Consider the following 57,671-nt stretch of genomic DNA (forward strand, 5'->3'; position numbering starts at 1 on the left):
GGCTGGGTGGTGTTCGAGGATGAGGCGGGGCAGACGTTGCGGCCGCCTCGGGTGACCAGTTGGAGTCTGCGGGGACGCTCGCCGGTGGTACGGGTGCGTGGGAGCGGGTCGGGGCGGGTCTCGATCGCGGGGCTTGCCTGCTACCGGCCTGGGCAGGTGCCGCGCTGGTTCTACCGGCTACGCGAGCATCGGGGCCGTCGTGGTGAACCGAAGGCGTTTCTATGGACGGAGTACCGGGATCTGATCGTGGCGGCGCACCGCCGGTTGGGCCGGCCGATCGTCCTGGTCTGGGACAACCTGAACATCCACCGGTGTGCGGAGATGCTCGCGTTCATCGCGGCGAACGCGCTGTGGCTGACCGTGATCCGACTGCCGTCGTACAGTCCGGAGCTGAACCCGGTGGAAGGCGTGTGGTCGCTGCTGAAACGCGGGGAGATCGCCAACCGGGTCCTGGTCGACGTCGATCATCTCACCGGTCTGGTCCGACACGGCCTGCGCCGGGTCGGGCGTCGTCCTGACCTGCCCGAGGGCTGCCTGGCGGGCACCGGGCTGACCTTGACACCACCCCATGATCAGCCAGCCGACCTCGCACATTAAAGGTCAGTAATACCAGGGTGTGCAGACCGGATTCACGACGTCCTCGAGCTGAAGCCCGACGACCACAGCCGCGCCGTGAGGGGCGGCTGTGCCGCGCAACCGCCCCTCGTTCCCCCGCGAGCTCGTTCCCCCGCGAGCTCGACCGGTTCGATGCGGCACCGAAGGGGTTGGGTCAGGTGTCGTCCGCGGCTTCGTGGGATGGTCGCCACGGGCCCGCGAGGTGGCCGCCGTCGACGACCATCTGGGCCCCGGTGATGTAGCTCGCCTCGTCCCCGGCCAGGAACAGCACCAGCGCGGCGACCTCCTCCGGCCGGCCCAGCCTGGGGATGGGTTGCCATTCCACCAGCCGCTGGACGTAGGCCCGGGATGCCGCCGGAATGTGCGGTGTGTCAATGACCCCGGGGTACACCGCGTTGACCCGAATGCCCGCCGGCCCGAGTTCCCGGGCCGCGGAGCGGGTGAGCCCGGTGAGCGCCGCCTTGGTCGCCGCGTAGCTGGACAGCCCGGCGATACCGACCAACCCGTCGATCGAGGAGATGTTCACAATGGCACCGGCGCCCTGCCGGCGCAACGCGGCGGCGACCGCCCGGGTGCCGTAGAAGGCGCCGTTGATGTTCACGTCGATCATCTGGCGGTGCTGTTCGAGCGGCAGGTGCTCAAGCGTGCCGACCGCGGCGACGCCGGCATTGTTGACCAGGACGTCCAGGCGCCCCCAGCGGGCCAACACGCTCGCGACGACCGGCTCCCAGGCGGCCGCGTCGGTGACGTCCAGGTGGGCGAAGACAGCCGCCTCCCCGAGTTCGGCGACCAGCGCGGGGCCGCCCGTGGAGTCGATATCGGCGACCACCACGCGGGCGCCCTCCGCCACGAACAGCTGCGCCTGCGCCTTGCCCAGGCCACTCGCGGCACCCGTGATGAGCGCGACCTTCCGTGCCAACCTGTCCGCCATTGCGGTCCCTTCCTGCCGATTACGCCGGACGTTCCTCGAGCGCGACGGCCGCGAACGGGCGCCGGGTCTCGGACAGCCCGACGACCGTCGATCTGCACTTGCGGCGGGTGGCCGGGTCGAGGACGACGCTGTAGCCGAGTTCCCCAGCGGCGGCCGCAGCCTTGCGCAGCCGGGCCCGCATCGCCTCGTTCAGGTCCGGTGCCCGGACGATCCACCGTTCGAGTTCCGTCTCGTCCCAGGCGGCGCAGGCCAGGCGGCGCAGGCCAGACTGTTGGGCGGTACCAGCGTCAACCCCGACCCCAACGTGCCGAAGTACCAAACCCGAGTTGATATATCGGCGGCCATGGTGGCCGCCGGGGTCAGCTCCTGGGCTTCGTCCACGACGAGGATCGCTCGGCGAGAGCGCCGAGGGCTCGGTCGAGGGTGCCGGGGTAGATCGGTTCGGGCTGGGTGGCGGCGTCCAGGCTGCGCAGCTCCTCCTCGGTCAGCACGAGGCTCGCGGCACCGAGGTTGTCCTCCAGCTGCTCGAGCCGGCTCGGCCCGACGATGACGGACGTGACCCCCGGCTGGGCCAGCAGCCAGGCCAGCGCGACCGGGGCCATCGAGACGCCGTGCGCCCGGGCGACCAGGTCCAGGGCGACCAGGTCCAGGGCGGCGCGGGCCGCGCGCAGGGTGGGACCGGGCAACGGCGACATCATGCCCATCCGGCGGCGCCCCAAGACTCTCGGGGTGTCCCGCCATCCGGTCAGCTGACCCGCGGCCAACGGGCTGTAACACAGAACGCCGACGTTGTCGGCCCGGCAGTACGGCAGGAGTTTCGTGCTCCAGATCGCGGTGGACCAGCGAGTAGCTGCACTGCGTCGAGCTGATCAACGGCGCGTCGCGGGCCCGCTGCCGGGCCTGGATACCGGCGATCTCCCAGGCGTGGTAGTTGCTGACAACGAAGCCCCCACCCCCGTCCTCCTTACCAGTCCGAACCGGTCCGACAGGGATTCCCCTCGCGGATGTGGACCCCGGTCGCGCCGCGCACCCGCCTTCCGAACGTAGCGGGACGACCCGCCCGGGGCGCTCCTCGGCCCGGCTGCCTGCGGCCAGGCCAGGTCACCGGTGCGGGGATGGCCGGGCCTTGACCTCACCTCGACATCAGCTTCTACGGTGACCTCGAAGCACCCACGCCACGGCATCCCCGCCCCATACAAGCCACAAGCCACGCGCCACCCTGCCGCGCCCCGAAAGGCACATCATGGTCTTCACTGCGGACGAGCTCGAGTACCTGCGGTCCCAGCCTCTCGGTCGACTCGCGACCCTCGCGCCCGAGGGCACCCTGCAGAACAGCCCGGTCAGCCATACCGTCGACGAGGCCACCGGTGTGATCAGCATCTACGGCTACCACCTCGGCGACACCCGCAAGTTCCGCAACGTCGCCGCGAACGGGCAGGTCGCCTACGTGGTGGACGACATCGCGTCGCTGGACCCCTGGTCGGTGCGCGGCGTGGAGATCCGCGGCACCGCGCAGGCCCTGCGCGACATCACCGCTCCTGCCCCGCATCTGAGTCCCGAGGTGATCCGCATCCATCCGCACCGGATCATCAGCTGGAACCTCGGCACCGACGGCGCTCACAGCTCCCGCCGCACAGTAACTCCCACGGCACAGTAACTCCCACGGCGCAGGACTCCCGCCGCGCGCCGGGCCCGGCCGAGTCCTGATCCGGCCACGCGAGCCCGCCACCGCACCCCTCGCGGACACTTATAGTCGCACCCCAGACACGATAGGTTGACGTCCCGGCTGCGACCGCACGTCCTTCTCCCGGACCATCGAGAGACGCAGACGCAGGACGGGCGGGCCGCAGGAGGGTGCCAGAACAGGGAGCGATGGAATGTGCAGGCTCTTCGGACTGATCAGCGCCCCGCGGGCCACCCGGGCCACGTTCTGGCTGTTGGACGCGCCGGACAGCCTCGACGAGCAGAGCCACCAGAACCCGGACGGGACGGGCCTGGGCTACTTCGACTCCCGTGGACAGCCCGAGGTGTTCCGCCAGCCGATCGCGGCCTGGCAGGACCGGCAGTTCGCCGCGCAGGCCCGCCACACCCGGTCGACTGCCTTCGTCGCACATGTGCGGCATGCCTCCACCGGTGAGATAGCGGTACCCAACACCCATCCGTTCGAGCGTTCGGGCCGGCTTTTCGCGCACAACGGGGTGATCGAGGGCCTGGACGTCCTGGAACGCCATCTCGGCGCGGCCGCGATGGCCGACATCGGCGGAGCCACCGACTCCGAGCGACTGTTCGCCCTGGTCGACCGGGAGATCGACAACGCCGGTGGGGACGTCACCCGCGGCATCACCACCGCGGTCCGCTGGGTGGCCGGCGCACTGCCGCTCTACAGCATCAACCTGCTGCTGGCCACCGCCACCGACCTGTGGGCCCTGCGCTACCCCGACACCAACCGGCTCTACCTGCTACGCCGTCCCGCCGGTGGTCAGCACGGCGATCGGGCCCTGCACCACGCCGACGCGACCGGCGCGACCCGGGTGCACGCCCCGGATCTGACGGTGGCCCCGGCCGTCGTCGTCGCGAGCGAGCCGATGGACGAGCACCCTGGCTGGCGGACGCTGGCCAGCGGCGAACTCCTGCACGTCGGCGCGCACGGCGAGGTGACGTCCACGATCGTCCTGCCCGACCCGCCGGCCCACCCGCTGGCCCTGACCGACCTGCGCCCCGCGGCCGCCGCCTCCCAGCACACGCTCTGACCGGCACACGCTCTGACCAGCACACGCCCTGACCAGCACACGCCCTGACCAGCACCGACCGCGTCCGAACCGTGGCTGGTGCGAAGCGAGGCGCCGAGCCGATGCGCGACTGGTCCAGTCCATGCCCGCCACCGCGACGCGACGCCGCATAACAGTAACCTCATCGGCGCATTCTTGCCCATCACGCCACCAGTAATGAGATGCACCTGGAAAGGCGTGTGCACATCCGGTGGAACGTCACTCCCGGCCATCCGCACAAGGCGCCTCCCGGCGCGGTGAGAAGGATTTATCACCGCAGTAACGCGGATGCAGGGGTGAGTCAACAGAAGACCGACACCATCGTCTGCGTGGTCGACAAAAAGCGGCTGGTCGTCGTGGGTAACGGAATGGTCGGGCAGCGCTTCGTCGAGCAGCTGCGCGCACTCGACACCGCCCGGGTCTGGCAGATGACGGTGTTCGGCGCCGAGCGCCAACGCGCCTATGACCGGGTGGCGCTGTCGTCCTGCTTCGACGGCGTCGACCCGCGGGACCTCGATCTGGTGGCCGACGACTGCTACGACGGCCAGGACTACGTCCTGCACCTGGCCGAATCCGTGGTCGCCCTCGATCGCGGCGCGCGGACCGTGACGACCAGTCACGGCCGGACGGTCGGTTACGACGCTCTCGTCCTGGCCACCGGCTCGTCCGCGTTCGTCCCACCGGTGCCCGGCGCCGCCCTGCCGGGCTGTTTCGTCTACCGCACCCTGGACGACCTGGCCGCCATCCGCGCCGCCGCCGAACGCGCCACCGGCCACGCCCCCGCGCGCGGCGGCCCACCACGCGGGCTCGTCGTCGGCGGTGGACTGCTCGGTCTGGAAGCCGCCCGCGCGCTGCGTCAGCTGGGCCTCGCCGTCCATGTCGTCGAGATGGCGGACCGGCTCATGCCCCTGCAGGTGGACGTCGGCGGCAGCGCTCTGCTGCGCCGACTCGTCGAGCACCTCGGCGTCACCGTTCACCTGGGTACCTTCGCCGCCGCGATCACGGCCCCACCAGCGGCCGCCGAACCGGCCACAGACACCGAACCGATCACAGCCACCAAACCGCCCCTCGCCGCCAGACCGCCCCTCGGCACCGAGCCGCCCACAGGCACCGAGCCGCCCACAGGCACCGAGCCGTCCATCTGCGGTGCGGCGGCCGTCGCCACCGCGGGAGCCGGGAGGGAGGGACCGGCGGGGGGCACGTCCGGCCCGCTGACGGTGTCGTTGGGTGACGGGACGACGTTGGCGGCGGACGTCGTCGTCTTCGCGGCGGGTGTGCGGCCGCAGGACGCGCTGGCGCGGGACGCGGGGCTGGCTGTGGGCGGGCGGGGCGGGATCGTCGTCGACGGGGGCTGCGCGACCGCGGATCCGGCCGTGTTCGCGATCGGCGAGTGCGCGTGCATCGACGGACGGGTCCACGGGCTGGTCGCGCCGGGATACGCGATGGCGACGCTGCTGGCCGAACGCCTGCTCGGCGCCGAGGGCCGCGAGCTGGGCGCCGCGGACACCTCCACCAAGCTCAAGCTGCTCGGCGTCGACGTGGCGAGTTTCGGAGATGCCCTGGCCGGCACCGCCGGAGCGCTCGAGGTGACCGTCAACGACCCGGTCGCCGGCAGCTACGCCAAACTCGTCGTCTCCGACGACGCCTCCACTCTGCTCGGCGGGGTCCTCGTCGGCGACGCGTCCCGTTACGCCCTGCTGCGCCCGCTGGTGGGACGTCCCCTTCCGGGCGACCCGCTTGCCATGATCGCCCCGACCGGCCCCGACTCCGCCACCGGCGCCGGCGTCGGGGCGGTCGGGGTCGCGGCGCTGCCCGCCGACGCGATGGTCTGCTCGTGTCACGCGGTGACCCGGGGCGCGATCGACACGGCCATCGGCGAGTCCGGACTGACCACCGTCGCCCAGGTGAAGGACTGCACCCGGGCCGGCACCGGCTGCGGCTCGTGCGTGCCGATGCTGTCGGCGCTGCTGGCCGAGTCCGGTGTGACGGTGAACCCCGCGCTCTGCGAGCATTTCGATATCTCCCGGGTGCGACTCGCCGAGCTGGTACGTACCCAGGGCATCACCACGTTCAGCGAGCTGGTCTCCCGGTACGGCCGCGGCCGCGGCTGTGACATCTGCAGGCCAGCCGTCGCCTCCATTCTCGCCAGCCACGGCAACGGCCATATTCTGGATGGCGAACAGGCCGCCCTCCAGGACACCAATGACGCCTTCCTGGCGAACATCCAACGCAATGGGACCTATTCGGTGGTACCGCGTGTTCCCGGCGGGGAGATCACTCCGGCGAAACTCATCGCCATCGGCGAGGTCGCCCGCGACTTCGACCTCTACACCAAGATCACCGGCGGGCAGCGCATCGATCTGCTCGGCGCCCGGGTCGAGCAGCTTCCGGCGATCTGGCAACGTCTGGTCGCCGCCGGCTTCGAGTCCGGTCACGCCTACGGTAAGGCGCTGCGCACCGTGAAGTCGTGCGTCGGTTCCACCTGGTGCCGCTTCGGCGTCGGCGACTCGGTGGCCCTGGCCATCCAGCTGGAACTGCGCTATCGCGGCCTGCGTTCCCCGCACAAGGTCAAGGCCGGCGTGTCCGGCTGCGCCCGCGAATGCGCCGAGGCTCGCGGCAAGGACATCGGAGTCATCGCCACCGAGCGCGGTTGGAACCTCTACGTCGGCGGCAACGGCGGCTTTCGCCCGCGCCACGCCGACCTGCTGCTGACCGATGTCGACGCCGACACCCTGGTCCGCACCATCGATCGCTTCCTGATGTTCTACATCCGCACCGCCGATCGCCTGCAACGCACCTCCGGGTGGCTCGAATCGCTTGCCACCGCCACCACCCGGCCCTCCCCCGGACCTGACCGCACCGGTACCAACGGGCTGGACGGGCTGGACGGGCTGGACGGGCTGGCCTACCTGCGGGCGGTCCTGGTCGAGGACGCACTGGGTATCGCCGCCGAACTGGATGCAGCGATGGAGCGTCACGCCGCCACCTACCGCGACGAGTGGGCCGGCGTTCTTGCCGACCCGGAACGCCTGCGCCGCTTCGTGTCGTTCGTCAACGCGCCCGGCACACCCGACCCGGGCATCACCTTCGTGACCGAACGCGACCAGCCCCGTCCTGTCCTGCTCCCCCTGCCGACCACCGTGCCGGCGCCGCGGGCCGATGACCGGCCTGGCGCCTCCGCCGTCACACCGCGGTGACCGACACACCCGAGAATCAGGTGACCGGCACGTCCACGAGGCAGCGGGCCGTGGCGGCCAGCGGGACCGCCGCGAGGAGGAGAGACAGCGAGATCATGTCCAGCTGGACTGCGGTGTGCCGGTTCGCCGACCTGACGCCCGAGCGTGGGGTGGCCGCGCTGATCGGGCAGACCCAGGTGGCGCTGTTCCGTACGCACGATGATGCTCTCTTCGCACTGGGGAACCAGGACCCGTTCAGCGGAGCCTGGGTACTGTCACGGGGCATCGTCGGTACCCGGGGCTCCCGACCGACGGTGGCGTCACCGATGCACAAGCAGGTCTTTGATCTGCGCACCGGCGAGTGCCTGGACGACCACGGCGTCGCCGTGCCCGTCTACGACGTCCGTGTCCGCGAAGGAACTGTCGAGGTGAACTGCGCGTGAGCGATGCCAGCACGCCTGCCGGGGCGGGCCCGGGGATGACCTCCGGGCCCAGCGGCGTCGAGCCGCTCACTGGCTACACCGTCGGGATCACCGCGGCACGGCGACGGGAGGAGTTCGGCGCCGCACTGGAACGGCGGGGCGCGAGCGTCCGCTACGGACCGGCGATCCGCATCGTGCCGCTGGCGGACGACACGCGGTTGCGCGAGGCCACCGACGCCTGCCTGGCCGAGCCCCTCGACCTGGCGATCGCCACGACCGGCATCGGCTTCCGGGGTTGGATGGACGCCGCCGAGACCTGGGGCCTGGCCGAGCCCCTGACCAAGGCGCTGGACTCGGCCGTCCTGCTCGCCCGTGGCCCGAAGGCCCGTGGTGCGCTGCGCGCCAGCGGGCTGCGCGAGGCCTGGTCGCCGGCATCCGAATCGTCCAACGAGGTACTCGAGCACCTGATCGAGCAGCACGACCTCGACGGTCGGCGCATCGCCGTCCAGCTGCACGGCGAACCGCTGCCTGATCTGGTCGAGACCTTGCGGGCAGCCGGAGCCGACGTCATCGAGGTGCCCGTCTACCGCTGGATCGGACCCGCCGACCCGGCCCCGCTGCGCCGGATGATCGACGCGGTGGCCACCAACGAACTCGACGCGGTCGCGTTCACCAGCGCTCCCGCGGTGATCAGCTTCCTGCGCACCTCCCAGGAACTGGGCCTGCGCGAAGCGGTGCTGGAAGCGCTGCGCGGCCCCGTCATCGCCGCCGGGGTGGGCCCGGTGACCTCCGGCCCGCTGCTCGCCCTCGATATTCCGGTCGTCCAGCCGGCCCGCGCCCGCCTTGGGGCACTCGTACGCGAGATCGTCGAACAGGTGCCACGCCGCCGTGGCCTGCTGCTGCCCGTCGCCGAGGGCTGGCTCGACATCCGCGGCCAGGCCGCCGTGGCCGACGGCCGGATCGTGCCGCTGAGCCGTACCGCGATGGCTCTGCTGCGCCGCCTCGCCGCCCGGCCGGGGCACGTGGTGACCCGTCGCGACCTGCTGCCCCCGGGTGGCGGCGACGAGCATGCCGTCGAGGTCGCCATCGGACGGCTGCGGGCGGCTCTCGGCGACCCGCGCATCATCCAGACCGTGGCCAAACGCGGCTACCGCCTCGCCTTCGATCCCGAACGCGCCGCCGTCGACACCGCCGACTGGCGTTACTAACGACGATGCCGCCCCACGGTGCGCACCCGACGGAGCATCTTCACCTGACCAGGACATGACATCACCAATCTGATCATCTCGAGAGCCCGCCATCACAGTCTCCACCCGCCCAGGAGATCGGGCGGCTGACCGTGGAGATTCCGACGCCGACGGCGAGACGGATCGATATCTGCCGGCGACACAAACGACGGCCTTCGATCACCCTCGACAACAACATGCCATTTTTCCCGATGCACTCGATGATGATGAAAGGAGCACAGCAGTACCAGGTTGTCGACCTTCGTCGCACCATTGTCGAGCCAGTGGACGATGTGATGGGCCTCGGTCCACGAAGGCGGCCTGTCACAACTCGGGAATGCACACCCGCCGTCTCAGGAGACAAGATCTCGACGCATGTGCGGGGGAACCGTCCGCACGCTCCTCCCGGCATCCAGCGGCACGCCGTTCGGGTCGAGAATGATACGGCCGACCGCCGCGTCGCAGGAGATCCGGCGGATCACCTCGAGGGGCAGCGGCATTCCCCAGCTCGTCGTCGCCGAACCCAGACCGCCCGAGATCAGGGTCGACCAGGCGATCGTGACCGTGAGATGGGGCCGCGTACCTCCTGACTTCGGCACCCGATTCCCGGAAAGAGCCCGGCTGACCAGCTCCACCAGCGCATCGGCACGACGGCGGGCGGGAGTGCGCGGATCACGTGCGCCATCCTCGCCCGGGCGGGGAGCGGACAGACCATCGAGCGCCGTCCGCAGCAGCGCCGCGCCTTCGGCGTCCAGCTCGCCGCGCACCAGCGTGGTGCCCTGCGGCGTGTCGAAGAACGTCAGCTGACGTACCGCCTGCGGATCCGGCCGCGGGGCACTGCCGCCGCTCTGGCCCGGACCGCTGCCCTGGCCCGGACCGCTGCTCTCTGACTCCGGCGAACAGCCGTCACCCACCGGCGGAGCATCGCCCGCGTCGACTGGGCCGTCCTCCCCGCCCCCGCACGTCGCATCGGGCTTGTCACCGCTGCCAGCCATGCCACTGCCGGCCGCGCCGGTGTCGTGGCGCTTCTCCTCGTCCGCTGGGCGGTCGGCGGCGAGCAGCTTCTCGGTCAGCTGAGCCGCCGACCTGGTCAGCTGATGACGATCCATCCGGATCGCGTCGGCGAGCAGCGCGGCCTGCATCGCACGTCGCTGCTCGTCACTGGCCTGCCCGGGGAATCCCCGCACCGCCCGCAGAATCACGTCGGCCTGCTCGGGACTGATTCTTCCCTGGGCCAGCGCCACCCCGGTGGCCTGGCATGGCCCGCCGACCACGGCCTGAGCGACGGCGATCAGACGCCTCGCGTCCCCCGGAGCGACCTGCATCTGCTCACGCATCCACCCGACCAGATCAGGGGCGCCCCGCTGAGCGGAGAACCCGAGCTCACCGGCCCTGCGAATCGCCCGGCTACGGACCACACTCAGCTGGGAAAGCAGCTCGTACATACCCAGAAGAACGTTCTCGACATCGTCGCGCGACCAGCACGAGGGCTCAACGGACAACAGCGTGCGCATACCTCCGGCGATATCCTCCAGCTGGTTTACAGTACGAGAAGAGGCGTTTTTCTCTCCCGTGACGACAACCACGGGGATATTCGGCAGGGCGTTGGCAGGATCCCTGCTGCCCAGATTCCCAGCAGCACTACCGGACCCGCCCGGCGGCTCAGGGCCGGCCAGCTCCTCCGACTGAAATGGCATGCCAGAACCATAACCTGCCCAGCGACAGAAAATCGAACCTCAGTTCGAACTATTTCCAGTGTAGTCCAGCGGACCCAGCACCCCCCGCCGGGGCCAGGTAACTCGATGCCACGCATACCGCATCCCTCACTCGGGCCAGTCAGGGTCGCGATGCCAAGGATGCCTCCCCCGATCCGACCAGCCGGATGACCACCCTCCGCACCATGATCAGATACTGCTCATTCCGGATGTCGGCACGGCACCAGTCGGAGGCACACCTGGCAGCACCCGACCCGCCAGAGGGCGTCGCGGCCGTGACCGCGGCCCGACCGCGACCCGACCGGGGTTCCCGGCAAGGTCGACGACAGGACCCGACAGGAGAACGAGGCGAGCTCCACCGTGGCCTTACCGCCACCAGAAAGGCCACATAGCGGCACCCTGGTGGAAACCGGAAGAAGCATCGACCAGCGCGGGAATCCGACTATCCCCGCACACCGGCCCCGGTGTCACGACCCCCCAGAGGTACCGACATCCGCTCGCGCTCCCCCGCCAATGCGGCGGCCCGACCGGAATCCACGGATGCCTCCCGCGTGGCCATCTCACCCCCAGAAGAATCGTGTGCGGGCATATCGTCGGCGGCCGACCGCGGGGCGGGGATGAATTCCGGACCGCCGCCGCGCAGATAGCACAACCAGGTGACGAGGGCCATGACGAAGAAAAGGCCGACATACACCCACAGTGCAGGAGCAATGGTGTGGTAGGCCTTGTTCGACTCGGCATAGATGATCGGGACCAGGAATCCACCGAATGCGCCGACAGCAGAACAGATGCCGAGCGCGCCGGCGGCCTCCTTGCGAGAGCGGCGCATGGTCTCGGCGGAGCCGCCGGCGGCGAGGCCGCGACGCGCGAAGATGGCGGGAATCATCCGGTAGGTCGAACCGTTTCCGATGCCGCTGGCCAGGAACAGGAGCATGAAGGAGGCGAAGAACAGCCCGAAACTGGGCCGCTCGAGGATCTTCCCCTTCGCTCCGATGGAGGCGATCGCGCCCAGGCCGCCGATCGTCATGGCACCGAACGCGGCCACGGTGACCTTGGCACCGCCGAAACGGTCCCCGAGGCGCCCACCCAGCGGGCGGGCCAGCGAGCCGACCAGTGCGCCCAGGAACCCGTAGCTGAGGGCGACGTCCGCCCGGTCGAAGAGCCCGGGGTTCTTCAGCAGGGCGGGAAAGGCGGTGGAGTACCCGATGAAGGAGCCGAAGGTGCCGATGTAGAGGAACGACATGATCCAGGTGTGGCCACGTTTCGCCGCGGACGCGGTGGCACCGTAGTCGGCCCGGGCCTCACGCAGGTTGTCCATGAACAGCAGTGCTCCGACGGCCGCGGCGATGGCCAGCGGAATGTAGATCAGGCCGAGCCGGGCGAGCGCCGTGCCGGTGCCGGCGGCGATGACGGTGGCACCGAGCTTCTGGATGACGGCGACACCGAGGTTGCCGCCGGCGGCGTTCAGGCCGAGCGCCCAGCCCTTCTCCCGTTCCGGATAGAAGAACGAGATGTTCGTCATCGACGACGCGAAGTTCCCGCCACCGACGCCGGCCACCGCGGCGATCACCAGCAGTGCGCCGAACGAGAGCTCCGGATGCCGTACCGCCCACATCATCAGCCCGCATGGCACGACCAGCAGCAGCGCCGAGAACACCGTCCAGTTTCGTCCGCCGAAGACGGGAACGGCGAAGGTGTAGGGCAGCCGAAGAAAAGCTCCCACGCCGGAGGGAACGGCCACCAGCCACAGCTGCTGGTCGGTGTTGAGGGAGAATCCGGCGGGGCCGGGGCCGCCCCCGGAACTGGCCCCGAGCTTGACGACCAGGATGCTCCACATCACCCAGACCGAGAAACCGAAATGTTCCGCGACCACGGACCAGAACAGGTTACGGCGCGCGGTGCGGCGTCCACCGTCCGCCCAGAACTGGGGGTCCTCCGGACGCCAGTCGTCGATCCACCGGCTGTGGCGGGCTGATGTCATGGTTTACGGGCTCCTCGGGAGCGGGTGAACGGGATTACCGGACGGGGTGACGCGCCGCCGACGGTAGGAACCTCGTGTTTCCGGCTCTCCAGACCGGGATTACACCCACGGAAAACACTTCTCTCGACACCGCTCCGGGCGCTGTGAGCGGGTAACAGTGCGCCTTCACAGGACGACCTGGAACACCGTGCGGATGACGTCACCTGGTTGTTTCGTCCGGTGTCACCATGGTGAAACGGCTTCGTTCTACGGTCCACGTACGGAGCGCGGGACACGGCAGCGGATGACGTGCGGGCGGATGACCCTGCGGGTGGAGGTGGGATGTGGTGTCGGCCGAGCGGGTCAGGTCGGTGTGCTCGTACTGCGGGGTCGGGTGCGGCATGGTCCTCGAGGTCGAGCCTGGCCCGAACGGGGGGTCCCGGCTGCGCCGGGTCAGCGGCGACAAGGAGCATCCGGCCAACGGCGGGCGGCTGTGCACCAAGGGCGCGACCAGCGCCGACATGCTCGCCGCCGCGACTCCACGGCGGCTGCGCACCGCCCGTGACCGGCCCGTTCGCGGTGCCGAAGCCCACGACGTCCCCGTCCAGGCCGCGATCGACACCGTCGGCCGTCGCCTGCGCGCGATCATCGACGAGCACGGCCCTGACGCCGTCGCCCTCTACGTCTCGGGACAGTTGACGCTTGAGGCACAGTACCTGGCGAACAAGCTGGTCAAGGGGTTCATCGGAACGAACCAGATCGAGTCGAACTCGCGGTTGTGCATGGCCAGCGCCGGCAGTGGCTACAAGCTGTCACTCGGGGCGGACGGCCCGCCCGGCTCCTACGACGATTTCGACCACGCCGACACGTTCCTGGTCATCGGCGCGAACATGGCCGACTGCCATCCGATCCTGTTCCTGCGGATGATGGAGCGGGTCCGCGCGGGAGCCAAACTGATCGTGGTCGACCCGCGGCGCACCGCGACCGCGGCCAAGGCCGACCTTTTCCTGCAGGTGCGCCCGGGCACCGACCTCGCGCTGCTCAACGGTCTGCTGCACCTGCTGGTCGCTGGCGGCCACGTCGACGAGGAGTTCGTCGCCGAGCACACCGAGGGCTGGGCGGCCATGGAGCCGTTCCTCGCCGACTACCCGCCGGCGACGGTGGCGGAGCTGACCGGCCTCGCCGAGGACGACCTGCGCCGGGCCGCCGACTGGATCGGCGCGGCCCGCGGCACCTGGATGAGCTGTTGGACGATGGGCCTCAACCAGAGCACCCACGGCACGTGGAACACCAATGCCCTGGTCAACCTGCATCTGGCGACCGGCGCGATCTGCCGGCAGGGTGCGGGTCCGTTCTCCCTGACCGGTCAGCCCAACGCCATGGGCGGCCGCGAGATGGGCTATATGGGTCCGGGGCTGCCCGGCCAGCGCTCGGTGCTGGTCGAGGCCGACCGCGCCTTCGTCGAGCAGCGGTGGGGTCTGCCACCGGGACGGCTACGCACCGAGGTCGGACGTGGCACCGTCGAGATGTTCCAGAAGATGGCCGACGGTGAGATCAGAGCCTGTTGGATCCTCTGCACGAACCCGGTCGCCTCCGTCGGCAACCGGTCGACGGTGCTCGCGGGTCTGGCCGCCGCGGAGTTCGTCGTCAGCCAGGACGCGTTCGCCGAGACCGAGACGAACGCGCACGCCGATGTGCTCCTGCCCGCGGCGATGTGGGCCGAGACCGACGGTGTGATGATCAACTCGGAGCGGAACCTGACCCTGACCCGCCGCGTCGTCGACCCGCCCGGCGAGGCTCTGGCGGACTGGCGGCTCATCGCCGCCGTCGCCACCGCGATGGGCTACGGCGCGGCGTTCAGCTACGCCAGCGCCGCGGAGATCTTCGCCGAGATCCGCGCGTTCCACAATCCACAGACCGGCTATGACCTGCGCGGCATCACCTACGAGCGGCTGCGTGCGGGCCCCGTCCAGTGGCCGGCGGCGCCCGGCGCGGCCCCGCGCAACCCCATCCGCTACCGCAACGACGGGGTGAGCCAGCCGCTGCTGGTGCGCCCCGACGGCACCCGCCCCCGGCTGGTGTTTCCCACCCCGGGTGGACGCGCGGTCTTCCACCCCCGGCCGCACCTGCCGGCCGCCGAACTGCCCGACGACGACCATCCGTTCCTGCTCAACACCGGACGCGTCGCGCACCAGTGGCACACGATGACCAGGACCGGCACGGTGGCGAAGCTCAACCGCCTCAACCCCGGGCCGTTCGTCGAACTGCACCCCTCGGACGCCGCCGACCTCGGCATCGGCGAAGGCGACCGGGTGCGGATCGCGTCGCGCCGCGGCCACGCCGTGCTGCCCGCGGTCGTGACCGACCGGGTGCTGCCCGGTAACTGCTTCGCACCGTTCCACTGGGGTGACGTGTTCGGCGCCGACCTCGCCGTCAACGCCGTCACCAACGACGCCGTCGACCCGATCTCCTTCCAACCCGAGCTGAAGCTCGCCGCCGTGTCCCTGACCAGAGTGGACGTAGAACCGCGCACCGCCACCACGCCCGCGACCGGTCGCGCGGAACACCTCGACGCCCCCACTGGCAACGCCGCTGGCAGGGCCGCGAGTTCCGATGCGCCGATCACCGCGAGCCGTCCGGACGGCTCCGCCGGGCCCCAGACCGACGGGAGGCGTCCCGCGGACCGGAACCTGGCGCTGCTGCGCGCCCTGGGCACCACGTTCGGCCTCGACCCGGCGCCCCCGCCGCTGACCGAGCCGCAGCGCCACTATCTGTCCGGTTTCCTCGCCGCCGCGACCACGCTGGCCACACTGACCGCCGATCACACCACGGCCGTGGCCCCGCCCCTGCCACCCATCCCCGCGGACGCGCCCCTCGACCCGGCCACCGCCCTGTGGCTCTCCGGTTTCCTCGCCGGCGCTCGCCCCACCACCGAAAGCTCGGCGCCAGCCGACGTCCACCCACCGACGGACGACTCCGTCAGCATCACCGCCCCGGCCACCACAGCTACATCAGCCGGTACAGCCGGCACCAACGTCAGCGGCGACACCGGCGACAGCGGGCCCGGGGCCGGCTCGGATCCGGGGGCACGGGTGGTGCAGGTGCTGTGGGCATCGCAGACCGGTAACGCCCAGGAAGCGGCCGAGACGATCAGCGACCGACTGACGCGGGCCGGTTGGCGACCGCGGCTGCGGGAGATGTCGGTCTCCACGACCGAGATCATGCGTGACCCCGGCGATCTGCTCGTCGTGACCAGCACCTTCGGCGACGGCGACGCCCCCGACAACGGCGGCGTCCTGTGGGACGACCTCAGCGCCGAGGATGCCGCCCGGTTCGACGGTCGTCGCTTCGCCGTCGCGGCCCTCGGCGATTCGAGCTACGCCGATTTCTGCGGCCATGGCCGGCGCCTGGACGAACGCCTGGGTGCCCTCGGTGGCCACCGGCTCGTCCCCCGCGTCGACTGCGAACCGGACTACGCCGACGCCCTCGGCAGCTGGCTCGACGACGTCCTGGCCGCACTGACCACCGCACAGCCCGCACAACCCGCACAGCCCGCACGGGCCACCGCACAGCCCGCACGAGTCGAGACACGTCCGGCGACGACCGCGCTGCCCCGGCCGCGGACGTCCTCGGAGGCGGACCGGACGCCGAGCCGCACCGATCCGCTGCCAGCGCCGCTGGTCGGCAACCGTCTGCTCAGCGGGCCCGGATCGACGAAGGAGGTACGCCAGTTCACCTTCGACGTCGGTGGCGGCCGTCTGGACTACGCCGTCGGCGACGCGCTCGGGGTGTGGCCGGTGAACTGCCCCGAGCTGGTCGCCGAATGGCTGGCTCTCACCGGACTCGACCCGTCCATCCCCGTCACCCTCGAGGGCGGCCAGGGCCGACCGACCGCGGCCACGTCGATGCCGCTGCATCTGGCGTTACGTCATCACGTCGACCTCACCTTGGTGCGCCCTGAGCTGCTCCGCTTCCTCGCCGACAAGAGCAACAACAGCACTCGCGCCAGCAGCACCGCCCGTGCCACCGGCGGTGCGGACGGACCGGGGGACGTCGCGCGGTTGCGCGAGCTGCTGGCGGCCGAACGGCGCGCGGACCTGGCCACCTGGGCCTGGGGACGGCAGGCGGTCGACCTGCTGGCGCAGTTCCCGGTGCGGGCGCGAGCCGAACAGTGGCTGGCGGTGCTGCCGCGACTACGGCCACGGCTGTATTCGATCAGTTCGTCGCCGCTGGTCAACCCGTCCGCCGTGAGCGTGACCGTCTCGGTGGTCCGGTTCGCGAACCCCCACGGACGCGTCCGTGGGGGCGTGTGTTCGACGTTTCTCGCCGACGCACAGCCAGGTGACCCGCCGGTGGACGTGTTCGTGCAGCGCTCACCGCACTTCCGGCTACCCGCCGACGACACCACGCCCATCGTCATGATCGGACCGGGAACGGGCGTCGCCCCGTTCGTCGGGTTCCTCCAGGAGCGCCAGGCCCGCGGCGCCCGTGGCCGGGCCTGGCTGTTCTTCGGTGAACGCCACCGCGCCACCGACTTCCACTACGCCCCGGAACTGACCGCTCTGGCCGAGGCCGGCACGCTGAGCCGGCTGGACGTGGCGTTCTCCCGCGACCAGCCGGCCCGCGTCCACGTCCAGGACCGGCTGCGCGAACACGGCGCCGAGCTGTGGTCGTGGCTCGCCGACGGTGCCCATCTCTACGTCTGCGGGGACGCGGCCCGGATGGCCCGCGACGTCGACACGGCGTTACGCGAGATAGCCACGACCCATGGCAACCTCACCCCCGAGGACGCCGCCGCCCACCTGCGCACGCTCACCGCGCAACGCCGCTACGTCCGCGACGTCTACTGACCATCCCGGACGGCCCAGCTTGGACGGCACGCCCTGGCCCGAGGGGGATGTCACGGTCAGCTGATCATCGCGTCCGCGGTGCTCGTGGCGGCCGGGAACCGCCGCGACGTCCACCGTGATGCGTGGCTGCCGCGACGGCAGGTCGTCCACCTGGGCCAGCCCTGAGGCCAGCAGGGTGCGTCAGCTGCCGAGGACCAGGTTCGTGCCGTCGACGGACACGTTCGCCGCGGGCAGCGCGGTCTGGGCCGGACCGGCCTGCGGCGAGCCGTCGGTGATGCTGAAGTCGCTGCCGTGGCACGGGCACTTGATGACACCGTTCGCGACCGCGTTCACCTGGCAGCCACGGTGCGTGCAGGTGCTGCTGAACGCCTTGTAGCTGCCGGCGGTCGGCTGGGTGACCACGACCTTCTGCGCGGCGAAGATCATGCCGCCACCCACCGGGATCGAGCTGGTGGCGCCGAGCACGGTGCCGCCGCTGGCGCTGGCGCCGCTGGATGCGCTCGCGCTCGCGGATGGTTCGGTGCTCGCCGCCGCCGATGTGGAGGGCGAGGAGGTCGAGCCCGACGACGCCGTGTCGTCGGAACCGCCCGAACTGCCGCAGCCGGCGACCAGCACCGCGCCGGAAGCGGTCGCGACGATCGCCGCGCTGGAGAGCACCCCGCGCCGCGTCGCGGGACCACGGGAGGCGGCGGCGCCAAAGGCCGTGTCGCCGTGTCGGTCGTCGCGCGCGTGCTGGGCGAGGTCGTCGAGAGTGGTCATGTCGCTCCTTGCGGGGTCGCCGGCCAGGGTCGAGTCGCTCACCGAATGACACGGGGGCGGGCGTGGACCGGTTCAGCCTGGATCGCGGCAGTTTCAAGCCACAGTGTCATCACAGAGTTCACAGCTGCGTCATAGGTCAGCGACGTAGCGCGAGCACAAGGCAGAGCGCACAGTAACAGTCCCCGGACGAATCCCGCCGATCCCCACGCCGTCCGTGCACGATCATGGCGTGTGCCGCGGGGACGCGGGTAGCGTCAAAAGGGTGCATCCTCGGCACGGCATCCACGATCCGAGCGCCGGCACACCGTCGCGGCGCCCCGGCTCGGTGCGGCGCACCCTCACCGTCGAGACGCGGTATCCGGCCGGCCTGCGCGGCACACTGGCCGTGCACGGTCGAGGTCGGGATCTGGTGACCCACGCCGACGGCACGGTCACCGTCGCCGCCACGGGCTCCCTCGAGATCGAGGTGGACGGTTTCCACAGCCGTACCGTCACGGCCGTGCGCACCACCCCGGCGGTGCCCGCGCTCGCCGGGCTGGTCGGCGCCCGGCTGCGCGGCGGTTTCCGCACCCGGCTGCGCGAGGTCGCGCCTGATCTCGCCGGCTCGCAGCCGATCCTCGCCGCGCTGCTCGACGACGTCCCGATCGCCGTCCTGGTCAGCGGCACCATCCTGCTCCACGTCGCCCGCACGGCCGCCCTCGCCGCCGGGACCGCACCCGCCAAGCCCGCGAGTCCGCCCACGCCCACCGAGGTGGGGCTGCCGCCGGGGGCACCGTCGGCCACGGAGCTGGCGCGCGGCGCGGATCAGTGCGCGGGCTGGCGCCACGGCGCGACCATCATGGTCGAGGTGTCACGCACAGGTCGTCCACCCGCCCCGACCGGACCGCCGGCACCCTCGCTGGGCTCCCCCGACGACCCGCTGGCCTGGCACGTCGGCGCCCTCGATCCGCTGGCCCCGTTCAGCTCCCGCCGCCACCGCCGCATCGATCTGACCCCCACCGAGGCCCCCGCCGAGGCCGGCACCGACGCCGAGCTCACGGTGGACGTCCTGTTCCGGGACAGTTACCAGCCCGAGGACGAGCCGCAGACGATCGTGCACGAGTACGAGGTGCACGGGGCTCTGGACGCACACTCCACCCGGTTCACCCGCCTGGCCGCGACTCCCCGGGTGCTGCCGTGGCTCGAGTGCCCCGAGGCGGTCCCCAGCGCCGCCTGGCTGGTCGGCCAGCCCGCCGGCGACGCCCGCGCCACCGTTCGCCGCGACTTCGTCGGCCCTCCGACCTGCACCCACCTCAACGACACCCTGCGCCACCTGGCCGACCTCCCGGCTCTGGCGAGCCTGTTGCCACCGGCGGGCCAGATCTCCTCCTGAGCCACCGAGCCACGGAACCACCGAGCCGGCGGGTCACGGAGCCGGCGGGCCGTGCGTGGCGGCCGGATTCGGAAGGTGTCGTGTCCGCGACAGAACGCTGCGTGTAACCCGGGGTGCTATTGGCTGGTGTGCGCGAGACATCGAGCGGGACCGCCGACGCCGGTCGTCCGGGACAGCCCGGGTGGTCGGCCCGACGAACCACACGGGACGGTGGCACCAGGTGCAGGGCGGCGCGGGACCTCGGTTCGGACGCAGGCCGTCCGACATGACGCAACCGGTACGTGACCGACGCGTCGACGGTGTCCGGACGCCACCACGGCTGCGCATCGTCGGCCCGACGACCGGTCCCACGCCGCGGGACGGGACCATCTCGGGCCTCGAGCCCGCACCGGACGTGAAGCCGGCGGCGGACGCCTCCTATCCCGGGTGGGAGGACATCTACCGCGACAACGTCGACCGCATCTACCGGCTGATGTTCGCCAGGGTCGGCAACAGGCCCGACGCCGAGGACCTGACGGCCGAGGTCTTCACCACCGCGCTGCGTCCGCTGCGGGTGTCGGCGAGCGTCGGTGAGGTCCGTGCCTATCTCAACGCCGTCGCCCGCACGGCCCTGGCCGCGCACTGGCGGCGCACCCTGGGGGTCGCGGTCACCGTCCTGGACACCGAGCATCTGGACGCGCTGGCCGCCGAGGCCACCCACGACGCGCCGCGGCCCGCCGACCGATCGGACACGACTGTGAGCCCAGCGGTCACTCCCCCGGCGGGACCCGACTTCGTCGGCGGTTCGGTGGCTGCGGCCGAACAGATCCTCGCGGCTCTGTCACCGCGCTACCAGCGGATCCTGCGGCTACGGTTCCTGGAATCCCGAACGATCCGGGAGGCCGCGGCGGAGCTTGGGGTGAGCGTCGCGAACGCGAAGGTCCTGCAGCACCGGGCGCTACGCAAGGCTGCCCAGCTCACCCCGGGAGGACGACCATGACGCGGCGCGCGAAGCACCGTTTCATCGAGGATCTGCTCCACGGCCGCCGTCCGCACCCGTTCGCCGCCACCAGCCAGGACGCCGCCGAGCTGCGCGCGGCCATCGCCCTGCGGGCCGCCGCCCCCGACGCGGCCGCCCCCAGCCCCGACTTCCTCGCCGATCTGCACCGCCGCCTGGCCGCCACCCTGGACTCCACCGCGGACGTCACCGCGGACGTCACCGCGGACGTCACCGCGGACGTCACCGACACGCCGCCCCCCAGCGTCCGACCGCCGGCCGGCCCGCCACCCGTCGGCACCCTTGCCGCCGTTCGGTCTGATGCCGTGCGCCCGGATGCCGGCCAGCTCGGTGACGATGAGCTGGCCTCGCGGCGAGGCGGGACGGGCACACGGCGTCGGTTCGTCGGTGGCGCGTCGATCGCGGCCGCGGCGGCCACTGTCGGCGGCGCGGTGGGCGCGGTCATCCAGCGGACGTTCGCCCCGACCGATGCCGAGCCGCGGCCCAGCGCCGAGACCTCGACGCTGATGCCGGCCACCGCGGTCTGGGCGACGGTCGCCACCACCCAGGACCTGCCCGAGGGGGGCGTGCGCGCCTTCGATCTGGGGACGGTCAGTGGCTTCGTGCGCCGCAGTGCCGGGCAGGTACGCGCCGTTTCCGGTGTCTGCACCCACCAGGGTTGCCAGCTCGCGCTGGACGCCGCGGAAAGCCGCCTGAACTGCCCCTGCCACCGGACGAGTTTCGCCATCAGTGGTGAGGTGCTGCATTCTCAGCTGCGTACTCCACCGCGTACGCTACCGGAATTTCGGGTACGCGAGGTGTCCGGTGTCGTACAGGTGTATGCGCCGCCCCGTCCGGTGTGACGTCCGGCGCATTCATGTCGGCGTCTGGACGTGTAACCCGGCGGCCTATTGACAGGTGCGGAGCCGGCATCGAAGCGGGCTCATGAAGCCAAGGCCCAATACGGGCCGGAACGGTACTGTGGTGAACAACCAGTCTCTCGTCTGGTGGCGGCGGGCGCCGTTTTCCGGGGCCGTTCTCGTGACGGTCGCACTCACTGTTCTCGCCGCCTGCGGATCCTCCGGAAGCGACACGGCCGCTGCCACCCCACCACCCGCCGCCACCGCTGCGGCGGACGGCGGTGCCACTGCCACGGCGACGCCCATGACCGGAATGTCAATGTCGGGTACTCCGATGCCCGGAATGCAGATGCCCGCGGGCAGGACCGGTTCCGCGGCGCCGGCTCCCGTGACCGGGACAACCGTCGACATCAAGAACTTCGCGTTCTCCCCGGCGAACCTGACCGTCCGGGTCGGCACCACCGTCACCTGGACGAACCGGGATTCCGACGCGCACACCGTCGTCAGCTCCAACGGACCGCTGCGTTCACCGACGCTGGACACCGGTGACAGCTACCGGTACACCTTCACGAAGGTGGGCACCTACGCCTACCTGTGCTCGATCCACCCCTTCATGCTCGGCTCGGTGCAGGTGACCGCGTGAGCGCCGACACCGGTAGCACCCACGGCACCGGAAACGACGGCGACGGCGACACCGGCGGCGGTACCGGCGACAGCGGTCAGCGGGGAATGTCCCGGCGGCGGCTCGCACGGCATGCCGCCTGGTTCGGTGCCGCGGTGGCGCTGACGGTGGCCGGGGGCGAGGTGACCCGCCACGTCATCGACGACGATCACACCGATGGCGCCGCCGCGGCCGCCAGTCCGACCGCGGACATCCGGTTCGTGCAGGTCAGCGACAGCCACCTGGGGTTCCGTGGAACCGCCAACCCGGACGTCACCACATCCTTCCAGCGGGCGATCAACCAGGTCAACACACTGCCCTACCGGCCCGACTTCGTCGTGCACACCGGCGACATCAGCCACCTGTCCACCCCGGCGCAGTTCGACCAGGCGAAACAGATGATGTCCGTGCTGCGCACCGGCGCCGTCCACACGGTGCCCGGCGAGCATGACTCCGTCGACGACGGTGGCCGCGGCTACCTGGCCACCTTCGGCTCCGGTACCCGCGGCCAGGGCTGGTACAGCTTCGACCTGCGCGGGGTGCATTTCCTCTCGCTGGTGAACACGTTCACGCTGGAGGCCCTCGGTCATCTCGGCGCCGACCAGATCGAGTTCGTCCGCAAGGATGTCGCCGGCCTGTCCGCCGACACGCCGATCGTCGTGTTCAGCCACATTCCGCTGTTCGCCCTGTACCCGAAATGGGGCTGGGGCACCGACGACGCCGCCGCCGTCCTGAACCAGCTTGGCCGGTTCTCGTCGGTGACCTGTCTGAACGGCCACGTCCACCAGCTCCTCACCAAGCGGGAGGGAAATGTCACCTTTCACAGCGCGACCACGACCGCGTATCCCCTTCCACGCCCCGGCGAAGGTCCCGCGCCCACACCGGTGACCCTTCCACCGGGAAAACTCGCCGGCGCCCTCGGGATTCGCGAGGTCACCTATCAGCCGGCCAACCCGACCCTCACCGTCGCCAACACCCGACTCGCGTAACACGCGCCACCCGAGCCTGGGTTGGCCAGGCCGGTGACAATGGTGGTGGCACCTGCGCGCCACACCGGTGGAAACACCAAGGGAAACGAGCCAGGCGGCCCCCGGGCCGCCGGCCTTCCTTCCCGTACATGTGGACCTCCGGCACCTTACGTGTCCACCAGCGGGCGAGTTGAGTGAAGCAGTGGCCCATCCCCGGTCAGGCCGGGCCTCTACTGCGAAAGCGAGTCCTTCGATGAGCTCCTATGACACGATCGGCGGCGCGAAGGCCGTCGAGGCCGCCGTCGACGACTTCTACGTCCGGATCACGGCTGACCCGCAGCTCGCCCCCTTCTTCGCCGGCAAGGACATCCCCAGCCTCAAGGCCCACCAGCGGGCGTTCATCTCCGCCGCGATCGGCGGCCCCGAGACGTACTCCGGGCGCGTCATCCCCACCGTCCACGCTCCCCTGAAAATCAACAACGCCCAGTTCGACGCGGTGGTGAACCACCTGCTCGCCGCCCTGTCCGGCCTCGGCGTCTCCGCCCCCACCGCCGGCGACATCGGCGCCGCCCTCGCGCCCCTGCGCTCGGAGATCGTCACCGCCTAGTCACCACAACGGCCAGGCGTCGAGACACCGCACCGCACCACACCGCACCGCACCACAGCCGCCCGGGTCGGGCCAGGCCATCACCCGACCCGGGCTCGCGGCTGTCGCCGCCGACCACACTGCTTACGAACCCTTTTGCTGTGCGACAATCTCGCGACATCAGCCTCGGGGGGAACCATGGCAGCGCGTCGATTCGTCGTCACCGGATGGGCGGCCGCCTGCCTCCTGTCGGCCGGGCTGCTCGCCGCCGGTTGCGACGGCACGTCCACCGCGGACGCGGCAGCCGCGGATCGCGACGCGCAGACGTTCGCCTCGTCCACCGCCTCGGCCGGTTCCACCAGCGGCACAGGCAGTGATGCCGAGCAGATCCGCGAGGCCAGCGGTACCCGGTTCGACTGCCCGAGCCCGCAGCGCAACCCCCGCATTCCCACCAACGCCACCTGTGTGAACGTCGCCATCAGCGACCTCGACGGCGACGGCCGCCCTGACCGCCTGCTCGTCTTCGAGCGCACCCCGCCCGGCGGTGGGCGCGCCCTGCTCGCCCGCGCGATCCTCGCCACCGGCCAGGAGTCCGAGGTCGCGCTGGACAGCCAGTTGGACGCCGGGGATTCGCTGCACCCCACGATCCTGCAGACCATCGACCTCAACGGTGAGCCCGGCGACGAGGCACTGGTCGCCGTCGGTTACGGAGCCTCCACCGCCGACGCCGAGATCCTCACCGTCCTCGGCAGCCGGCTGACCGCCGTCCAGGACGGCGCCGGCGCCCGTTTCCCCCTGCTCATCGGCGCCTCCGCCGCGGGCGGCGACGGTTACCGCTGCGTCGCCCGGACCGGTACGACAAAGCCGTCCCTGCTGGTCAACCACGTCGAGGTCGACGGCGCCGCAGGTACCTGGACCGTCACCAGGCTCCTGTACGGCTGGCAGGGCCCCCACCTCGCCGAACTCCAGCAGTCCACCTCCTCCCAGACCGGCCAGCCCACCGAAGCTCAGCTCGACGCGCTCTCCTACGGCGCTCTCACCTGCGCCAAGCCCTACCCCGCCACCTCCTGATCCGCCGCACGCCGACCCGCGCTTCGCATGATCTGCGGTACCGGGGCTGCTCTGCATCAGTCGGGCGACGGCCGCACTGTTCGGTGGTCGCACTGTTCGGTGGTCGCACTGTTCGGTGGTCACGAGCAGCGCTGCGGCATCCTTGGTTAGTCAGACTCGCCTTTCGCCTCGCACCACCATCACCGAGGGCAGGTGACAGGCTCCGGCTGTTCGGAGGGTCGTGGATCATGCGGTTCGTGGGCGTACGAGAGGGGCGACGGGTTCTCATCGGCCTGCTGCTGGTATCCGACGTGGACGGCACCCCGAGTGGCCCCGTGTCCGCAACGTCCGCCGTCACGCTCTCGGCTCCCCCTGCATCACCTGCCTCACCTTCTGGTGCCAGAGTGGCGCTGTTGACCGAGGTGGATGAGTTCTATGCCGACCTCCACGGATGGTCCGACACCGCCCGACAGATCGTGGCCACGCAGGGCCGTTCATCCCAGGGGCAGCGCCCAACAGTCGAGATGCCCGCACCGGCCGGCATGCGCACGCTGGACGGGGTCGACCTCGTGCCGGCCGTGCGGGCGGGGGCACGGGTGCTGGGGATGGGGCTGAACTACCACGATCATGCGGCCGAGACGGGACTTGCGGTACCGAAGTACCCGCCGCTGTTCGCGCGGTGGACGGCGTCGCTGTGCGCGGGCGGGACGCCGGTGCCTGTCCCACCGGGCGAGCGGGGGCTGGACTGGGAGGGTGAGCTCGCGGTTGTGGTGGGGACGGCGCTCACCGACGTGGACGAGGCGACCGCGGCCGCCGCCGTGTTCGGCTACGCGGTGTTCAACGACCTCAGCGCGCGACGAGCACAGGGATCCTCGGCACAGTGGACGCTCGGCAAGAACGCCGACCGCAGCGGACCCATCGGCCCGGTGGTGACCGCCGACGAGGTCGGCGATCCTGCCGCAGGACTGCGACTGGTCACGACCGTCAACGGCGAGACCGTCCAGGACGGCGACACCAGCAACATGATCTTCTCGATTGGACGGATCCTCTCGTTCGTCAGCCGGACCCTCACCTTGCAGCCCGGGGACATCCTGATCACCGGCACGCCCGCCGGTGTCGGCTACACCCGTACACCCCCTCGCTACCTTCACCCGGGCGACACCGTCGAGGTCACCATCGAGCACCTCGGCACGCTCCGCACTCCCATCGTCGACTCCACCCATCGCCCCTGACCACATCGCCGTGCTTCCCGCCACCCCGACGATCGCCAGCAGCCGGGCATGCACCGCGGGCCTGATTCCACAGGCGTGATTCCGCGGGCCTGCCGGCTCGGCCATCGGCGCGGCCCGTCCCCGCTCTGCGGACACAGCCCACAGCGGCTCCACCGCGGCGAGCCCCACCGTCCGCGTCACGCCGAGACGGGCCCGAGGCAAGACATGCCCGGAGGCGGAACATGCCCTGGTCCCGTTGTACGTCGCGCGCCCTGGTCGGAGGTCCCTGGATGCCTCGGTCGCATCAATCCTGGTCACACGAGGCGATCGCCGAACACCGCCAGGAAGGGTGGTCACACGTCTAGCCCTCTCGGGGGGTGCGTTTTCCACAGGGCCATCCTTCCAGGCGATTCGAACAAGGGTTCGACATCCGCCTCGGATTGCGCTATCGTTCGATCATGCTCATTCATCCGAATGACGCCGCCGGCCCTGAACCGCATGGCGGCCCCCCTGACGGCACCATCTCCAACGGACAGGATGATCTCCATCTCGGCGTTCCCATGCCTGCCGATCTGGATTTTGAAGACAGCCCGTGCTCCTCCAATGGAGGTGAATCCTTCCGCCTGGATCACAAGATTCCCGAGGATGCCGAGAAAATCTGGACAGAGAATTCATCCGAGGGATTTCGCAGCTCTCCCCAGGATTCAGCAGGTTCCGTCGATGGGCTGCCCGCGGCCTCCGCGAGCGGCGGGCGCGGCCTGCCGGAGGCGGAAAGGCTGCTGGGGTTGTTGGACGCAGCGGTGAATGCGATGCTGGGGTCCGAGAAATGGCGCTGGTCGTCGGATGACGTCACGGAGGCGCTGTGCGCTCTGCATGAGACGGCCGCACGGCTGGCCGCGGTGCGCAGCCTGGTCCTCCTCGAAGCCGAGGATCGAGGCCTGGCCAAGGACGCAGGTGCGGCCGATCTGTCGTGCTGGCTGGCGGGTCGGATGGTCATGGCGAAGCACGAGGCCGCCCAGCAGGTCGCCCTCGCACAGCAGTTGTTCGCCGGCCCGTATCAGGCGACGGGCGAAGCCCTGACAGACGCACGGATCAGTGAGGCGCACGCCCAGGTCATCCGCGCGGGGATGGAGGCCCTGCCCGCCGAGGTTCCCGAGGAGATCCGGGCTCGGGCGGAGCAGCAGCTGATCGAAGACGCCCAGCAGCTCGACCCGTCCCAGTTGAAGAGAGCCGCGATCCGGCTCCGTGAGCAGCTCACGGAGGTGGATTCGTCCCCCGGTGGGGACGATCCCCATGAGGACAGCCGCACCGGTGAGCACTCCCGGTCCCGCCGCGCCGACAAGAACAGCCCGGACGACAGCGGCGAAGGCGACGGTCAGGATGACAGCGCCGAGGGCGCGTCCGCACGATCCGGGCAGCAGCGGGATCCACATTCCGCCCGGCAGCTGACGTTCGTGGACACACCGGAGGGCACCACGCTGATCCGTGGGGAGCTCGACCCGGAAGGAGCCGGCCTGCTACGCACGGCTCTGGACGCGCTGTCAGCCCCGGCGCCGACGGTCAATGGGCAGCGCGATCCGCGCAGCCCTGCCCGTCGCCGGGCGGATGCGCTGGTCGAGTTCGTCCGCCATGCGCTGTGCGCGGACGTCGGCCCGTCCGCCGGGGGCACCCGGCCGCATTTGAGTGTCGTCATCGGCTGGGAGACACTCCTCGGTGACGCAAACGATCCGGGAATGACCAACTGGGATCTCCCTCTGCCCCTGGAGGTCATCCGTCGCATCGCCTGCGATGCTCAGGTCAGTCGCATTGTTCTCGGCCCTGAAGGCGTCCCGTTGGACGTCGGCCGAGCTGAACGAGTCGTTCCCGCGCACATCCGCCGGGTGCTGGTTTCCCGGGATAACTGCTGCGCATTCCCGTACTGCAATCGGCCGCCATCCTGGTGCGACGCGCACCATGTGCGCCATTGGACGGATGGTGGGCCGACGAGCCTGGATAATCTGGTGCTTCTCTGCGGCCAGCATCATAGCCAGGTGCATCGCGAGCACTGGCAGATCGTCATGGGCGAGGATCGTCGCCCCTCCTTCATTCCGCCCGCTTTCATTGATTCTCAACGTCGCCCGCGTCGCAATCCGTATTCGCAGCCGCTGCCGGATATTTTCAGCTCCGTGATGGGCTAGCCCGCCCCCGGGCAACGCCCGAAGACAACCGGCCTGACCTGCCAGGCAGAGCACACCAACCAAGTCAACAACCATGTGGCGGGACCGGAGAGATACACCCCTCTGGCCCGGCATCCGTACAGAGCTGCCGCGTGGCGACGTGCTGCGACCAGCTGGGTCGCGGCGCCCGTCCCTGCGCCTCTCGTCCGCAAGGACAACGCAGGCGGCCTGGCTCAGGACACCAGCGTCGTACCCCGTCCACCGGCCGTGACCGTGGCAGAGATGAACCTGGTGGCGGCAAGCGCCAGTGATACAGGCACCACTCACACCGGTAACAGAACTGAACACCGCAGAGCCCCGCCCGCTCGGGCAGACGGACGGGCAGACGGGCAGACGGGCAGACATCATGCGCACCAGTAACGGAGATGAGCTCGACCCGGATGAGGCCCGAGCCGCGTTTCCGAGACCCCGCTTCGCCTATGCGCACCCGGCGGCGGACGATCCGGGGAGGGCAGGACCCCGCCGCGCCTGCTCACGATCACCCACCCGACCATCATCGACCCTGCCCTGCCCTGCCGTCACCGCCACCACCACGATCTTCTTTCCTTACCCCACACTGGTCACAGGAAAGTACAAATCACCCGTCTCATCTCATCCTGGCGGATAGGGCGGAACCTGCACAGCACGGTGAGCACGGTCGAGCAACATCTCACTCGAATTTACCGGAAACTCGCCGTCGGCGGCCGCATGGCGCCGCAGGAGGCCCTCTCGGAGATTTCCACAGACGGACTCCCCTGAACTTCCGGTCGACGATCCCCTGCACGACATATATCACATGACTCGACCTCCATCGACCTCCCTACTGTTCCCGCAACATTTCTGCAACATTGTCGACAGGACCGACACAGGGGTCCACTAGGGGTCACACAGGGGTACCCTCGAGAGAATTTCTGCATAATCATTGGAAGTGTGCGCCAATGCCCGGCCTGGACCAGCTCCCACACATCACGGCCGGTTGGGCCGACTTTCCCCCGCAGCCCGACCCCAGGACCTCCGGATTCCGCTGTCCCGGCCCCTCGGCATCCGGCACAACGGGATACCCGAAACGATGGGACAGCAATGAGATACGAGATTCTCGGGCCTCTTCGGCTGGCCACGGAGAATGACTACTCCTTTGTCAGGGCCCCCAAGACCGAAACCCTGCTCGCCACCCTGCTGGTCCGCCCGAACGAGGTCGTCTCCGCACATCAGCTCATCGACGAGGTCTGGGGGGCCAGCGCTCCCCGCAGTGCGAGCGCCGGCATCCACGTGATGGTGTCGAACCTGCGCAAACTGCTCCGGTCCGAGCGGCGTGGCAGTCCGATCGTGACCAGAGCACCGGGCTATCTGCTCGAACTGGGCGCGGACACCCTCGACGCTCACGAGTTCCTCGCGCTGGCCAGCCGGGGACACGTTCACGTCCGCCGCGGCCAGTACGCCGAGGCCGTGACCTGCTTCGGCAGCGCGCTTGCCCTGTGGCGGGGTCCGGTGCTCGGCCACCCGCCGGCGAGCCCGATGGTCGCCTGGTACGGCACCTGGCTGGCCGAGCAGCGGTTGAACTGCGTCGAGACCGGTCTGGAGTCCGAGCTCCTGCTCGGTCGCCACCGCCAGGTCATAGCCCGGCTGTACCCCCTCGTGGCGGAGTATCCGCTGCACGAACCCTTCTACCGTCACCTCATGGTCGCCCTGTACCGCTCGGAGCGGGTCGCGGACGCCCTCGACGTCTACCGGCTCGCCCGGCTCCGGCTACGCGATGAACTGGGCCTGGAGCCATGCCGCGCGCTGCAGGACGTTCATCGCGCGATCCTGGCCGGCGACCACCACGTGGACATGGCTCCGGTTCCCGGCTGAGCCGGCCCGGCCTCCCCAAGTCAGCCTTGCTGAGCGGGCTCGGTGTCCGGCCGCACGGAGGTGTTTCCCGGCGGAGCCGATCTCTCAGATCTCGTCCGGTATCTCGTCCGGGCTGGTGGGACGTTTCCCGTCCGGCTGGTGGTGGGGCGGAGCACCGGCCCGGCCCGGGTCCGGTCGACGAGGCCAGGGCCGACCGGACCCGGTGATGGCGTACCGAAGCGCTGGACGTCCGGGGACGGCGTCGCACGCTCAGCCGCTGCCCTCCAGGGCCGCCGCCTGCGCACCCACGATGTCCACCTTCTCGCCGCGGCCGTCCTCACGGAGCAGCAGGACAGCGACCAGCACCCCGACGACCATCGTCACCGCGGTGGCGATGAAGCCGATCCGAAAACCCTCGGTGAGCGCGGTCGCCGCCGTGTCGCCGGCACGGGACCTGCTGGCCGTGTGATCCTCGGCTAGGGTGGCGAGGATGGCGCAACCGAACGCGTCGCCCACCTGCGGCTGCTCGCCCGTGACGGCAGCGCCACCGGGGGCACGGGCTGCGCGCGGGGCTCGCCCGCGTACCACCGCCGCGCACTCCCTCGGAGGGGTCCGGAACGCTGCTGCTGGATACCGCCGGTCAGCTGGAGGCATCCACCGCCGAGGCGGACCGCTGGCTGCGGCGCATCGGTGCGGCCGAACCCTCCGAGCTGCCCGTTCCGATCGCCATGGTGGGGCTGCAGGCGCAGGCCAACGCCACCGCGGTCGGCCCGGCTACGGATGCCGCTGCCGGAGGGTGGCTGGCTGCTGATCCAGGGCGGGGTGCTCGCCGGGGCGGGCACCGGTGGTGGGCCGCGCGCCGTGCCGGACGCGCCGCGGACCGCCGTGGTACTCCAGCCCGCGAGCCGGGCCGATCTGCTGCCGGTGCTGCTGGCCCTCTACGGCCTCACCGCCCGGGAACGTCAGATGGCCGAACTGCTCATCTCCGGGCATGGCACCGACCGGATCGTGCGGACCCTGGGCATCTCCCAGCACACGGTGCGCGATCACACCAAGGCCATCTTCGCCACGGTGAACGTGGTGTCCTGGGCCGAGCTGACGGCCGTGCTCAGTGCCGAGGTCTCCGGCCCGGTTCAGGTGGGCCCGGATCACGCGATGGGCCCCTGTCCCGCGAGCGTTGGTATCGCCGGTTGACGAGCCACCGGCCAGCCCAGGACGACACCGCGGGCCCAGAGCGACACGAGGGTACGGGGGCCGGCCTCCGTCCGTAGCGGTGGACGGGCCCTCAGCGGTTCGCGGATGGGCGAGGGGGAGCTCAGACCGCAGCGAGGCGACGTACGCCGGTCTCGACGACCGGTGTGGACGTGCTGGTGACGAGCGCGGCGAGGGCGCTGTCGCGGTCGATGGCGCGCACCACCGACTCCCCGGAAGGGCGGTGCCCACGGCGAGAACACGCACCCGCGCGACGTCCGTCACCGGTGACCTCCAGCCGTTGAGCTGTGTCCGGAACGGTCGTCATCGTCGGACAGGCGCCTACTTCGCGCCCAAGCTCAGCCGGCGCTCTGGGCGAACAGCGCGGCCAGCCTGGCGGCTCCCTGCTGGCGCAGCCAGGCGTCGAAGGTCAGCAGCCGCGGATGCAGGGCGCGGGTCGCCGCGATGTCGGCCTGGTAGCCGCCCCGGCCGTTGACGAAGCTCACGGCGTCGGCGTAGGACGCGTTGTGCGCCCGGACGGCGTCGAGGGGAACCCGCACGTGCTCGATGTGACGTCCCGATGCGCGGCTGAGGGCCCGCGCCGTGTCCGCGGGACGCAGTTCTTGACATCCTCCCCGGCCTGAAGACCGGGGATTCCTACCCTCGCGGGCAGGTTTTCCTGTTTCACTGACAGACGCCTCCCCACTCTAGGAGCGGGGTGGTCTCACTCCGTCTCCGCAGGCGATCACGGCGAGCCCCGCCGCGAGAACATTCCGTGCCGCGTTCACATCCCGATCGTGGACCGCACCACAAGCGCAGACCCATTCCCGGATGTTCAACGGCAGCTTCTCGACCAGCGTCCCGCAGGACGAGCAGGTCTTCGAGCTGGGATACCAGCGGTCCACCGCGACCACGTCGCGTCCGTACCAGCCGGCCTTGTATTCCAGCATGGTCCGCAGATCCCGCCAGCCCGCCTCCGAAATCGCACGGGCAAGACTGTGGTTGCGGACCATGTTCCGTACGGTGAGATCCTCGACGACGATCGTCTGGTTTTCGCGAACGAGTCGAGTCGACAGTTTGTGGAGGTGATCCCGCCGCCGGTCGGCGATCCGACCGTGGATCCTCGCGACCTTCAGCCGGGCCTTCGCCCGGTTCGCGGAGCCCTTCTTCTTCCGGGACAGCTCCCGCTGCGCCCGGACCAGCCGGACCCGGTCGGTCCGGGCGTGCCGCGGGTTGGCAATCTTCTCCCCGGTGGACAGCGTGACCAGCGACGTGATGCCCACGTCCACCCCGACCTGCCCGTCCGCCGCCGGCAGCGCCTCGGTCGGGCAGTCCACCAGGATCGACACGTGATACTGGCCCCGGCTGTTGCGGGACACCGTCACCCGCGACGGCACCGCGCCGTCCGGGAACGGACGGGACCAGACGATCCGCAGCGGCGCGGCCTGCTTCGCCAGCCTCAGCCGCCCGTCCCGGAACGTGAAGCAGTTCCGGAAGTAGGTCGCCGCATCGTTCGTCTTCCCCTTCCGCTTGAACGTCGGATGGCCGGCCCGTTTTCCCCAAAAGTTCACGTAGGCGGTTTGGAGATTCCGTAGCGCGGCCTGCAGCGGGCCTTTCGACGGCTCGGCCAACCACAGAGTGTCCGGGTCCCGTTTCCACCCGGTGAGCATCAGATCGGTTTCCGCATGGCCGATCCGCCGCTGTTCCTGGGACCACACCCGGTGCCGTTCGGCAAGCGCCCGGTTGTACACGTAGCGGACACAGCCGAACGTTTTCGCGAGGTTCTCCCTCTGGCCGGGAGTCGGGTAGAAACGGTAGCGGTACGCCCGCTTCACCACCCGACTTCCCACACCCGACAGAACACACGATTCCCCGGTCATTCTCGCAGCCGAGTTGACGCGCAGGCCCCGCACTGAAGAACGGGGCCCGCGCGCTACGTTTCCCGGTCACCAGGATGATCTCGCCCGCCGTACCAGCCACGTGCCCTCGCCTCTTTTCACCCGGTCCGCTTTTCACCCGGTCCGCCCGGTCCGCCCGCCCGGACATTAGGTACACGAATAATTACCTGAAGAAGTCTCGGGGCAGGCTACGCGGCCGGCCGGCGGAACCTGACTCCTCCGTTCGCATGTCGCGTGGTCCCGCCCGGCCGCGCCGGTGCCGTCCCGGCGGCGTCATCCCGGCGGCGTCATCCCGGCGGGAGCGTCGCCGCCAGCCCGGTCGAGCTGGCTCGTCGCGACGCTGAGGGCTGTGGACACGCGGGTGGGGGCGGTGGGATGCGCGGGTAGGGTGGGTCTCGGAGGTAGGGACGCGGATGCTCGTGCTCCATGCGTTGTCCGGGCCGGGCGGTCCTTGCCTGTGGGCCGAGGATGCCGATCGCGTGCCGCCGGACGACCCGCTCCCGTTCCCGTCCGGGGCCCCGCGGCGCCGCCGCGGTGTGGGCGGTAGCGGCGAGCGGGACCATCCCTTCGCGGCATCCCTGGCCGCGCTTGTGCGCCTGACGGCGCCCTACCACCGGTCCTCGGCACCGGTCGACGTCCGTGCGAACGTCACGCTTCCGAGTCACTCCGGCGGCCCGCTGCCGTCTCCTCTGCTGTCCGGCCTGCGCGCTGACACCGATTCCAGCGCTGACACCGACCCCACCGCTGACACCGACCCCACCGCTGCCAGCGGTGGCAGTCACAGCGGCGCGGCTGGTGGTGACAGTGCGGTCGGGGTCGCCATGCGGCCCTCGCTGGACCGATGGCGGGTGGCGGTCGTCCGCGCCGATCTGGCGGCCGAACCGCGCGTCATGCGCGAGGGTGGTGCCGGCTGGGTAGCGGGGGCGTCGCTACGGTTCCTCGCCGAGATCTGCGCGTTCGCCGGCGAACTGCTCGACCGCGGTCGGGTCCTGCCCGACGTGGTGCTGACGGTGGACGGGCCCGACGCGCGGTGGGCACCGGTACTCGCCGGCCCCGATCTGCGCCACTTCGCCGATCTGCGCGATGCGATGCCACCCGCCTTCCGCTGCGCGGCGCCGCCGCTGCCGGCGTCAGGGCCGCATGACGTGATGTCGCCGGATGACGCGCTGCGCCAGGCGCTGGCCGCGGCCGTCGACGCGCAGGCCCGCCGGCGCCTCGACGTCGCAGCCCCCGCCGACCGCGCCGCGAGCGAGAGCAGCGCGATCGGAGGTGGCGGGATCGAGGTGAACGAGGTCAGCCGGCGCTGGGTGGCGGCGCTGGGGGGCGAGGCACGGTTCGGTGGGCCGGCGGACGAGGTGCGCGGGCTCGCCGCTCGGGTCGCGGCGTGGCGGGCGCGGGCCGCGGTGTCGTCGGCGGTCGTCACCTGCTTTCGGCTGCATGAGCCGGCGGACGCGGCGGACCCCGAGGCGCGGTGGCGAGTCGAGTTCCTGCTGCGGCCGGCGTCCGAGCCGAGCCTGCTGGTCGGTGCCGACCGGGTCTGGGACGGCCACGCCGACCGGCTCGCCAGCTGGCCCGCTCATCCCCAGGACACGCTGCTGGCCGCCCTGGGACGCGCCGCCGTCGTCTGGGCGCCGCTGCGGCGCGCGCTGCTCGAGGCGAGACCCGCCGTCGTGCACCTCGACGTCGCCGAGGCCTTCGCGTTCCTGCGGGCCGCGGACGATCTGGAGCGGGCCGGTTTCGAGGTGCTCGTGCCCACCCACTGGCGACAGCCGGCCCGGGTGGGGCTCACGCTGAGCCTGCGGGCGGTGAACCCGGTGGTGGCGAGCGTGCGGGACGCGGCGATGAGCCTGGAGGAGATGGTCGACTTCCGCTGGGAGGTGTCCCTGGGCGACCAGCGCCTCAGCCGCGCCGAACTGGCCGAACTGGCCGCGGCGAAGGTGCCGTTGGTGCGGGTCCGCGGCCGGTGGACCCGCCTCGACCCGGCCCTGCTCGCCGCCGGACTCGACCGCACCCGCCGCGTGTCCGCCGCGGGAGCCCCGTCCGCTGTGGGAACTCCGTCCGCTGTGGGAGCCCCGTCCGCGGCCATGATGACGGCCCGCGAGGCCCTGCGCCACGCCGGGCTGGACGGTCATGGTGCGGGCTGGGGCGAGCTGGAGGTCGACGTCCAGGCCGACGGCTGGCTGGGCGCGTTGTTGGACGGATCGCTGGGCGCGGGTGGTACCGGTGGCACGGCGGGCGGCGCGGCGGACGACGTGCTGGAGTTCGTGGGGGTGCCGGCGGGGCTGGCGGTGACGTTGCGGCCCTACCAGCGCCGCGGGCTCGCGTGGCTGGTGTTCCTGGACCGGCTCGGTGTGGGGGCGCTGCTCGCCGACGACATGGGGCTTGGCAAGACCGTCCAGGTGCTGGCCCTCGAACTGCACACCCGCCAGGGCGACCTGGCGCGACGCGGCACGACACCCGGCGGTGGCGACGTACCTCGGCCGGTCGGGACGCGGGCGCCCACGCTGGTGGTGTGTCCGACGTCCGTGGTGGGGCACTGGGCGGGTGAGGCGGCGCGGGCGGCGCCGGGACTGCGGGTGCTCGTCCATCATGGCGGCGAGCGGGCACGGGGGGGCGAGTTCGCGCGGGTGGCGGCGGCGCACGACCTGGTGATCAGCAGCTACGCGGTGGTGCGGCGGGACGCGGCGGAGCTGGCCGCGATCGGCTGGGACAGGATCGTGCTGGACGAGGCGCAGCAGATCAAGAACAGTGGCACCCAGGTCGCGCAGGTGGTGCGGCGGCTGCCCGCCCGCCACCGGGTCGCGCTCACCGGCACGCCGGTGGAGAACCGGCTCGCCGACCTGTGGTCGATCATGGATGTGCTCAATCCCGGTCTGCTCGGCAGCGCCTCGCGGTTTCGGGCGCGCTACGCCGTCCCGATCGAACGTTACGACGACACCGACGCGGCGCGGCGGCTGCGGGCCCGGGTCCGTCCGGTGTTGTTGCGGCGGTTGAAATCGAACCCGGCGGTCCTCGCCGAGCTGCCCGAACGCACGGAGCTGCGGGAGCTGTGCACGCTCACGCCCGAGCAGGTCTCGCTCTACCGCGCGGTGCTCGACGACCTGCTCGACCAGCTCGCCGACACCTCGCCGAACCGGCGCAAGGGTGTGGTGCTCACCGCGATGACCCGGCTGAAGCAGGTGTGCAACCATCCGGCGCACCTGTTGGACGACGCCTCCGCGCTGGCGGGACGCTCCGGCAAGCTCACCCGGGTCGAGGAGGTCCTCGACCAGATCGTCGCCGCCGGCGAACGCGCGCTGTGCTTCACCCAGTACGCCCGGTTCGGCGCCATGCTCACGCCGTACCTCGCCGAACGCCATGGTGTGGACGTCACGTTCCTGCATGGCGGGACGCCACGGCACGACCGCGACGCGATGGTCGAACGGTTCCAGCGGGGCCGCGGCCCGGGCATCTTCCTGTTGTCGCTGCGCGCCGGCGGGACGGGCCTGACACTGACGGCGGCCAACCACGTCCTGCATCTGGACCGGTGGTGGAATCCGGCCACCGAGGCGCAGGCCACCGACCGCGCCCACCGGATCGGCCAGCGCCGAACCGTGCAGGTGCGCACGTTCGTCTGCATGGGCACGCTCGAGGAACGCCTCGACCGGATGCTCGCGGACAAGACCGCTCTGGCCCGGACGATGATCGGCAACGGCGAGTCGTGGCTGGCGACCCTGTCCGCCGCGGACCTGCGCGACCTGTGCGTCCTCGCCCCCGAGGCCCTCGATGTCTGAGCCGGCCGCCGCCACCCGATCGACCCGGTCCAGCTGGTCGCGGCGGCTGCTCGCCCTGGTCGAGGACCTCGGCATGACCGCCGCGCTGCGCGACGGGCGCCGCCTGGACCGCACCGGTGCCGTCCTCGATCTACGCCGCACGGGCAACCTGGTCGTCGCCCGCGTCCGCCACCTCGACGGGGACGTCCCCGCGACCCGAGCCGACCCGGAGATCCACAAGGCGCGGCTCGCCGTCCGTACGTTCACCGGCGGCCAGTGGGCTCGGATCGAGCGCGCGCTGGCCAGCCGGGCCAGCTACGCGGCGTCGCTGCTCGTGGGCACCGTGCCGCCGGACATCGACCGGCTGTTCACCGCGCTGGGTCTGTCCCCACTGCCGACCGGCGCGGACGACCTGGCCATGGACTGCACCTGCACCGACTGGCAGCGCCCCTGCGCCCACCTGGCCGCCGCCTGCCACGCCCTCGCCCGCCACCTCGACCATGATCCGTTCGAGCTGCTCGCGCTGCGCGGCAGGGAACGCGACGTCCTGCTCGACAGCCTGCGCACCTACCGCGGTGTGCCCGTCCCCGTTCCCGTGTCCGTCGCTGGTCTCGCAGCCGTCCCCGTCCGCGCGGCCGGGTCGGACCCCGCGCGGGTGGCGGACGGCGGCCCGGTGCCAGGTGGGGGGAGGGACGCCACCGCGCTGCCCCGCGATGTGGCGACGTTCTGGGCGGACTCGGCCAGCGCGCCGCCGCACCCGCGCTCCGATCGGGTCACGGACACGCCGCCCGCGTCGAGCCAGGTCGACCACACCAGCGTGCTCGACCGGTGCGGACCGCTGCGCACCAGCGGGCCCGACACCGCCGGTTCGGACACCGCCGGTTCGGACACCGCCGGTTCGGATCGCACTGGTCCAGATGGCGCCGCTCTCGCGGATGGGGTCGGTGCGGATCTGCGGCCGCTGCTTCGGCCGGCCTACCTGGCCTTTGACCGCCGCCGGCGAATCCCGGGAGATGCCGAGGCCTGACGTCCCGCGCGAGCACGGTCTCTCGGACGGGGTTCTCGGACGCGGTCTCCTGGGCATGGTCACAGCCGCGGGCGAGTTGCGGGGCGACAGCCGGGTAATGCGGTCCACAGGCATAGTCGGACAACACCCCCAGCGGGTGACACGGCTGGCGGGTCGAATGCCGCGGACGGGTCGCACCGGCGGCGCGGCAGGTCGCACGGACCGGTCGCACGGACCGGTCGGGCGGGGCGCGCGGACCGGTCGGGGCGTGGGCGGGGTCGAGGGATCGAGGCGAGGGCAACGATGGTCGTGACGGTGACGCCGGTGCGGACGGGGACACGGGCTTGGCGAGCCGGAATCCTGGTCGAGGAGAACTTTTCGCTCACCGAGCTGCATCGCTACCGCGAGCAGGACGACGTCGTCGTCTGGGTGGATCTGTGCGCGCCGGGACCGGACGAGGTGCGCCTGGTCGCGCACGAACTGCGGCTGGACGCGCACGCCGTCGAGGACGCGCTGGCCGCGGGTGAACGGCCGAAGTTCGACCGGTATCCGTCCCACCTGTTCCTCAACACCTACGCGGTGCGTGTCGACGCGTCCACCGGGGAGCTCACCAGCCACGAGATCTCGGCCTTCATCGCCGGGCGAACCCTGGTCACCGTCCGCCCGGACGAGGGTTTCGACATGGATGCCGTCACCCGGCGCTGGGACGGGCGGATGCTGGCCGCGCACGGTGTCGGCCACCTCGTCCACGGGTTGGTGGACGAGGTGGCCGACGGGTATCTCGCGGCCGCGCAGGTCCTCGACGACGCCAGCGAGGACCTCGAGGACATGCTGTTCGACGAGCGGACACCGGAGCAGGCCGTCCACCGGCGCAGCTTCGAGCTGCGCAAGAGCCTGGTGCTGCCCAGAGCAACCAGATGAACCTGGTCATGAAGAAGCTCACCGGCTGGGCGGCGGTGATCGCCGTACCGACGCTGGTCACCGGCTTCTTCGGGCAGAACGTGCCCTTCCCCGGCAACGGCGAGGACTGGGGTTTCGCCGTGGACCTGGCCCTGCTCCTGATCTCCATGACGATCCTGTTCGTGCTCTTCCGCCGACGCGGCTGGCTGTGAACACGTCCCCGCCGCGGCTCACACGGCGGGGGCCAGGACGAGGATCGAGCTGGCGGTCCCGCCGGCGGGACGCAGCAGATGGGCGGTGGCCGGCTGGCCGTCGAGCCGCAGCGACGGGTGACCGAACGCGCCGACGCCGCGGCAGTCCCACCACGGTCGCAGCCTCGGATGGTCGGCCCGCAGCAGCCGGCCGATCTCGGTGATCCGCGCGTCGTCGGCGTGCAGGTTCGCGGCCATCCGGAACTGCCGGGCCAGCGCCGGCAGCAGCGCGGCAACCGGGGCGGACGTCGTGGCCAGCAGCCAGAGCACGTGGCGGGTGGCCGGCTCGTGGTCGCCGGGATCGCCGAACACGCGGTTCCACGCCACGTTGGTGGCGAGCACGTCGAGCCGACCGTCGAGCAACGCCGCGGGGGCGACCGGCCAGGTCCGCAGCAGCCCCACCAACGCGTCCCCGTCGTGGGCGAGGGGTGGTTGCGGCGCGGTGAGACGGCGCAGGTGCGCGCGGCCCACCGCGTCCAGGGACAGGACCCGACCCACCGCGTCGAGGACCTGCCCGGACGGTGTCACCCGGCCCTGTTCCAACCCGGTGTACCAGGTGAGGCTGACGCCAGACAGGGCGGCCAGCTCCTCGCGGCGCAGGCCGCGGGTGCGGCGCCGACCGCCACCGGGCAGCCCGACGCTCTCGGGTTCGATCAGGTGGCGGTAGGCGCGCAGGCAGGCACCCAGCTCGCGCCGCCGGGCCGCGGAGCCTGTCACTGTCACTTGCACCATCGGTGGGCTCCTGGTTCGCGGTGGCGGGTCGGACGAGGCTGGGTCGCGTGATCCGTATCGGTGTGAACCTCGCCGCCGGGCTGGGCACTCCCAGCTCCGGCAACCTTGTCGATGATCTCGTCGCGACGGCCGGGGCGGTCGCCGCCGCCGGAGTGCCCACCGCGTGGCTGTCCCAGGGGTACGGCTACGACGCGGTCGGTGTGCTGACCGCGATCGCCCGGGAGGTACCCGGTATCGAGCTGGGAACGTCCGTCGTGGTCGTCCAGCCGCGTCACCCGCGGGTGCTGGCCGCGCAGGCACTCACCGCGCAGGCCGCGGCGCACGGACGGTTCACCCTCGGCCTCGGGGTCAGCCACCTCGGTCTGCTGGAGGTCTACGGCCAGCAGTTCCACCGGCCGGTCGCGGCGCTGCGCGCACATCTGGACACCCTGCTGCCGATCCTGTCGGGCCGCGCCGTTCCCGGTGCCACCGGGCCGGGCTCCCAGGCCACGGACAGTGCTGTGCCGGGTGCGACGGCCCGCGTCCCGGTGCTTCTCGGCGCGCTCGGCCCGGCGATGCTGGACCTGGCCGGACGGCGCGCCGACGGCACCATCACCTTCCTCGCCGGCCCCCGCACCATCGGTGATCACGTGGTGCCGCGCATCGGTGCGGCCGCCCGGGCCGCGGGCCGTCCGACGCCGCGGGTCGTCGTGGGACTGCCGGTGGCGGTCACCGCCGAACCGGAACGGGTGCGCATCGGCCTGGATGTCGAGTACGCCGGTTACGCCCGGCTGCCCTCCTACCGCGGCGCGCTCGACCGCGACGGATTCGCCGGGCCCGGCGCGATCGCCGTCGTCGGCGACGAGGACACCGTCGTCGCCGATCTCGCCGCCTACACCGCCCTGGGCGCCACCGACATCCTCGTCAGCCTGGTCGGCACCGCCACCGAACGCACCCGCACCCTGTGCGTTCTGGGCACCGTGACCGCGGCCGGCCTCGACATGCGCAGCGGTCTCAAGGGCGGGACGGGCTACCAGGCGGGGCGGACTACCGGGCGGGGCGCAGGCTGAGACCGGCGTCAATGAGGAAGGTGGCCCAGCAGGCGCGGATCGCCGCTGAGATCTCGGCGGCACCGCGCCATGGACAACTGGGATACACGGCGCTACTGCTCGGCGTCTCCGCGTAGACGGGCCAGTTCGGCGTTCCAGTCGACGTGGTCGCCCTCGGCGCCGGGGGGGACGGCCTCGTAGGCGTCCCGCAGGAAGGCGACGACCGTCGGGTAGGGAAGCTGCACCTCGGCGCGGCCGGCGGCGGAGGTGAACGACAGGGCGAGCAGCCGGCTCTCACCGTGGAAGGCCGGGCGTACCTCGACCGCACCCACCCCGGCGGGACGACGGCCCCCGTCGATGAGCAGCTGGCGGGCGAACGTCCAGGTCACCGTGCGGACGTCGGTGGTGCGCAGGCGCAGCCGCACGGCGTACGGGTCGGCCCGGTCGAAGCCGAGCGTCGCGGTGAACGGCAGGCGCGCACCGTCGGGCTGCAGGTAGTAGGCGGTCATCGCCCGTTCGAAGGATCCATCGCCGGCCGGCCCGCCCTGCGACGACATCCCGTCCTCCTGCTCCCTGGACCCCGCGGATCGTCCTGACTTCGCCGCACCGCGTTCGCGTCCGGTACGGGCGCGGCCCTGGCACATCGTCACACACGGGCGCCTGGGACCCAAGGCCGGGAGCAGGTGCGCAGGTCAGCGTCCTGGCGATACTTCTCGCCGACGCGACTGTCGTCTTTTCCGCCCACGAACGGTGGAGGTTGACAGGTGACACACAGGTGATCATGGGACACTCGGGAGCAGGGGCGTTGGCCCATGATGGTCGGGCGGAGGGCGGATGGTTCGGGCGAAGCGACCGTCGGGTGACCTCGAACGGTCGGTGATGCGGGTTCTGCAGGCAGCCGGCCGCCCCCTGACACCGCGGGAGATCCAGCCGCTGGTCGGCTCCGACCTCGCCTACACGACCGTCCTGACCATCGTGACCCGCCTGTACGACAAGGGCCTGGTCGAACGGGAGCGCGCGGGCCGCGCCTTCGCCTACCGGCCGGTCGCCGACGAGCCGGGTCTCGCGGTCCGCCGCCTCCACCAGATCATCGACGGCGAACCCGACCGGGAGATCGTCCTGAGCCGCTTCCTCGGCTCCCTGTCGAAGCGGGACGAGCACCTCATCCGCCAGATGCTGTCCGATCTCGACACCCGCCCAGCCGACCGCCCAGCCCCACCAGCCGACTAACCCACCGGCCCGTCGCTCGACTCCCCCGGGCCGTTGCGGCCCAAGGCCGAGGCACAACTTCGAGGTGGCGATTCGGGCACGTCACCGATCAGGTGGGGTATCCAACCGGAGACATCGAGTAGTGATCTCACCCGCCGGGGCCGAGACTCCGCCCAGATGCCGCCCAGCGCGACCATGGGTAGCGAATCGACCACTTCTGGCCATGCTCCGCCCACGTTCGGACGGACGCGCGGCTCGTCTCGCCGCATGCCGAGGGTTGTTCGGCCGCATGCCGAGGGTTGTTCGTCAGATCGGGACCGAGATCCTCGAACAACCCTCGGCACCCCATGATCCCAACCGCGATCCTGACCGGGATCTGACCGGGATTCGACCGCCCTGGGGCGATCGGCACCCACCATCACGGCTCGGCAGCCGCCAGCTTTGGTGCGTGCCGGAACGCCGGAACGCCGGAACGCCGAGACGCCGGAACGCCGGGAGACCGGAACACCGGGAGACCGGAATCGAAGCATGGCGCGGTTCAGAGGGAGGCGTTGAGGCGAGGCGGGCAAGGGGAGGCCGGCGAGAGGAGGCGGTTACCGGCGGTCCCTGCTGGCGGTGGTGAGGAGTTCGTTCAGGTCGTAGACGCATTCGCCGGTCCAGACGACGGTGCCGGCTGCGAGCAGGAGCGGCGTGGCGAGCAGCCAGCGGCGGGACCTGGGGGGACGGGTCATGGCGGCCATCCGGCGGGGAACCACCTGTGGTGGGGAGCTGATGGCCAGGTAGACGCCGCGTGCGGTGGGGGCCTGCGCGTCCGGACCGTCGTGGGAGCTGGAGGTCCGGGGGTCGACCGCGGCGAGGGCGGCGTGGGCGATGGCGCGGGCGACGTCCGCGCGGTCGCCGACGACCTGGGCCGCGGCCTCGTCGGCGGCGCGTTCGATCAGGTACTCGACCTTGCGGGTCATCGGCCACAGGATCGGCTGGAGGAGACCGGCGAAACGGGCGAGCCAGACCAGGCGGTGGTGATGGCTGGTGAGGTGGGCGCGTTCGTGGGCGATGATCGCCTCGAGCATGTCCGCGTCGACGGCGGAACGCAGGCCGGTGGTGACCACGACCCGGCCCGGGCGGCCGTGTCGGCCCGGGCGGCCGGGAAGCGCGAACGCCTCGACGCGCGGGTCCGCCACCAGCACGACCTCGACACCGAGATCGGAACCGGATGCGGCGCCGAGGTCGCTTCCGGCCCCGATCCGGCCGGCCCCGATCCGGCCGGCCCCGGCACCAGCAGCGGCACCAGCACCAGAGGTGGGCTCGGTGTCGTCGGTGTCGTCGGTGACGACGAACACGGCGGAGCTCAGGCCGTCCACGGTGGACCAGGCGGTACGCAGGGCGCGGCGGTAGCGCAGGTAGCCGTGGACGACGAACGCGGTCGCCGCGGCGGTCCACACCACGGCGACGGCCGACACCCAGGCGACGTGGCGGGTGTCGGCGCGGACGACCTGATCGGACCAGTCGCCGAGGTTGGCGACGGGGGAGGTCTCCGCGGCCGCCTTGAGCGAGAAGGCGATGATGTTGACGAAGCTCGACACGGCGACGACCACGGCCGACCAGGTGATCACCGGCGCGGCGAGATCGGGGCGGATACGCTCGGCGAGCAGCCAGGTGCCGAGCAGGGTGAGCAGCGGGACGCCCAGTACCGAGAGCACGAAATGGTCGAACACGGGCTTCCTCACCTCCGGCTGTCCGCGGGTGGGCGGTGCGCGCGCCAACCCGGCGATCAGCGCTTGCGCGCACCGGTTCCCAGTGTGCGATCCCCGGTCACGAAATATGGGCTGTCGCCAGTATCCGTATCCGCCGCGTCCCGTCGTGACCCACCAGGTCACTCGAGTCCGTGGATCAGGCGGCTCCTCCGAGGCAGCCGCCCACGCTGACTCCCACGGCCACGGGACGGGAACGGATACTGGCGCCACCTCATATCCAGGGGCCCCACGGCGCGGGCCGTTACCGCCGGGTGCGAATGGGGCCCGCCGGGCGCGCCGTCCCCCGGGCACGGCGTCCCCTCGGGTGCGGCGTCCCCTCGGGTGCGGCGTCCCCTCGGGTGCGGCGTGTCACCGGGTGCGGCGTGTCACCGGGTGCGGCGTGTCATCGGGTGCGCCATTCGCGGGAGAGCAGCCACAGCAGGTAGACGCCGCCGATCGCGCCGGTGGCCAGGCCCACGGGGAGCTGGGTTCGTCCGAACAGGTGCTGACCGGCGAAGTCCGCGGCGACCATGATCAGTGAGCCGGTGAGGGCCGCGGAGCCCAGCGAGGGGGTGGCTCGGCGGACCAGGCGGCGGGCGATCTGGGGGGCGGCGAGGGCGACGAAGGCGACGGGGCCGGCGGCGACGGTGGCCGTCGTCGTCAGCGCCACGCCGCAGCCGAACAGCGACAGGCGGGTGCGTCGCACGGGCACGCCGAGTGCCGCGGCGGTGTCGTCGCCCTGCTCCAGGATCGCCAGCGGACGACCCAGCACCAGCGCGACGGGCACCAGCACCCCGCAGGCGGCCCACACCGGCCACGCGTAGCTCCAGCCGCGTCCGTTGAGGCTGCCGACGATCCACAGCTGCGCGGCCTGGGCGTCGGCGAGGGACGCGCGGCTGAGCAGGTAGCCGTTGACCGACTCGAGGATCGCGGTGACGCCGATGCCGACGAGCACCAGCCGGCTGCCCAGCGACCCGTCACGCAGGGCGAGCAGGTAGACGAGCGCGGCGGTGACGAGTCCGCCGAGCAGCGCGCCGACCGGGACGCCGACGGCGGCGTGCGGGAACACCAGGATGACCGCGAGCGCGCCGGTGGCCGACCCGGTGGTCAGACCGATGATGTCGGGGCTGCCCAACGGGTTCGCGGAGATGCTCTGGAAGATGCCACCGGCGACGCCGAGGGCCGCACCGACGGCGATCGCGATCAGCAGTCGCGGCAGCCGGAACCGGTTGACGATCACCTCCAGGCCGGGCGGGCCGTGCCCGACCAGGCTGCGTACGACCTCGCCGGGGCTGGCCGGATAGTCACCGGTCATCAACGTCCAGACGCCCAGGACCAGCACCCCGACGGCCAGGATGGTGCTGACCGTCAGGGTGCGGGGGCGCATCCGCAGCGCGATCCGGCCGGAGGCCACCCCGAGCAGCTGCCCGCCGCTCACAGCCGGCCCATCCGGCGTCGACGGCACAGCGCGATGAACACCGGCGCACCGACGAAGGACATGACGAGGCCGACCTCCAGCTCACTCGGGGCGATGATCAGACGTCCGATCAGGTCGGCGGCGATCAGCAGGATCGCGGCGAGCACCGCCGAGTAGGGCAGCACCCAGCGGTTGTCCTGGCCGACGAGCAGGCGGGCGACGTGGGGCACGGCGAGGCCGACGAAGCCGATCGGGCCGGCGATCGCGGTGGACGTCCCGGCCATCACGATCACCGTGACGGCGCTGGCGACGCGCACCGCGGTGACGTTGACGCCCAGCACCTGACCGGTGTCCTGGCCCAGAGCGAGGGCGTTGAGACCACGGCCGAGTCCGAGGGCGACGACGGCGGCGACGAGGATGAACGGTCCGAGCTGCCACACCAGGTTCAGGCCGCGGCCGGCGAGAGAGCCGATGACCCAGAACCGGTAGCGGTCGAAGGCCTGCCCGTCCAGCAGGAGGACGGTGGTGACGAACGCGGCGAGGGCGGCGCCGACGCCCGCGCCGGCGAGCACCATCCGGTCCGGCGAGGGGTAGCGTCCGGCCGAGCCGAGGGAGTAGACGAGGGTGGCGGCCGCGGCGGAACCGGCCAGGGCGAACCAGACGAACGCCACCGGGGCGGTGATGCCCAGCAGGGCGATGGCGATGACGACCCCGGCGGACGCGCCGATCTCGATGCCGAACAGGCCCGGGTCGGCGAGCGGGTTACGGGTCATCGCCTGCATGATCGCCCCGGACAGGCCCAGTGCCATCCCGGTGAGCGCGCCGAGGATGACCCGGGGCAGCCGCACCTCCCGCACGATGTAGGCGGCCTGCCCGCCGTCGTCACGGTGCAACGCGTCCCAGACGGTGCCCAGCGGTAGGTGTTTCGCGCCGAACGCGAGGCTCAGGCCGGCCATGAGCACGAGGACGGCGAGCGCCAGTACGAGTCCGCCCGCACGCAGCCCGGTGCCGCGGCGACGCTGGGCGGCCTGGGTACGGTCGGCCGGCGCGGCGGCGGTTTTGGTCTCGACGACGGAACCCGACATGATCGTCATGGTGCCTGCTCGCCGACCCGGACGGTCACCGGGATGTCCCGCTCACGCTGGCCCGCACCGTCGCTGGGGGTGGCGGTGCTGGGGGTGGCGCGGCTGGCGGACCAGGCGTGCCACAGCTGGGCGTAGCGGCCGCCGGTGGCGACCAGCGCGTCGTGGGTGCCCTGCTCGACGATGTGGCCGCCGTCCAGGACGACGATGTGCTCGGCGGTGGCGGCCTGGCTGAGGCGGTGCGCGACCAGGACGGTGGTGCGTCCGCGGGTGACCTGGCGGGCGGCGGTCTCCAGGAGCCGGGCTCCGGCGCTGCCGGCCTCGGCGGTCGCCTCGTCCAGGATGGCGACCGTGGGGTCGGCCAGGGCGAGGCGGGCCAGGGCGAGCTGCTGGGCCTTCGTCGCGTCGAGGTCGTGGCCGTCCGCACCGATGACGGTGGCCAGGCCCTCGGGTTGGGTGCGGGCCCAGGCGGCGAGGCCGACATCGGTCAGCGCCGCCCACAGCGCGTCGTCGGACGCGTCGGGGGCGGCCAGGCGCAGGTCGTCGGCGAGGGTACCGGCGAACACGTACACCTCCTGGGTGACGAGGGTGATGCTGGGTGCGGGCGAGGTCGCGTCCACCGGGCGACCGTCGAGGTGGATGGTGCCGGCGTCCGGTCGGTGCAGGCCGGCGAGCAGGCGCGCCAGCGTGCTCTTGCCACCGCCGCTGGGACCGACCAGCGCCACGGACGTGCCCGCCGGGACGGTCAGGTCCAGCCCGTGCAGCACCTCGTGCCCGGGCTGGTAGGAGTAGCGCACCCCCCGTGCGACCAGCGAGCCCGCCGACGCGTCCGGTGCCCCGGCGACGTCCGGCGTGGGAACAGCCGGCCCGGCGACCGCTGGCGCGGGGATGGCTGGCGTGGGAGCAGCCGGCGCGGGGAGGGCTGGCGCGGGGAGGGTGGTCGGCGGGGAGGTGACGGGGAGGTCTGCGACGCCGATGAGGCGGGCGAGGCTGGCGGTGGCGGACTGCAGCGTGTCCAGCAGCATCAGGACGGCGTTGATCGGGCCGAACAGGTTCGCGAAGTACAGCGCGGCGGCGCTGGCCGTGCCGATGCTGACCGCGCCGTCGTGGACCAGCCAGAATCCGGTCGCGAGCACGGCGGCCAGGCCGGTGAGTTCGGCGATGTTGAGCCGGCCGAAGAACCGGGTCTGCAGGTAGGTGACGGCGGCGATCGCGTCGATGGTGCGGTCGACGCGGTGGCCGAGGCGTTCGACGTGGTCGTCGGCGAGGCCGAACGCGCGGACGGTGGGGGCGCCGGCGAGGGTGTCGAGCAGCTGCTGCTGTTCCCCGGCGGCGGACCGGCGGCGCTCGCCGTAGATCGGTGCGCTGCGGCGCAGGTACCAGCGGGTGGTGGCGGCCTGGATGGGCACGGCGGCGACGAGCGCGGCCAGGCCGAACCGCCAGTCCAGGGCGGCCAGGCCAGCCACGGTGAGCACGATGACCAGGGCGGCGGAGACGAACTCGGGCACGGCGCTGCGCACGGCGTCGCTGACCATCGCGATGTCCTCGGTGATCCGGGACGTCAGGTCGCCCGACCCGCCGCGTTCGACGCGTTCCAGGGGCAGGTCCAGCGCGCGGTCGACGAACCGTTCCCGGGTGGCGGCGAGGAAACGTTCACCGATCTGGGCGACCAGGCGCAGTCCGACGTAGCTGGCCGCGCCCTGGCCGACGGCGGCCGCGGCCAGCAGCACCACCGGCCAGGCCAGGCCCCGGGTCGTCCGGTCGGCGGCGAGGTCGACGACGTGTCCGAGCAGGGGGGCTGCGGCCAGGCCGCAGCCGGCGGCGGCGAGCAGGGCGGCCAGGGCCAGCCAGACCTGGGTGCGCTGTGCGCGCAGGACGCCGCGCATCGCCGTCCTGGTCCGGCGGGTGTCGGCGACCGGCAGCAGGTGGGGTTCGGTCATGACAGGACGAGCTTTCGGTAGGTGTCACTGGTACGGACAAGGCTGTCGTGGTGACCGTCGGCGTCGAGATGGCCCGCGGCCAGCAGCAGGACCCGGTCGGCGGCGGCCAGCAGCGCCGGGCTGGTGGTGACGACGACGGTGGTGCGCCCGGCGCGCAGGGCGCGCAGCCCGGCGGCGATCTGTGTCTCGGTGACGCTGTCGACGGCGGTGGTCGGGTCGTGCAGGACGAGCACCGGCGGGTCGGCGTGCAGTGCCCGGGCGAGGGCGACCCGCTGGCGTTGCCCGCCGGACAGGGAACGGCCGCGTTCGGCGACGGCGGTGTCCAGGCCCGCGGGCAGGGCCGCGGCGACCTCGTCGGCGCGGGCGGCGCGCACGGCCGGTTCGACGTCCACACCGGTGCGTCCGGCGGTGATGTTCTCCCGGACGGTGCCCTCGAACAGGCTGGCCTCGTGCGGGGCGACCAGCAGTGTGCGGCGCAGCACCGCCGGTTCCAGACAGGTCAGCGGGGTGCCGTCGAGCAGGATCCGACCGCCGGACGGATCGGCCTGGCGGGCCAGGTAGCGGACCAGGGTGTCGGCCGCGCCCGGGTCGGTGCAGGCGACGCCGACCAGCTCGCCGGCGGCCACGGTGAACGCGGCGCCGGTGAGTCCGCCCCCGTCCACTGCGGCCAGCACCAGCTCACCGCGGGGTTCTCCCGCCGGTGAACCGCCGTCCCGCTCGACCTTGACGGTGGCGGTCGGCTGGATGTCCTGGGCGGATGGGGGTGGGGGGAGCGCCGGGGGGTCGTCGAGGACACCGGCGATGCGGCCGGCGGAGGCTCGTCCGGCGGCGATGGACGCGGAGATGTCCCCGAAGGTGCCCAGTGGGCCCTGGAGGAACTGGGCGAGCCCGACCGCGGCGACCAGCTGGCCGACGGTGATGTCGCCGTGGGCGCCCAGCCAGCCGCCGACCAGGGCGACCAGGGCGAGGAACAGACCGTTGAGGGTGCTGACCGCGGCCGTCTGGCCGGCTTCGGCGCGGGTCGCGAGCAGGGTCGCGCTCAGGGAACGGCCGCTGACCGCGCGGTAGCGGGTGCGGCCGGCGTGCTCGGCCCGCAGCCCCTTGAGCACCCGCAGGCCGCGGACCAGGTCGACGGCGGTCGCGGCCGCCTGCGCGGCGTGTTCCTGCTGGTCGTCGGCCCGGCGTTCCAGGGGGGCGCTCAGGCGGCGCACGAGCAGCAACAGCAGCGGGGTGCCCACCAGGATGAGCAGGCCCAGCGGGACGGAGACCACGAGCAGCGCGATGCTCGCGACGATGGTGCCGACCGCGGCGGCCACGGCGTGGGGCAGCAGGAAGTTCACCATCGTGGTGCGCCGCACGTCGCCGGTGGCGATCGACAGCAGCGCCCCGGGCAGCAGGTCGGTGCGGGTCAGGCCGCGGGCGTCGAGCGCGCGGGCGGTGACGGCCAGGCGCAGCGCGCGGTCGGCCCGCACCCCGGCGAACAGCGCCACCCGCATCCCGAAGCGGAAGCACAGCGACAGGGCGAGGAAGTCCACCACGAGCACGGCGAGCCACAGCAGCAGAGCCGTGCCGTCGCCGGTGCGGGTAGCCCGGTCGATGATGACACCGATGAGCACCGGGACGAGCGCCTCACCGCTCTGATGGCCGATGAACAGCCCCGCCGCGGCGGCGATCCGCGCCCGGTGCGGCCCCATCGACCGCCGCAGCACCCCCTGCGCCCCCAGCACCCCCTGTGCCCCCAGCACCGCCGCCGGCGCAGGTGCCGGCGGTTCCACCGACACCGCGGATGTCCCGGCGTTCACGCGGACGGCTCGGCCATGCCGACGGCGACCCGACGCGGGCCGGTGAACGGCTCCCGGCCGTGCGCCACCGCCATGTTGTCGACGATCAGCAGGTCATCGGGCTGGTAGTCGAAGCGGACCGTGGCCCGGCGGTAGCACTGGCGCAGGTGCGCGACGACGTCGTCGGGGATGACCCCGCCATCGCCGTAGAACGCGTTGTTCGGGAAACCGTCCGGACCGTAGCTCTCCCGCAGCACCTCACGGATCTCGGCCGGCAGGCTGCTCTCATGGAATATCACTACATGGTTGAACCACAACGGGAGGCCGGTGACCGGGTGATGGTGCACCGCGTCACGCACCGCGGTGGTGGCCAGGCCCTCACCGTCCGGGCCGGTCCAGCGGGCGCGCAGGCCGCCGGCGGCGCAGAACCGCTCCACCTCGGCGCGGCTGTCGGTGCCGAACGCGGTGTTCCAGCGCAGCCCGATGTCCGCGCCGTAGTTGCGGGCGACCAGCCAGCGGCGGCGGACGAACTCGGCCCGCACGTCCGGGTCGACGAGTTCGTGCACGGCGTGGACGGACGCCAGCGGCGTCGCCCCGAGGGTGTCGGGCGGTGTCACACAGTGGAAGAACAGGGTGCGTGGCCAGACCGCCTGGTACGACATCTCGTTGTGCAACGGGATCGTCGCCGCCGGCGGGTACTCGGTGGACGTGTAGATCCCCCCGGAGATGACGCTGCGCGGCGACGACTGTTCGGTGTAGGTCAGCGGCTCACCGGACAACGCCCGGATCGCCGCGGCGAGCCCGTCCGCACCGCCGACGTCGAAGCCGCGCAGCAGCAGCGCGCCGGCGGACACCAGACGGGCGCGCAGGTCCCGGTGGTGCCGGTGCAGGTGGTCGGCGACGACCCCCGCACCGGCGACGATCTCCGGAAGCACGCTCAGGCCCTGCCGGCCGCGGCCGACAGCTTCGGCACGATGTTCGTCAGCGCGAACGGGATGCTCAGGGTCGACGGGAACGCCATCGACAGCGCCGTGGGGGTGTCCAGCGGGACGTAGGAGCCGCGGGTGACCGCGGGCAGCGCCTGGAACAGCCGGTTGCCCTGGATCTGGGCCTTCTCGTCGTCGTCGCGGAAGGAGAACAGCACGATGTCGGCGTCGAGCAGTTCGGTGCGTTCCTCGGAGACGACCGCGCGGCCCGCCGGGCCCGCCGGCGGCAGGCTGGTGACCTTGGACGACAGGGTCAGGCCGAGTCCGGCGAGGAACTGCGCGGAGGCGTCGTCGGGCGAGACGACGGTGGCCAGCGCCCCTTCGGCGTTGAGCAGGCTGAAAGTGAACGTCCTGCCGGCGAACCGCGCCTGGTTCTTCGTTTTGGCCTCGGCGACCTGGGCGGTGACGGTGTCGACGAGCCGCTTGGCCTCGGCGTCACGGCCGAGGGCCTGGCCGATCCGGGTGACCCGGGTCTGCCAGGTGTCCTCGGAGACGTCCTTGTCGTAGGACAGGGTCGGGGCGATCGCGGTGAGGTTCTTGAAGTCGTCGGACAGGCTGTAGCTGTCGGTGGCGAGGATGAGGTCGGGGCGCAGCGCCGCGATCCGTTCGAAGGGCAGGTTGTCCTCGTAGCTGAGCTGCTCCGGGGCCTTCTTGCCGGTGAGCCTGGCCTCGACCCACGGCGGCAGACCGGAGTCGAAGTTCGTCGCCGGTGTGATCGCGACCGGGAGGACGCCGAGCGAGACCGCCTCGTCGGTGTCCCGTTCGAACCCGACGGTCACGATCCGCCGCGGCTGCGTCTTCAGGACGGTGTCGCCCTCCGCACCCCTGATCGTGAGCGGGAAGCCGGTGGTGGCGGTGGTGCTGGCGCCGCCGGTGGAGCCGGTGCTGTCGTCGCCGCAGGCCGTGAGGCCGAGCGCGACCGCCCCCGCGGACACCGAGGCCAGGAAGGACCGGCGGGACAACGCGGTGGCGGGACCGTGACCGGTCAGGTACTTCATCGGGTTGTGACTCCTTGACGTCGCGAACCGGAGGGTGTCAGTGCGGGTGGTGTCTGGTGCGGGCGGTGTCTGGTGCGGGTGGTGGGACGGGAAATCCTCAGGTGGGACGGGGTGCCGCCCGCAGTGCCGCGGCGACGAGCGGGCCGACGGTGCCCAGGGCCGCCGGGGACAGCAGGTCCTCGTGGTCCTGGTCGACGCGGTGGACGTCGAAGCGCCCGGTCACGTACGGCGCCCAGGCCCGCGGATCCGGCGGCGGCTCGGCGGGGTCAGCGGAATCGGCGGGGTCGGCGGGGTCGGCGGGGTCGGGGCGGGCCTGGAGGAACGTGACGGTGCCGGCGTACCGTCCGCGCGGGGTGCCGGTGTGGACGTCGGCGGTCGCGAGCAGGCTGTGCGCGAGAGCGGCGATGCGCTGCTCGGACAGGCCCGCCAGCAGGCTCGACGACTGGCTCGCCAACGCCCGTACGGTCGCCGGTGTCACCTCGTCGGGGTTCAGGTCGTCCACCGGATGGCCGGTGCGGGCCGCCAGGATGTGCAGGAACCGGGCGAACGCCGTCGTGCGATCACCGGCGGCGGCCCGGGCGGGCGGGTCGTCGCCGGGGTAGCCGTCCATCATGATCAGGACGGGGACGTCCCGGCCGAGGCGTTGCAGTTCGCAGGCCACCGCGTGACCGAGGACCGCGCCCAGCGACCAGCCGAGCAGGTGCAGCGGGCCGGCCGGTTCGGCGGCCATGATCGCCGCGGCGTAGCGGCCGGCGATCTCCTCGACGGTGGGGACGGTGCCGGGCGCCACACCCGTGGCCTGCACCCCGTAGACCGCCCGGTCGTGGCCGAGGTGGCGCAGCAGCGCGGTGTAGGACCAGCTCAGGCCCAGGCCCGGATGCACGCAGAACAGCGGCGGCTGGGCCGGCGGGCCCGACCGGGGCCGGGCCAGCAGCAGGATCTCGTCGAAGGCCTCGTCGCGGGGCGGCTCGCCGTCCCCGTCGATCCAGGCGGCGATCGCGGTGGGGGTCGGCGCCCGCAGCACCGCGCGCAGCGGCAGGTCGACTCCCAGGTCCGCCCGGATACGCACGGCGAGGCGGGCGGCCAGCAGGGAGTGGCCGCCGAGGGCGAAGAACGACTCGTCCACACCGACCCGCGCACGGCCGAGCAGGTCGGCGAACAGCACGCAGATCGCCTTCTCGGTCTCCGTGGACGGTGCCCGCACGTCGCCGTCGTCGAACGTCGGTGCCGGCAGCGCCCGCCGGTCGAGTTTGCCGTTCGGCGTGGTCGGCATCGCGGCCAGCACGACGATGGCGGCCGGCACCATCGGATCGGGCAGCCGCGCCGCCAGCGCCGCCCGCAACGCCACCGGATCCAGCGCCCCGGCGATGTCGGTAACGCCCGCGCTGTCAGGCATCCCGGTGTTCGCTGGGGTGACGGTGTTCGCTGGGGTGACGGTGCTGGCTGGGGTGACGGTGCCGGCTGGGGTGACGTAGCCGATCAGGCGGGTGGACGGGCCGTCGGTGCGGGCGACGACGGCGGCCTGGCCGACGCCGGGCAACGCGGCGAGCAGGGCTTCGACCTCACCGGGTTCGACCCGGTAGCCGCGGATCTTCACCTGGTCGTCGGCCCGGCCGAGGAACTCCAGGGTGGCGGTGTCGGTCCAGCGGACCAGGTCCCCGGTCCGGTAGAGCCGCTCGCCGGCGGCGAAGGGGTGGGCCACGAACCGGGTCGCGGTCTCCCCCGGACGTCCCAGATACCCGCGGGCGAGCCCCGCGCCGCCGACGTAGAGCTCCCCCGGCACACCCACCGGCACCGGTGAGAACAGGTCGTCGAGCACCAGGACGCCGAGTCCGGCGACCGCCCGGCCGATGTGCGGGGCGGCCGAGGGGTCGACGACGGTCCAGGTGGCGTCGACGGTGCATTCGGTCGGGCCGTAGAAGTTGAGCGCGGTGGTGTTCCGGGCGGTGCCGAGCTGGGTCCACAGCCGCGAACCGACCGCCTCGGCGCCGGTCGCCACCACCGCCGGCACGTGCTCGCCGCGCAGCAGCCCCTCGGCCAGCACCAGTTCCAGCAGGGACGGCGGGACGTCGAGAAAGTCGATCCGGGCCCGGCGGACCGTCGCCACGATGCCCGCCGGATCGCCCATCAGCTCGTCGGGCAGGAGGTGCATGGTGTGGCCGGCGAGCATCCACACCCACGGGTCCAGCGTCCCGTCGAAGGCGAACGACAGCACGTTGAGCACCCGCAGCGGCCGTCCACCGGCGCGGGCCACCGCGGGTTCGATCACGTCCCGGCGGTGCGCCGCGGCCAGGTTCGCCAGCCCGCCGTGGGTCGCCACGACCCCCTTGGGATGTCCCGTGGACCCGGAGGTGAACACCGCGTAGGCCGCGGCGTCGCCGCCCGAGGGCCCGCGCGGCTCGCCGTGGGCGACCCAGTCCCCCGGCGCGTCCACCAGCACGACCCGCCCGGCGAACCCGGCGCGCCCGACGATCCCCGTGGGCCCACCGTCCCGCCTGGTGACCTCCGTGGAGGTCACGATCACGGCGGGCCGGGACTGTTCCAGCACCGCGGCCACGCGCCGCGCCGGATGCGCGGGATCGACCGGCACCACGACGCCGCCGGCCTTCCACACGGCCAGCCAGGCGACCACGACGTCCACCGACCGGGTCAGCACCACCGCGACCGGCACCTCGGGACCCACCCCGAGTCCGGCCAGATGCGCTGCCAGCCGGCGCGCCGCCGCGTCCACCTCGGCGAACGTCAACGACACCTCCCCGCACACCACCGCGGTGCCGGGCGCCGCGGTGAGGCCGGTCGCGGCGGCGGGGGCAGCGGCGGCGGGGGCAGCGGCGGCGGGGGCAGCGGCGGCGGTGACCGCGCTGTCCCAGACGTCCAGCGCGGTGGTGGCGGAGGTGGCGGACGGTGCGGTGGTGGCGGTGAACGGGAAGGGGGCTGGGGCCGGAGGGAGCAGGCGGCCGACGGGTAGGCGGCCGTCGTCGGTGAGGATGCCGGCGAAGGCGTCGGCGAGGGTGTCCGCCACGGCTCGCACCCGGGCGGTGGCGATCAGGTCCGGGCGGTGTTCGATCTCCAGGGCCAGTCCGCCGCCGGGGGCGCCGCCGGGGTCGGCGACGAGGGTGACCGGGTAGTGGGTGGCATCGTCGGTGTCGGCGACGCTGACCCGCACGCCGAGCGCCGCGCGTACCCGGTCGATCTCCCCGTTGTCGACCGGGTACGACTCGACGACCAGCACGGTGTCGAACAGCTGGCCGAGTCCGGTGGTCGCCTGGATGTCGGCGAGGCTGAGCTGGTGATGGTCGATCGTCTCGGTCTGTAGCCGGTGCACGCGGGCCAGCAGGTCCGCCGCCGACTCCCACGGGTCGAGCGCGACGCGGACCGCGACGGTGTTGATGAACAGGCCGACCATGGTGTCGACACCGGGCAGTTCCGGGGGACGCCCGGACACGGTCGCCCCGAACGTGATGTCCCGGCGCCCGGTGAAACGACCCAGCGTCACCGCCCAGGCGGCCTGGATGACGGCGTTCACCGTCACGCCCCGCGCCCGGGCGAACCCGGTGAGCCGCGCGCGCACCTGCGCGTCCAACGGCACCGCCAGATGCCCGATCCCCGCGGCGCCCGACTCACCTGCGCGGCCCGCCTGAGCTGCGCTGCCCACCTGAGCTGGGCTGTCCGTCTGAGCTGGGCTGCCCGTGGCGGCGGGGTTGGCGGACGGCTCGGGGTCGGCGCTGGTGGGCGGCCGCGGGGCGAGCAGCGTCGGTTCGGTGACGCCGTCGAGCACGCGGCGCCACACCGCCAGGGAGACGTCCCGGTCCTGGCGGGTCAGCCAGGCGAGGAACTCCCGGTAGGGACGGGGACGGGGCAGCGGCAGGCCGGCGTGGAGCGCGAACAGGTCGCGGAGCAGCAGGGGCGCGGACCAGCCGTCCAGCAGGATGTGATGGTTGGTGATCACCAGCTGGTGTCGGGACGGGCCGAGCCGGATCAGCTCGAAGCGGATCAGCGGCGGCACGTCCAGCGCGAACGGCACCACCACCGACGAGGGCCGCGGCCACGGGGCCTCAGCCCCGGCCGTGGCGTCGGGGTCGGGGTCGGGGTCGGGGTCGGACGCCGGGTCGGCGATGGTGTCGGTCCAGGACACCGTGACGTCTCGCAGCACGACCTGGACGGGACCGGTCGGGCCGATGACGAAGGCCGTGCGCAGCACGGCGTGGCGCGCGACGAGACGCTCGGCGGCCGTGCGCAGCCGGACCGGGTCCAGCTCGCCGTCGAGGTTGATGACGGTGCGCACCGTGTAGGCGTCGCGCAGGCCCGGGTCACCGGCGTCGGCCAACGCGTGGAACAGCAGGCCCTCCTGCAGCGGCGCGAGCGGCAGGACCTCTTCGATGTTCGACCGGCCGGCGCCGCGTCGAGCGGTGATCGTACTGGTCACGGCTGGCGCCACCGTTCCTCAAAGGCGTCGAGTGTGTTCTGGTCCAGGGCCACCAGGGGCATGTCGGACGGGGTGTGGCCGCCGGCGTCGCCGTCCGCGACATGCGCGGCGAGGGCTTCCAGGGCCGCCAGCCACGCCGCCGCGAGCGCCTCGACCTCCTGGTCGTCGAACAGCGCCGCCGGGTAGGTCCAGCGGGCCCGCAGGACCGGCCCGGACGGGGTGTCCTCGGTGAACGCGGTGATCTCCAGGGGTGCGGCGGCCGGCGCGGTCGGGTCGGCGATGCCGCTCAGGTCTGCGAACCGCGCCGGTGTGGACCAGGCCGGTGCCTCGTCGGCGGTGTCGTCGGTGCTGGCGTAGCGGCCCAGGTAGTTGAAGACGAGCTGGGGTTCGGGTTCGCCCGCGAGCGCGGCGGCGGTGGTGGGGTTGAGCTGGCGCAGCAGGCCGTGGCCGAGCCCGTGGTCGGGCAGCAGCTGGCGGGCCTCCTTGGCCCGCCGGATCAGCTCGCCGGCCATCGCCCCGCCGGCCAGGGCGTCCTCGAGCGCCTCCCGCGCACCGGTGACGGCAGGCTCGGGCGGGGTGAGGTCGGCGACGTCGAGGCTGACCGGGTAGCGGCTGGTGAACCAGCCGACGGTCCGCGACACGTCGGACCCGGGCACCGCCGGTTCCTCCCGGCCGTGTCCCTCCTGGGTGACCCGGACCCGGGCCAGCGGCTGGCCGCGGTCGTCGGCCCAGGTCGCGACCGCGAGTCCGAGCGCGGCGAGCAGCACGTCGTCCACGCCGGTGAAGTAGGCCTCGCCGACGTCGGCGAGCACGGCCTGGGACACCTCGATCGGCGCGTCGGCGGCGACGGTGCGCTGCGTCGAGGTCAGGTCCCGGGACGGGTCGAGCGCGCGGGCTCCGAGCACCGGGTCGTCACCGGCGGCGGTGCGCAGCCAGTGGTCGAGTTCGGCCACCCGCGACGGGGTCCGGGCCGCGTCGACCAGGCCGAGCGCCCAGTGTCGGAACGAGGTTCCGGGCGGTCCGAACTCCGCGGCCTGGCCGGCGCGCGCCGCACGGTAGGCCTCGGCGAGATCGGGGACGAGGATGCGCCAGGACACGCCGTCGACCGCCCAGTGATGGGCGACCAGGCTGAGCAGGCCGCCGGCGGGGCCGGCGTCGAACCACACCACCTGCAGCAGCCGCCCGGCCGTCGGGTCCAGCCGGCCGGCGG

The 57,671-nt window shown here is 72.0% G+C and carries 44 protein-coding genes and 1 pseudogene (1 of these 45 running past the window's edge); 24 read left to right on the forward strand and 21 right to left on the reverse strand.

From position 1 onward, the window contains the following. The coding region (locus MXD59_RS20975; protein ID WP_248826336.1) for a transposase at nucleotides 1-597 on the forward strand (597 nt) is incomplete at its 5' end. A gap of 172 nt (nucleotides 598-769) precedes the next feature. Here the strand turns inward: MXD59_RS20975 and MXD59_RS20980 are convergent. Genes MXD59_RS20980 through MXD59_RS20990 form a run of 3 tightly spaced genes read right to left on the reverse strand, consistent with a single transcriptional unit; the run spans nucleotide 770 to nucleotide 2,376 of the window. Beyond that, nucleotides 770-1,546 carry an SDR family NAD(P)-dependent oxidoreductase gene (locus tag MXD59_RS20980; RefSeq protein ID WP_248826337.1) on the reverse strand — a complete coding sequence of 259 codons (777 nt, stop codon included), beginning with the start codon at nucleotides 1,544-1,546 and terminating at the stop codon, nucleotides 770-772. Between the two features lie 19 nt (nucleotides 1,547-1,565). Next, entirely contained in the window at nucleotides 1,566-1,865 is a 300-nt protein-coding gene (locus MXD59_RS20985) for a hypothetical protein (RefSeq protein ID WP_248826338.1), read from the reverse strand. Between the two features lie 40 nt (nucleotides 1,866-1,905). Then, on the reverse strand, nucleotides 1,906-2,376 hold the full coding sequence (locus MXD59_RS20990; protein ID WP_308301752.1) for an aldo/keto reductase: 471 nt from the start codon (nucleotides 2,374-2,376) through the stop codon (nucleotides 1,906-1,908). A 413-nt stretch (nucleotides 2,377-2,789) separates the two neighbouring features. On the opposite strand from MXD59_RS20990, the gene MXD59_RS20995 reads away from it, so the two are divergent. From MXD59_RS20995 to MXD59_RS21015, 5 genes are all read left to right on the forward strand, one after another. After that, nucleotides 2,790-3,203 (forward strand): PPOX class F420-dependent oxidoreductase, encoded by a 414-nt coding sequence (locus MXD59_RS20995; protein ID WP_248826339.1) that lies wholly within the window; start codon nucleotides 2,790-2,792, stop codon nucleotides 3,201-3,203. 220 nt (nucleotides 3,204-3,423) lie between these two features. After that, entirely contained in the window at nucleotides 3,424-4,296 is an 873-nt protein-coding gene (locus tag MXD59_RS21000) for a class II glutamine amidotransferase (RefSeq protein WP_248826340.1), read from the forward strand. A 314-nt stretch (nucleotides 4,297-4,610) separates the two neighbouring features. Beyond that, a complete protein-coding gene (nirB, locus tag MXD59_RS21005) occupies nucleotides 4,611-7,511 on the forward strand; it encodes a nitrite reductase large subunit NirB (protein WP_308301750.1) in 2,901 nt (966 codons plus the stop codon). A 95-nt stretch (nucleotides 7,512-7,606) separates the two neighbouring features. Next, complete coding sequence (gene nirD, locus MXD59_RS21010; RefSeq protein ID WP_248826341.1) at nucleotides 7,607-7,933, forward strand: nitrite reductase small subunit NirD; 327 nt, start codon at nucleotides 7,607-7,609, stop codon at nucleotides 7,931-7,933. 35 nt (nucleotides 7,934-7,968) lie between these two features. Beyond that, entirely contained in the window at nucleotides 7,969-9,120 is a 1,152-nt protein-coding gene (locus MXD59_RS21015; RefSeq protein WP_248826376.1) for a uroporphyrinogen-III synthase, read from the forward strand. Nucleotides 9,121-9,212: 92 nt separating this feature from the next. Here the strand turns inward: MXD59_RS21015 and MXD59_RS21020 are convergent. From MXD59_RS21020 to MXD59_RS21030, 3 genes and pseudogenes are all read right to left on the reverse strand, one after another. Continuing rightward, a pseudogene (locus tag MXD59_RS21020) lies at nucleotides 9,213-9,458 on the reverse strand (HNH endonuclease signature motif containing protein); the annotation flags it as partial. Nucleotides 9,459-9,491: 33 nt separating this feature from the next. Beyond that, on the reverse strand, nucleotides 9,492-10,652 hold the full coding sequence (locus MXD59_RS21025) for a DUF222 domain-containing protein (RefSeq protein ID WP_248826342.1): 1,161 nt from the start codon (nucleotides 10,650-10,652) through the stop codon (nucleotides 9,492-9,494). A 643-nt stretch (nucleotides 10,653-11,295) separates the two neighbouring features. Beyond that, nucleotides 11,296-12,834 (reverse strand): MFS transporter, encoded by a 1,539-nt coding sequence (locus tag MXD59_RS21030; RefSeq protein WP_248826343.1) that lies wholly within the window; start codon nucleotides 12,832-12,834, stop codon nucleotides 11,296-11,298. A gap of 380 nt (nucleotides 12,835-13,214) precedes the next feature. On the opposite strand from MXD59_RS21030, the gene MXD59_RS21035 reads away from it, so the two are divergent. After that, entirely contained in the window at nucleotides 13,215-17,663 is a 4,449-nt protein-coding gene (locus tag MXD59_RS21035; RefSeq protein WP_248826344.1) for a bifunctional nitrate reductase/sulfite reductase flavoprotein subunit alpha, read from the forward strand. 180 nt (nucleotides 17,664-17,843) lie between these two features. On the opposite strand, the gene MXD59_RS21040 is transcribed toward MXD59_RS21035, so the two are convergent. Then, entirely contained in the window at nucleotides 17,844-18,422 is a 579-nt protein-coding gene (locus tag MXD59_RS21040) for a Rieske (2Fe-2S) protein (RefSeq protein ID WP_248826345.1), read from the reverse strand. Nucleotides 18,423-18,684: 262 nt separating this feature from the next. On the opposite strand from MXD59_RS21040, the gene MXD59_RS21045 reads away from it, so the two are divergent. From MXD59_RS21045 to MXD59_RS21090, 10 genes are all read left to right on the forward strand, one after another. Continuing rightward, nucleotides 18,685-19,794 carry a DUF2889 domain-containing protein gene (locus tag MXD59_RS21045; RefSeq protein WP_248826346.1) on the forward strand — a complete coding sequence of 370 codons (1,110 nt, stop codon included), beginning with the start codon at nucleotides 18,685-18,687 and terminating at the stop codon, nucleotides 19,792-19,794. Nucleotides 19,795-20,059: 265 nt separating this feature from the next. Continuing rightward, nucleotides 20,060-20,773 carry an RNA polymerase sigma factor gene (locus MXD59_RS21050; protein WP_248826347.1) on the forward strand — a complete coding sequence of 238 codons (714 nt, stop codon included), beginning with the start codon at nucleotides 20,060-20,062 and terminating at the stop codon, nucleotides 20,771-20,773. After that, complete coding sequence (locus MXD59_RS21055; RefSeq protein WP_248826348.1) at nucleotides 20,770-21,633, forward strand: Rieske (2Fe-2S) protein; 864 nt, start codon at nucleotides 20,770-20,772, stop codon at nucleotides 21,631-21,633. Before MXD59_RS21050 ends, MXD59_RS21055 begins: the two co-directional genes overlap by 4 nt. Before the next feature lie 121 nt (nucleotides 21,634-21,754). After that, nucleotides 21,755-22,273: a cupredoxin domain-containing protein gene (locus tag MXD59_RS27055; RefSeq protein ID WP_248826349.1), complete on the forward strand. Its 519-nt coding sequence runs from the start codon at nucleotides 21,755-21,757 to the stop codon at nucleotides 22,271-22,273. Further along, nucleotides 22,270-23,280 (forward strand): metallophosphoesterase family protein, encoded by a 1,011-nt coding sequence (locus tag MXD59_RS21065; protein WP_248826350.1) that lies wholly within the window; start codon nucleotides 22,270-22,272, stop codon nucleotides 23,278-23,280. The genes MXD59_RS27055 and MXD59_RS21065 overlap by 4 nt, the downstream gene beginning before the upstream one ends. Before the next feature lie 232 nt (nucleotides 23,281-23,512). Next, complete coding sequence (locus MXD59_RS21070) at nucleotides 23,513-23,866, forward strand: group I truncated hemoglobin (RefSeq protein WP_248816184.1); 354 nt, start codon at nucleotides 23,513-23,515, stop codon at nucleotides 23,864-23,866. A 177-nt stretch (nucleotides 23,867-24,043) separates the two neighbouring features. Then, nucleotides 24,044-24,916 (forward strand): hypothetical protein, encoded by an 873-nt coding sequence (locus MXD59_RS21075; RefSeq protein ID WP_248826351.1) that lies wholly within the window; start codon nucleotides 24,044-24,046, stop codon nucleotides 24,914-24,916. 401 nt (nucleotides 24,917-25,317) lie between these two features. Further along, a complete protein-coding gene (locus tag MXD59_RS21080) occupies nucleotides 25,318-26,127 on the forward strand; it encodes a fumarylacetoacetate hydrolase family protein (RefSeq protein ID WP_248826378.1) in 810 nt (269 codons plus the stop codon). 437 nt (nucleotides 26,128-26,564) lie between these two features. Further along, nucleotides 26,565-28,283, forward strand: coding sequence for an HNH endonuclease signature motif containing protein (locus MXD59_RS21085; RefSeq protein ID WP_248826352.1), 1,719 nt, complete (start codon nucleotides 26,565-26,567; stop codon nucleotides 28,281-28,283). Nucleotides 28,284-29,381: 1,098 nt separating this feature from the next. Continuing rightward, the gene (locus MXD59_RS21090; protein WP_248826353.1) at nucleotides 29,382-30,152 is read left to right on the forward strand and encodes an AfsR/SARP family transcriptional regulator; all 771 of its coding nucleotides are present in this window, start codon (nucleotides 29,382-29,384) and stop codon (nucleotides 30,150-30,152) included. A 249-nt stretch (nucleotides 30,153-30,401) separates the two neighbouring features. On the opposite strand, the gene MXD59_RS21095 is transcribed toward MXD59_RS21090, so the two are convergent. Next, complete coding sequence (locus MXD59_RS21095) at nucleotides 30,402-30,647, reverse strand: hypothetical protein (RefSeq protein WP_248826354.1); 246 nt, start codon at nucleotides 30,645-30,647, stop codon at nucleotides 30,402-30,404. A 264-nt stretch (nucleotides 30,648-30,911) separates the two neighbouring features. Between MXD59_RS21095 and MXD59_RS21100 the strand changes: the two genes are divergently transcribed. Beyond that, on the forward strand, nucleotides 30,912-31,325 hold the full coding sequence (locus MXD59_RS21100; RefSeq protein ID WP_248826355.1) for a helix-turn-helix transcriptional regulator: 414 nt from the start codon (nucleotides 30,912-30,914) through the stop codon (nucleotides 31,323-31,325). Between the two features lie 356 nt (nucleotides 31,326-31,681). On the opposite strand, the gene MXD59_RS21105 is transcribed toward MXD59_RS21100, so the two are convergent. Further along, nucleotides 31,682-31,882, reverse strand: a complete 201-nt coding sequence (locus tag MXD59_RS21105; RefSeq protein WP_248811691.1) for a hypothetical protein — start codon at nucleotides 31,880-31,882, stop codon at nucleotides 31,682-31,684. A 147-nt stretch (nucleotides 31,883-32,029) separates the two neighbouring features. Beyond that, a complete protein-coding gene (locus MXD59_RS21110; protein WP_248826356.1) occupies nucleotides 32,030-33,160 on the reverse strand; it encodes an RNA-guided endonuclease TnpB family protein in 1,131 nt (376 codons plus the stop codon). A 539-nt stretch (nucleotides 33,161-33,699) separates the two neighbouring features. Here MXD59_RS21110 and MXD59_RS21115 point away from each other — a divergent pair. From MXD59_RS21115 to MXD59_RS21130, 4 genes are all read left to right on the forward strand, one after another. Next, entirely contained in the window at nucleotides 33,700-36,993 is a 3,294-nt protein-coding gene (locus MXD59_RS21115; RefSeq protein ID WP_248826357.1) for a DEAD/DEAH box helicase, read from the forward strand. Next, nucleotides 36,986-37,999, forward strand: coding sequence for an SWIM zinc finger family protein (locus tag MXD59_RS21120; RefSeq protein WP_248826358.1), 1,014 nt, complete (start codon nucleotides 36,986-36,988; stop codon nucleotides 37,997-37,999). The genes MXD59_RS21115 and MXD59_RS21120 overlap by 8 nt, the downstream gene beginning before the upstream one ends. Nucleotides 38,000-38,302: 303 nt before the next feature. Beyond that, the gene (locus MXD59_RS21125) at nucleotides 38,303-38,899 is read left to right on the forward strand and encodes a CorA family divalent cation transporter (protein WP_248826359.1); all 597 of its coding nucleotides are present in this window, start codon (nucleotides 38,303-38,305) and stop codon (nucleotides 38,897-38,899) included. Between the two features lie 8 nt (nucleotides 38,900-38,907). Beyond that, nucleotides 38,908-39,090: a CorA family divalent cation transporter gene (locus MXD59_RS21130; protein WP_248826360.1), complete on the forward strand. Its 183-nt coding sequence runs from the start codon at nucleotides 38,908-38,910 to the stop codon at nucleotides 39,088-39,090. Nucleotides 39,091-39,108: 18 nt separating this feature from the next. Here the strand turns inward: MXD59_RS21130 and MXD59_RS21135 are convergent, their stop codons facing one another. Then, nucleotides 39,109-39,861: a helix-turn-helix domain-containing protein gene (locus tag MXD59_RS21135; protein ID WP_248826361.1), complete on the reverse strand. Its 753-nt coding sequence runs from the start codon at nucleotides 39,859-39,861 to the stop codon at nucleotides 39,109-39,111. 47 nt (nucleotides 39,862-39,908) lie between these two features. Between MXD59_RS21135 and MXD59_RS21140 the strand changes: the two genes are divergently transcribed. Next, nucleotides 39,909-40,910, forward strand: a complete 1,002-nt coding sequence (locus MXD59_RS21140; protein ID WP_248826362.1) for a TIGR03564 family F420-dependent LLM class oxidoreductase — start codon at nucleotides 39,909-39,911, stop codon at nucleotides 40,908-40,910. Between the two features lie 92 nt (nucleotides 40,911-41,002). Here MXD59_RS21140 and MXD59_RS21145 read toward each other — a convergent pair whose 3' ends face one another. Beyond that, nucleotides 41,003-41,446: an SsgA family sporulation/cell division regulator gene (locus MXD59_RS21145; RefSeq protein WP_248826363.1), complete on the reverse strand. Its 444-nt coding sequence runs from the start codon at nucleotides 41,444-41,446 to the stop codon at nucleotides 41,003-41,005. A 277-nt stretch (nucleotides 41,447-41,723) separates the two neighbouring features. Here MXD59_RS21145 and MXD59_RS21150 point away from each other — a divergent pair, with 277 nt between their 5' ends. Beyond that, entirely contained in the window at nucleotides 41,724-42,119 is a 396-nt protein-coding gene (locus tag MXD59_RS21150; protein WP_283097256.1) for a BlaI/MecI/CopY family transcriptional regulator, read from the forward strand. Between the two features lie 572 nt (nucleotides 42,120-42,691). Here the strand turns inward: MXD59_RS21150 and MXD59_RS21155 are convergent. The 9 genes from MXD59_RS21155 to MXD59_RS21195 form a co-directional block, all read right to left on the reverse strand. Then, nucleotides 42,692-43,825 (reverse strand): M56 family metallopeptidase, encoded by a 1,134-nt coding sequence (locus tag MXD59_RS21155; RefSeq protein WP_248826365.1) that lies wholly within the window; start codon nucleotides 43,823-43,825, stop codon nucleotides 42,692-42,694. Between the two features lie 409 nt (nucleotides 43,826-44,234). Then, nucleotides 44,235-45,269 (reverse strand): FecCD family ABC transporter permease, encoded by a 1,035-nt coding sequence (locus MXD59_RS21160; protein ID WP_248826366.1) that lies wholly within the window; start codon nucleotides 45,267-45,269, stop codon nucleotides 44,235-44,237. Further along, nucleotides 45,266-46,342 (reverse strand): FecCD family ABC transporter permease, encoded by a 1,077-nt coding sequence (locus MXD59_RS21165; protein WP_248826367.1) that lies wholly within the window; start codon nucleotides 46,340-46,342, stop codon nucleotides 45,266-45,268. The genes MXD59_RS21160 and MXD59_RS21165 overlap by 4 nt, the downstream gene beginning before the upstream one ends. Beyond that, nucleotides 46,339-48,270, reverse strand: a complete 1,932-nt coding sequence (locus tag MXD59_RS21170) for an ABC transporter ATP-binding protein (protein WP_248826368.1) — start codon at nucleotides 48,268-48,270, stop codon at nucleotides 46,339-46,341. The genes MXD59_RS21165 and MXD59_RS21170 overlap by 4 nt, the downstream gene beginning before the upstream one ends. Further along, nucleotides 48,267-50,072, reverse strand: a complete 1,806-nt coding sequence (locus tag MXD59_RS21175) for an ABC transporter ATP-binding protein (protein WP_248826369.1) — start codon at nucleotides 50,070-50,072, stop codon at nucleotides 48,267-48,269. Before MXD59_RS21175 ends, MXD59_RS21170 begins: the two co-directional genes overlap by 4 nt. Then, on the reverse strand, nucleotides 50,069-50,986 hold the full coding sequence (locus tag MXD59_RS21180) for a TauD/TfdA family dioxygenase (RefSeq protein WP_248826370.1): 918 nt from the start codon (nucleotides 50,984-50,986) through the stop codon (nucleotides 50,069-50,071). The genes MXD59_RS21175 and MXD59_RS21180 overlap by 4 nt, the downstream gene beginning before the upstream one ends. A 2-nt stretch (nucleotides 50,987-50,988) precedes the next feature. Continuing rightward, complete coding sequence (locus tag MXD59_RS21185) at nucleotides 50,989-52,035, reverse strand: ABC transporter substrate-binding protein (RefSeq protein ID WP_248826371.1); 1,047 nt, start codon at nucleotides 52,033-52,035, stop codon at nucleotides 50,989-50,991. Nucleotides 52,036-52,132: 97 nt separating this feature from the next. Beyond that, the gene (locus MXD59_RS21190; RefSeq protein ID WP_248826372.1) at nucleotides 52,133-56,461 is read right to left on the reverse strand and encodes a non-ribosomal peptide synthetase; all 4,329 of its coding nucleotides are present in this window, start codon (nucleotides 56,459-56,461) and stop codon (nucleotides 52,133-52,135) included. Beyond that, nucleotides 56,458-57,671, reverse strand: part of the annotated coding region (locus tag MXD59_RS21195) for a non-ribosomal peptide synthetase (protein WP_248826373.1) (this coding region is incomplete at its 5' end). 4,687 nt of the annotated region lie beyond the right edge of the window; 1,214 of its 5,901 annotated nt are in view. The genes MXD59_RS21190 and MXD59_RS21195, both read right to left, overlap by 4 nt.

The organism is Frankia umida (assembly GCF_023242945.1).
Lineage (GTDB): Bacteria > Actinomycetota > Actinomycetes > Frankiales > Frankiaceae > Frankia > Frankia umida.

Excerpts from the sequence above, each read along its gene's own strand:
- nirD (WP_248826341.1), top strand. The coding sequence starts at position 7,607 with ATGTCCAGCTGGACTGCGGTGTGCCGGTTCGCCGACCTGACGCCCGAG.
- MXD59_RS21015 (WP_248826376.1), top strand. The coding sequence starts at position 7,969 with ATGACCTCCGGGCCCAGCGGCGTCGAGCCGCTCACTGGCTACACCGTC.
- MXD59_RS21055 (WP_248826348.1), top strand. The coding sequence starts at position 20,770 with ATGACGCGGCGCGCGAAGCACCGTTTCATCGAGGATCTGCTCCACGGC.
- MXD59_RS21100 (WP_248826355.1), top strand. The coding sequence starts at position 30,912 with ATGCCGCTGCCGGAGGGTGGCTGGCTGCTGATCCAGGGCGGGGTGCTC.
- MXD59_RS20980 (WP_248826337.1), bottom strand. The coding sequence starts at position 1,546 with ATGGCGGACAGGTTGGCACGGAAGGTCGCGCTCATCACGGGTGCCGCG.
- MXD59_RS21000 (WP_248826340.1), top strand. The coding sequence starts at position 3,424 with ATGTGCAGGCTCTTCGGACTGATCAGCGCCCCGCGGGCCACCCGGGCC.
- MXD59_RS20995 (WP_248826339.1), top strand. The coding sequence starts at position 2,790 with ATGGTCTTCACTGCGGACGAGCTCGAGTACCTGCGGTCCCAGCCTCTC.
- MXD59_RS21025 (WP_248826342.1), bottom strand. The coding sequence starts at position 10,652 with ATGCGCACGCTGTTGTCCGTTGAGCCCTCGTGCTGGTCGCGCGACGAT.
- MXD59_RS21050 (WP_248826347.1), top strand. The coding sequence starts at position 20,060 with ATGACGCAACCGGTACGTGACCGACGCGTCGACGGTGTCCGGACGCCA.
- MXD59_RS21085 (WP_248826352.1), top strand. The coding sequence starts at position 26,565 with ATGCTCATTCATCCGAATGACGCCGCCGGCCCTGAACCGCATGGCGGC.
- MXD59_RS21145 (WP_248826363.1), bottom strand. The coding sequence starts at position 41,446 with ATGTCGTCGCAGGGCGGGCCGGCCGGCGATGGATCCTTCGAACGGGCG.
- MXD59_RS21040 (WP_248826345.1), bottom strand. The coding sequence starts at position 18,422 with ATGACCACTCTCGACGACCTCGCCCAGCACGCGCGCGACGACCGACAC.
- MXD59_RS21135 (WP_248826361.1), bottom strand. The coding sequence starts at position 39,861 with ATGGTGCAAGTGACAGTGACAGGCTCCGCGGCCCGGCGGCGCGAGCTG.
- MXD59_RS21130 (WP_248826360.1), top strand. The coding sequence starts at position 38,908 with ATGAAGAAGCTCACCGGCTGGGCGGCGGTGATCGCCGTACCGACGCTG.
- MXD59_RS21150 (WP_283097256.1), top strand. The coding sequence starts at position 41,724 with ATGGTTCGGGCGAAGCGACCGTCGGGTGACCTCGAACGGTCGGTGATG.
- MXD59_RS21165 (WP_248826367.1), bottom strand. The coding sequence starts at position 46,342 with ATGACGATCATGTCGGGTTCCGTCGTCGAGACCAAAACCGCCGCCGCG.
- MXD59_RS21090 (WP_248826353.1), top strand. The coding sequence starts at position 29,382 with ATGAGATACGAGATTCTCGGGCCTCTTCGGCTGGCCACGGAGAATGAC.
- MXD59_RS21120 (WP_248826358.1), top strand. The coding sequence starts at position 36,986 with ATGTCTGAGCCGGCCGCCGCCACCCGATCGACCCGGTCCAGCTGGTCG.
- MXD59_RS21070 (WP_248816184.1), top strand. The coding sequence starts at position 23,513 with ATGAGCTCCTATGACACGATCGGCGGCGCGAAGGCCGTCGAGGCCGCC.
- MXD59_RS21030 (WP_248826343.1), bottom strand. The coding sequence starts at position 12,834 with ATGACATCAGCCCGCCACAGCCGGTGGATCGACGACTGGCGTCCGGAG.
- MXD59_RS21170 (WP_248826368.1), bottom strand. The coding sequence starts at position 48,270 with ATGACCGAACCCCACCTGCTGCCGGTCGCCGACACCCGCCGGACCAGG.
- MXD59_RS21185 (WP_248826371.1), bottom strand. The coding sequence starts at position 52,035 with ATGAAGTACCTGACCGGTCACGGTCCCGCCACCGCGTTGTCCCGCCGG.
- MXD59_RS21035 (WP_248826344.1), top strand. The coding sequence starts at position 13,215 with ATGGTCCTCGAGGTCGAGCCTGGCCCGAACGGGGGGTCCCGGCTGCGC.
- MXD59_RS21075 (WP_248826351.1), top strand. The coding sequence starts at position 24,044 with ATGGCAGCGCGTCGATTCGTCGTCACCGGATGGGCGGCCGCCTGCCTC.